Origin of the sequence: Streptomyces sp. V4I2, assembly GCF_030817655.1 — a bacterium.
In the GTDB taxonomy this organism is placed as follows: Bacteria; Actinomycetota; Actinomycetes; order Streptomycetales; family Streptomycetaceae; genus Streptomyces; species Streptomyces plumbiresistens.
The window spans coordinates 1,024,546-1,080,594 of the sequence record NZ_JAUSZM010000003.1 but is presented as its reverse complement, the minus strand read 5'-3'; the positions used below and the strand labels follow the sequence as shown (position 1 = coordinate 1,080,594).

The window sequence follows — 56,049 nt, the reverse complement described above, 5'->3', positions numbered from 1 at the left end:
CCGCCGGATCTTTCCCACGGACCGCTCCAGCGACTCCGGAGCCACGATCTCGACGGCGACCGACACACCGATGCCGTCCTTCACGGCCGCCGTGATGGCCCGCGCGGCCGTGTCCCGGTCCTCGGGCGTGGCGTCGGCCCGGGCCTCCGCCCGCACGGTGAGGGCGTCGAGGCGGCCCTCACGGGTGAGCCGGAGCTGGAAGTGGGGGGCGACACCCGGTGTGCGCAGCACGATCTCCTCGATCTGGGTGGGGAAGAGGTTCACCCCGCGCAGGATCACCATGTCGTCGCTGCGGCCGGTGACCTTCTCCATCCGCCGGAACACCCGGGCCGTACCCGGCAGCAGCCGCGTCAGGTCCCGCGTCCGGTACCGCACGACCGGCATCGCCTCCTTGGTGAGCGAGGTGAAGACCAGCTCGCCCCGCTCGCCGTCCGGCAGCACCTCACCGGTGATCGGGTCGACGACCTCGGGGAAGAAGTGGTCCTCCCACACGTGCAGTCCGTCCTTGGTCTCCACGCACTCCTGCGCGACCCCCGGGCCCATCACCTCCGACAGCCCGTATATGTCCACCGCGTCGATCGCGAACCGCTCCTCGATCTCCTGCCGCATCCGCTCGGTCCAGGGCTCGGCCCCGAAGACACCCACCCGCAGGGAGGTGCCGCGCGGGTCGACGCCCTGCCGCTCGAACTCGTCGAGGATCGTCAGCATGTACGACGGCGTGACCATGATGATCTCGGGCCCGAGGTCCTGGATCAACTGGACCTGGCGGGCCGTCATACCGCCGGACGCGGGGATGACCGTACAGCCGAGCCGTTCGGCCCCGTAGTGCGCGCCCAGCCCTCCGGTGAACAGCCCGTACCCGTACGCCACATGCACCGTGTCCCCGGGCCGCGCGCCCGCCGCGCGCAGCGAACGGGCCACCACGTCGGCCCACAGGGAGAGGTCGCCCTCGGTGTAACCGACGACGGTCGGGCGTCCGGTGGTGCCGCTGGAGGCGTGGATGCGCCGGATCCGGTCCTGGGGCACGGCGAACATCCCGTACGGATAGTTCTCGCGCAGGTCCGCCTTGGTCGTGAACGGAAAGCGGGCCAGGTCGGCGAGGGAGCGGCAGTCCTCCGGACGGACACCGGCCTTGTCGAAGGACTCGCGACAGAACGGCACGTTGTCGTAGGCGTGCCGCAGCGATCTCCGCAACCGCTCCAACTGCAGTGCCCGCAACGCCGCTTCGTCGAGCCGCTCTCCCGAGTCGAACAGGTCCGTCGAGCCGGACACATCCGTCGCGTCCACCATCGGCACCTCACCCTCACCAAGCATGACAATCCAGGCGACCGATCATTCGGTCGAGGTGTTCGGGATCAGTAATCCAGGACAGCTCGGGCCGAGGCAAGGGGGCGGTTCGGGTTTTCTCGGCGTGGCGCGGCGGAGAACGGAGCCGTGGATCTGAGACCGGAGTTGCTGCCCGGCACGGTGCCGGAGGCGCGAGTGCGAGCGCTCGGCCGTGAGATCGAGCGGATCGAGGAACTCCTGCGTTCGGGCGAACGGGTGAGGGCACAGGCGGCGATCGCCGCGTTCAACGCGGACACCGGGCACGAGTGCGGGCCGTACGACTTCCTCGCCCACTCCGGATCACGAAGCACGCACGACTTCGCGGTGGAGGCGGGGCGTCCGGTGTGTCCGCGGGTGCTGGACATCACGCGGGACGCACTCGTGGAGATCGTCCGCAGAGTTCTGGAGTCGGAGTCGGAGCCGGAGTCGGACTATTTCCTGCGGCTGTTCGCGACGAACGTGGCGCACCCGGCGGCGGCCGACCTGATCCTCCGTCCGCCCGCCGACCTCGAGGGCGCCTCGGCACAACGGATAGTCGACGCGGCTCTGGCCTACCGGCCCCTCGCCCTCTGAGGAACTCCGTTGCGGGTGCGGCGGGCGGTCGCCATGATCGGTGCCATGGCGACCTTCACCGCGCCCGACGGGACCGTGCTCGCCTACCACGTCCGGGGCGAGGGCGCCCCGCTCGTCGTGCTGCCCGGAGGGCCGATGCGCGCCTCCGGCTATCTCGGGGATCTGGGGGGACTCGCCGTGCATCGGCGGCTGGTGCTGCTCGACCTGCGCGGAACCGGTGACTCCGCGGTGCCGGCGGATCCGGCGACCTACCGGTGCGACCGGCTCGTGGACGATGTCGAGGCGTTGCGGGCCCATCTGGGGCTCGCGCACATGGACGTGCTCGGGCACTCGGCGGGCGGGAGTCTGGCCATGCTGTACGCGGCCCGGTACCCGGCGCGGCTGGGGCGACTGGTGCTGGTCACGGCGACGCCCTGGGCGTTGGGCATGCCGGCGACGGGCGAGGACCGGCTGGCCGCGGCGCGGCTGCGGGCGGGTGAGCCGTGGTTCGAGGAGGCCTTCCCCGCGTTCGAGGCCTGGGTGGCAGGAAAGGGTGACTTCGACCCGGCGTTCGCGTCCTTCTTCTACGGGCGCTGGGACGAGACGGCGAAGGACCACGACGCCCGCGCGGACGAGCAGTGCAACGACGAGGCCGCCGACAGGTACGGCTCCGAGGGCGCCTACGACCCGCCGGCGACCCGGACCGCCCTCGCGCGCCTGGACTCGCCCGTCCTCGTCCTCGCCGGCGAGTTCGACGGCGGTCCGCGGCCCGAACTCGCCCGCCGATCCGCCGAGGTGTTCCCGGACGCCGAGTTCGCGGTCCAGCCCGGCGCGGGGCACTACCCCTGGCTGGACGACCCGGAGTGGTTCGTACGGCGTGCCGTCGCGTTCCTGGACGGAGCCGAGGTCTCTCTGCCCTCGGCAGAGTAGCCGTGTGATCCGGTGCCCCTCCGGTTACGTTGCCCGGCATGGACACCGTCAAGGTGAACGGCATCACCCTCGCGTACCGCACCTGGGGCCCCGAGGACGCGCCGCCCGTCCTCCTGCTCCACTCCCGCGGGGCCGACGGCGCCGACTGGACGCCGGTCGCCGAGCGACTCGCCACGGGATCGCGCCCGCGCCGGGTCTACGCCCCCGACCTGCGCGGCCACGGGCACAGCGACTGGCCCGGCACGCAACCGGGTGCCGGGCGGGAGGCGTACGCGTACGAGGCCATGCGCGACGACGTCCTCGCCTTCCTCACCGGCCTCGGCATCGGCCGCGTCGACGTCGTCGGGCACTCGCTGGGCGGTGCCGTCGCCTACCTGCTCGCGCAGCACGCGCCCGAGGTGGTGCGCCGCCTCGTCCTGGAGGACGTACCCGCGCCGCTGCCCCTCGATCCACCCCGAGCGCCCACCGAACGACCCGACGGAGCCCTGCCGTTCGACTGGGCCATGGTGCGGGCCACCGACGCACAGCGCAACGCCCCTGATCCTGTGTGGTGGAACCACATGGCGCGGATCACCATGCCGACGCTGCTCATCGCAGGCGGGCCGACCAGCCTGATACCGCAGGACCAGGTCACCGCGCTCGCCGAACCGCTTGCCGACGCCCGCCTGGTGACCATCGACGCCGGGCATCTGGTGCACGAGAGCCGGCCGGCGGAGTTCCTCACCGTCCTGAAGGCGTTCCTGGCGGCGTGAAGCTCACTTGGCGTACGCCGTCATGAAGCGGTCGCGGAACTTGTCCATGCCCCACTGCGGCGCGTTCTCGGCGGGCTTGAGGCCCTCCGACCAGCCCCAGTCGGAGATCCTGTCGAGCACCTTCTGGTCGCGGGCGACGATCGTGATCGGCACGTCCGTGCTGGTGTCGCCCGCGGTGACGGTCGGGACGGGCTGGTGGTCGCCGAGGAAGACGAGGACGGTGTCGTCGTCGCCGTAGCGCTCGACCCACTCGGTCAGGCTGTCGACGGAGTACTGGACGGCCTTGCGGTACTCGGTGCGCACGCGCTTCTGGTCCTTCCACACCTGCTTGGGGTTCGTGCCCTCCTTCTTGATCTGGTGGAAGACCGAACCGTCACCGAGGTCCTCCCAGTCGATCATGTGCGCGATGGGGGACCAGGGGTTGTGGCTGGAAGCGAGGATGATCTCGGCCATGATCGGGTCACGGTTCTTCTTGCCGTGCTCCAGACGTTCGAAGGCCTCCAGGCTGAACTGGTCGGGCACGGGCGTCCAGCTGAAGTACGGGCCCTGGTAGCCGAGGTGCTCGGAGTCGTAGATGTGGTCGAGGCCGAAGAACTTGCCCTCGGGCCAGGCCTTCCGCACACCGGGGACGATGCCGACCGTGCGCCAGGCACCGGTCTTTTGGAAGTAGCTGGTGAGGGTCGCCCGGTCGCCGGTGGTCAGACTCCCGTACCGCTGCTGGTTCTTGACCCACAGGCCGGACAGGAACGTCGAGTGGGCGAGCCAGCTGCCGGCCCCTGTCACCGGCGACTTGAGCCAGGCGCTGCGCGACGCGAACCCGGCCGCCTCCAACCTGCTCGTGCCCTCCTTGAGGGTCGCGTCCATCTCCGGTGCCATCTGCGGGTCGTCGATCGCGACACGGCCGTAGCTCTCGACGAAGGTGAACAGGACGTCCTTGCCGCGCAGTCCGGTCAGCAGCTGGTCGGGCGGTGTGTCGGCGAAGGCGTCGACGGCGGCCTGCTTCTTGAAGACCTGGGCGTCCCCGAGGCCGTCGCGCACCTGCTGCACACGGTTGGCGAGGTACCCGGTGTAGCCCTTGGTGGCGACCGGGAGACCGCCGAACTGCACGCCCAGAGTGAAGCAGGTGATCCATGCGGTGCCGAGGACGAGGACCGTAGGGACGGCCACGGGGTTTCGGGCCATCACGTTCGTCAGCCGCACCATGGCGAGCGTGCTCAGCACGAGCACGGCAATAAGCAGGACGATCACCCCGGTCACCGCGAGCACCTGACCCGAGCGGCCGAACGACTCCCTGAGGAAGTCCGTCGCATCGTCCAGCAGAATCCAGTCGAAGATCAGGTCGAACGGCCGGGCCAGGAACTGGCGGAAGCCGATGTCGAAAAGCTTCAGGACGGTGAACAGTCCGAGGACCACCCCAGAGACGACGCTCGCGATCCGCCGTGGCTTCGGAGGCAGCGCGAGCAACAGGCCCGCCAGCAGGATTCCTTCCGCGGGGATGCGGAGGAACGAGTGGATCGAGAGCCGGTCGAGCCGGGCGGGCATGAGCAGCGAGCCGAAGACCAGCACACCGGCCAGCACACCTGTCCCCGCGCTCACGCCGCGTGCCGTACGGGGGTAGCGACGGCGCCAGCCGAACCAACCGGGTGACGGTGAGTCCGCCGTTTCGACGGCGTCGGTTTGCTCGACGACGTCCTCTCCCGCCTGCTTTCCCGTCTCCTGTGCCGTCTCCTGAGGCGCTCTCGTCTCCTCTGCCGACGCGGCGGTGTCACCGTCCGCCTCGGCCCCGCCCTCGGTGTCCGGCAGTTGACGAGAGCGAGTGAAGAGCGACACCCGATGGTCCTTCCGTGCGGTCGTGCAATGGCATGGCAAACATGGCCCTGGGGCCGAGCCTGCCATCACCAGTACGTCCGCACGTCACCTTCGGTTCAATCGCACGGGTCGGAGTTTCACCCGGCCGCGGCCACCGCCACCTCCCGGGCCCACCGGTAGTCCGCCTTGCCGCTGGGCGAGCGCCGCACGGCCTCCGTGATCACCAGTTGACGCGGGACCTTGTACCCGGCGAGCCGGGACCGGCAGTGCGCCTGGACGTCCTCCAGGGACGGCCGTACCGCCCCCTCGCGCAACTGCACCACGGCCGCCACATGGTGGCCCCACTTCACGTCCGGTACCCCGGCGACCAGCGCGTCGTACACGTCCGGATGGGATTTGAGCGCCTGCTCGACCTCCTCCGGATACACCTTCTCGCCGCCCGTGTTGATGCACTGCGAGCCCCGGCCGAGGACGGTGACCACGCCCTCCTCGTCGACGGTGGCCATGTCGCCGAGCAGCACCCACCGCTCGCCGTCCTTCTCGAAGAAGGTCTCGGCGCTCTTGTGCGGGTCGTTGTAGTAGCCGAGCGGCACATGGCCGCACTGCGCGACCCGGCCCACCTCGCCGACCGCGACCGGCTGGTACGTGGCCGGATCGACCACCTGGGTACGGGAGTTGACGCGGACGCGGAAGCCGCGCTCGGGGCCGGAGTCCTCCGTCGCGGTGCCGTTGAAGCCGGACTCGGAGGAGCCGAAGTTGTTGAGCAGCATCACGTTCGGGACGAGCGCCTGGAACTGCCGGCGGACCGTGTCCGACATGATCGCCCCCGACGACGACACGCTGAACATCGACGACATGTCGGTGCCCTTCAGTGGACCTTCGAGCGCGTCGATCAAGGGCCGCAGCATCGCGTCGCCCACCAGCGACATGCTGGTGACCTTCTCCCTCTCGATCGTCCGCAGCACCTCCTCGGGCACGAACTTGCGGTGCAGCACGACCCGCTGACCGAAGTTGAACCCGATGAACGCGGTGAGCGTGGAGGTGCCGTGCATCAGCGGGGGAGCCGGGAAGAAGGTGATCCCCGCACCGCCGGCCGCGACCCGCTCGGCGAGTTCCTCCGGCTTCTTCACCGGTTCGCCGGTCGGCGCGCCGCCGCCGAGCCCCGAGAAGAACAGGTCCTCCTGGCGCCACATCACGCCCTTGGGCATCCCCGTGGTGCCACCGGTGTAGATGATGAACTGGTCGTCGCCCGACCGGGAGGGGAACCCGCGCTCCGGGGAGCCGGAGCCTTCCGCCGCCGCGAAATCCACGGCGGCCACCTCGGCCGCCCCCGATACCGGCGTCCCCACCCGCACCAGATGCCGCAGCGCGTCCGTGTGCGGCAGCGCCGCCGCCACCCGGTCGGTGAACTCCGCGTCGAAGACCAGGGCCACCAGATCGGCGTCCCGGTAGAGATAGACCAACTCGTCCTCTACGTAACGGTAGTTGACGTTGACCGGCACGATCCGCGTCTTCAGGCACCCCAGCACGGTCTGGAGGTACTCGACGCCGTTGTACAGGTGGAGCCCGACATGCTCGCCGGGACGTACCCCGCTGTCGAGGAGATGGTGGCCGACGCGATTGGCGGCGGCGTCCAGTTCCGCGTACGTCAGCCGGCGCTCCGCACCCGTACCGGGATGGTCGATGTACACGAGCGCCTCGCGGTCCGCGACCACGTCGACGACCGACTCGAACAGGTCGGCAAGGTTGTACTCCACCGCTCCTCCTGACCTCGGACGGGCCCTGGTGCTTCGACGGTTCGCCGCCATCTGAGCAAAGGGGGCCGCAACTGTGAAGGGTCCGCGTCGAAGAAATCTGACTGAGTGTCAGAAAACCCTTGAAGTGCCCAGGCGCCTCCTGCAACCTGTTCTCGTTCTTTCAGAGGGGAGATGGGCAATGGGTGGGACGGAACACCTCACCGTGCGGCGCGAAGGCGCCACACTGGTGCTCACGCTCAACAGGCCCGACGCCAGGAACGCGCTCTCGCTGTCCATGCTCGTCGGCCTGTACGACGGCTGGCTCGAGGCCGACGAGGACGACGAGGTCCGCTCGATCGTGCTGACCGGCGCGGGCGGCGCGTTCTGCGCCGGCATGGACCTCAAGGCCCTCGCCGGGCAGGGAATGGAGGGCGAGCAGCACCGGGACCGCCTCAAGGCAGACCCGGACCTGCACTGGAAGGCGATGCTGCGCCACCACCGCCCCCGCAAACCGGTGATCGCCGCCGTCGAGGGGTACTGCGTCGCCGGCGGCACGGAGATCCTCCAGGGCACCGACATCCGGGTCGCCGGCGAGTCGGCGACCTTCGGGCTGTTCGAGGTCAAACACGGGCTGTTCCCGATCGGGGGCTCCACCGTCCGGCTGCAACGGCAGATCCCGCGCACCCACGCCCTGGAGATGCTCCTCACCGGCCGCCCCTACACCGCCCGCGAGGCCGCGGGCATCGGCCTGATCGGCCACGTCGTCCCCGACGGCATGGCACTCGACAAGGCCCTGGAGATCGCCGAACGGATCAACGCCTGTGGCCCGCTCGCCGTCGAGGCCGTCAAGGCGTCCGTGTACGAGACCGCCGAGATGACCGAGACCGACGGACTCGCCGCCGAACTCAAGCGCGGCTGGCCGATCTTCGACACCGCCGACGCCAAGGAGGGCACGCGCGCCTTCGCGGAGAAACGACCGCCCGAGTACAAGCGCGCCTGACCACGCGTACCAGCGCGTCCGACCTCCCCCAGAAGGAGACATCCGGGATGCCCGAAGTCCTCAAAGCGCCGCTCGTCGTCGAGTTCCCCTTCACCCGCTCCCTCGGCCCCGTCCAGAGCGCCTTCCTCACCGGCCTGCGCGAACGCGTCGTCCTCGGCGTGAAGACCGGCGACGGCCGCGTGCTCGTCCCGCCCGTCGAGTACGACCCCGTCACCGCCGAGGAGATCCGCGACCTCGGCAGCTTTGTCGAGGTCGCCCCCACCGGCACGGTCACCACCTGGGCCTGGAACCACGCCCCCCGCCGCGGCCAGCCCCTGTCCACCCCCTTCGCCTGGGTCCTGGTCCGCCTCGACGGCGCCGACACCGCCCTCCTGCACGCCCTCGACGCCCCCGGCCCCGACGCCGTGCACACCGGCATGCGCGTCCGCATCCGCTGGGCCGACGAACGCACCGGCGCCATCACCGACATCGCCTGCTTCGAGCCGTACGACGGCGACCGGGCCGAACCGGCGGGCCACACCGGAGAGTTCGAGAACCCGGTCACCGGCATCGTCGCCCCGGCCCGCCTCGACTACACCTACACGCCCGGCCGCGCCCAGTCCGCCTACATCCACGCACTCGGCGACCGGCGCATCGTCGGCGAGCGGTGTCCGTCCTGCCGCAAGGTGTACGTCCCGCCGAGGGGTGCGTGCCCCACATGTGGTCTCGCCACATCGGAACAGGTGGAAGTGGGTCCCCGCGGCACGGTCACCACCTTCTGCATCGTCAACATCAAGGCGAAGAACCTCGACATCGAGGTGCCGTACGTCTACGCGCACATCGCCCTCGACGGTGCCGACCTCGCCCTGCACGGCCGCATCGGAGGCATCCCCTACGACCGGGTGCGCATGGGCCTGCGCGTCGAACCCGTGTGGACGGAAGGATCCCGCCACCCCGACCACTACCGGCCGACCGGCGAGCCCGACGCGGACTACGAGACGTACAAGGAGCTGTTGTAGATGCAGCCACTCAGGGATGTCGCCGTCGTCGCCTTCGCGCACACCGGCCACCTGCGCACCGCCGACGAGCTCTCCGAGGTGGAGATGCTCATGCCCGTCCTGCACGAGGTGCTCGACCGCACCGGCCTGAAGACCGCGGACATCGATTTCACCTGCTCCGGCTCCTGCGACTACCTCGCCGGCCGGGCCTTCTCCTTCACCCTCGCCCTCGACGGGGTCGGCGCCTGGCCGCCGATCTCCGAGTCCCATGTCGAGATGGACGGCGCGTGGGCGCTGTACGAGGCGTGGACCAAGATCCTGACCGGCGACGCCGACACCGCCCTCGTGTACTCCTACGGCAAGTCGTCACCCGGCTCCGTCCGCGACGTCCTGACCCGACAGCTCGACCCGTACTACGTGGCACCCCTGTGGCCCGACTCCGTCGCCCTGGCCGCCCTCCAGGCGCAGGCACTCATCGACACGGGCGCGACGGACGAGCCCGCCCTGGCCGCCGTGGCGGCCCGCAGCCGCAACTCAGAGACGAACACCGCGGCCCAGCAGGACTACGTCGTACGGCCCCTGCGCACCGGCGACTGCCCACCCGTCGGCGACGGCGCCGCCGCGGTCGTCCTGGCGGCCGGGGACCGGGCCCGGGACCTGTGCGCGCGGCCCGCCTGGATCCGCGGCATCGACCACCGCATCGAGGCACACGGCCTCGGCGTCCGCGATCTCACCGACTCACCGTCCGCCCGACTGGCCGCCGAGAAGGCCGGCGCCTTCGAACGCCCCGTCGACACCGCCGAGTTGCACGCACCCTTCAGCTCGCAGGAGGTCGTCCTGCGCAAGGCTCTCCGGCTGGACGACGACGTGCGGATCAACCCCTCCGGCGGTGCCCTCGCCGCCAACCCGGTCATGGCCGCCGGGCTCATCCGCATCGGCGAGGCCGCCGCCCGCATCCACCGCGGCGAGTCCGACCGGGCCCTCGCCCACGCCACCTCCGGACCCTGCCTCCAACAGAACCTGGTCGCCGTACTCGAAGGGGATCCGCGATGAGCAAGGAGCCCGTGGCCGTCGTAGGCATCGGCCAGACCAAGCACGTGGCGGCACGCCGGGACGTCTCCATCGCGGGGCTCGTGCGGGAGGCCGCCCGCAGGGCCCTGGACGACGCCGAGCTGGACTGGGCGGACATCGACGCCGTCGTCATCGGCAAGGCGCCCGACTTCTTCGAGGGCGTGATGATGCCGGAGCTGTACCTGGCCGACGCGCTGGGTGCCGTGGGCAAGCCCATGCTCCGGGTGCACACGGCGGGCTCGGTCGGCGGGTCGACGGCGCTGGTCGCCGCCAATCTGGTGGCGGCAAGGGTCCACGGCACCGTGCTCACCCTCGCCTTCGAAAAGCAGTCCGAGTCGAACGCCATGTGGGGACTGTCCCTGCCCATCCCCTTCCAGCAGCCGCTGCTGGCCGGGGCCGGCGGGTTCTTCGCCCCGCACGTACGCGCCTACATGCGACGCAGCGGCGCCCCCGACACCGTCGGCTCCCTGGTCGCGTACAAGAACCGGCGCAACGCGCTGAAGAACCCGTACGCGCACCTGCACGAGCACGACATCACCCTGGAGAAGGTCCAGGCCTCGCCCATGCTCTGGGACCCGATCCGCTACTCGGAGACCTGCCCCTCCTCCGACGGAGCCTGCGCGATGGTCCTCACCGACCGCGCGGGAGCCGCCCGCTCGCCCCGGCCGCCCGCCTGGATGCACGGCGGCGCGATGCGCAGCGAACCCACCCTGTTCGCGGGCAAGGACGCCGTGTCGCCGCAGGCCGGCAAGGACTGCGCGGCCGACGTGTACCGGCAGGCCGGGATCGCCGACCCGCGCCGGGAGATCGACGCCGTCGAGATGTACGTGCCGTTCTCCTGGTACGAGCCCATGTGGCTGGAGAACCTCGGCTTCGCCGACGAGGGCGAGGGCTGGAAGCTCACCGAGTCCGGGGTCACCGAACTGGACGGGGACCTGCCCGTCGACATGTCCGGCGGCGTTCTGTCGACGAATCCGATCGGCGCCTCCGGCATGATCCGTTTCGCGGAGGCCGCGCTCCAGGTGCGCGGTCAGGCCGGGGAACACCAGGTGGAGGGGGCACGTCGGGTGCTCGGGCACGCCTACGGCGGCGGATCGCAGTTCTTCGCCATGTGGCTGGTGGGGTCCGAGCCCCCCGCCTCCTGAAAGGTCCCCCTCACACGGCCTGTTGGCGCCCGGGGCCGATCGCTAGGCTGGCCGCGGACGACGCAATCGGGAGGAGCACGGACGTGGCCGAGACCACCATCCAGCAGCAGCCGCTCATGGGCTGGGACAAGCCCGAGCTGGACCTCAGCAACGCCGACTGGCACTCCAGCAGCCGTGGCCTGGGGGATGTCCAGATCGCCTTTGTCGAGGGATTCATCGCGATGCGCAACAGCGGCCGGCCCGAAAGCCCGTCCCTGATCTTCACACCCGCGGAGTGGGGAGCGTTCGTGTCGGGAGCGAGGGAAGGGGAGTTCGACCTCACGTGACCTGCGTGAGCTGACGGGCCGATCCGGCTGTGTTCCGACCGTTTTTCCGGACACGCGACCTTGAGCGCTCTCCCAAGGCCGATGCTGAGCAAGGCTGACCCCTGGAAGCGAAGGTCGTCTCCGGAGGTGAGGAACGCATGAGTACTCTGCCGGTGGTCGCGGCGGTCGACGGTTCGGACGACAGCCTGCGCGCTCTGGACTGGGCCCTCGACGCCGCCCGTCGGCGCGGGGCGCCGCTGCGGGTGGCCCATGTGCGGCAGTACGCCGCCTGGACCCAGCCCGGAGCCCCGGTCGTGGCGGCGCCGGCGGACGACCAGGTGCTCGCGGACGTGCGCGCTCATCTGGAGAACCGGGCCGACCTGCCCGACACGGAGTACGTCGGTCTGGACGGGGCCATCGGCGTCCTGCTGCCCGAACTCGGTTCCACCGCCCAGTTGATGGTGCTCGGCTCCCGGGGCCGCGGCGGCTTCGCCAGCCTGCTGCTCGGTTCCACCAGCATGGCCGCCGCCCGCGACGCCGAGTGCCCCGTCGTGGTGGTGCCCCGGCCCGGCCGCGAGGTCCACGGCGACGCGCCGGCCGGGCCCGGTCCCCGTGTGGTCGTCGGCCTCCAGGTGGACAGCCCCGACGAGGCCACGCTCGCCTTCGCCTTCACCGAGGCCGCCCTGCGCGGCGCGCGCCTCCAGGTCGTCGCCGCCTACCCGTGGCCCGTCCAGAGCTGGGCGGCCCCCGGCGAACTCGTCCCGGCGATGATCGACCAGGACGCCGTCGAGAGTGAGACCCGGGCCCTCGCCGAGGGCTTCCTCGCCCCGCACAGTTCCCGCCACCCCGACGTCCGGGCCGAGCCGTACATCGCACCGGGCGACGCGGCCGGTCACCTCGTCGCCGCCTCGAAGGACGCCGACCTGGTCGTCGTCGGCCGCCACCGACGCCGCCTGCTGGCACCCGCCCGCATGATGGGCTCCGTCACCCAGGCCGTCCTGCTGCACGCGGCGAGCCCGGTCGCGGTGGTGCCGCCGGCGCCGCCGGAGGACTGAGACACCCCCAGTTAATGGAATTCGCCGTGCCTATCATTAGCCCCATGCAGGCCACGATCAGCAGCGATGCCCGCCTCGTCCTCGACCTCGCCCTGACCATCCGGCACGACGGCCACGGCAAAGTCGCCGACGACCTGTCCGACCCCGCCGGTCTCTCCGCCTGGGTCCGGGCCCGCCCCGACGCCCTGCCGGAGGCAGCCGGGTTCGTCGCCGACGAGGCCGCTCTCGCCGCCGTCCGTGATCTGCGCGCCGCCGTCCGCGCCCTCTTCGCCCGGGCGGTACGGCCCGCCGAACCGAGCCCCGCCGACGCGGCCCGCCTCCTGCCCCTCGCCGAGGCCGTGCGGCGGCTCAACGAGGCGGCCGCTCGTACGCCCACCGTTCCCGTGCTGCACTGGGCCGAGGACGCCGAACCCGTCGTACGGCATGAGGCCGTGCGAGGCGGAGGCGAGCTCACCGCGCTGCTCGCGCACGCCGCGATCGCCTTTCTCGACGGTCCCGAGCGGCAGCGGCTGCGGGCCTGCCACGCGCCGCGCTGTGTGCGGTACTTCCTCAAGGAGCACCCGCGCCAGGAGTGGTGCAAGCCGTCCTGCGGCAACCGTGCCCGCGTCGCCCGTCACCACGAACGGCATCGCAGGAGTGCCTAGCCCGCAAGAGCCGCCCGCACGTCACGCGAGGGCCTCGGGCACGTACCATTGCGGCATGTCGTTCCTCCGCCGCCGTAGCGCCACGCCCGCCGGGCCCGACTTCGACGTACTGGCCATGGACCCGGGCGACTGGCCCGGCAATCTGGGCGCCGGTCTGCTGCCCGCGCCCGACGGCAGCTGCCAGGGCGTCTACCTTCGCTACGACCTCTTCGGCGGCCGCGGCCCCGCGATGATCATCGGCAACCTCCCGGAGGGCTCCCCGGCCCGCGAGGTCACCGAGGGCGAGATCCCCTTCGAGGTCGGCCAGCTGCTGCTGGCGCTGGAGAACGACGAGGAGGTCACCGTCGTCGGCGTCGAGGACATGCCGGTGATGCAGGGCGACAACCTCCTGATCGTGCGCCGCCTCAAGCTGTCGGAGAGCCGGATCTCCTGCGTGCAGTTCGACCGCAGCGACAACGTCCTGGTGACCATCGCCGCCTGGGACCGCCCCATCACCGACGACCTGTACGCCCTGCTGAAGCCGCTCCCCGCGGAGCTTTTCCAGCAGGGCTGAGGCACCTACCCGGCCGACCCCTCCACGCGTACGTCCGCCGCCCGCACGAACGCCACCCGGTGGCCGAACTGGATCTCGTAGTACAGGTCCTTGCCGACCACCACCTGGTGGTAGGTCTCGTCGAAGGTCACCGCGTAGTAGTACTGGCCGGGCACCTTGTCGCCGACCACGTACCTCTGGCCCGCCGGCAGCTTGTACGGCAGCGGCGACACCGTCTGGGCGGGCACTCCCGCCGGGTACGCGGACGCCTCCGGGTAGGCGCGCCCGTAGACCGGGATGCTCGCCGGACCGTCCTTGGGCGTCACCACCGGGCCGGTCGCGTTCACCGCCGTCGGGTTCTTCTTCGGGTTCTTGAACCAGGCCTTCTGGCCGAGGTACCAGATCGCCGTCCAGTCGCCGTCGCGCTCCGCGACCGCGTACTGCTGGCCGGTGGAGACCCGGGAGGACAGGTCGTTCACCCCGGTGGTCGGCGTCGTGCCCAGACCGATGTCCTTGATCAGGGGGTAGGACTCGCCGGGCCCCGAGTAGAGGCGCACCGCGCTCGAGCCGTGGGCCGCGCACGGCTCACCCTGGGCGACGCAGCCCGTGAACCCCGGCCGGTTGGCGGCGTAGTCGGGGCGGATCGTCACCAGGCCGCCGTTCTTGCCGGCCGCGGCTTCGAAGGGGCGGCCCAGCAGCGCGAAGTAGTGCGCCCAGTCCCAGTACGGGCCCGGGTCGGTGTGCATGCCGCCGATGGTTCCCGCGGTCGGGCCGGGCACGTTGTCGTGGCCGAGGATGTGCTGCCGGTCCAGCGGGATGTCGTACTTCTTGGACAGGTACGTCACCAGCCGCGCCGACGACCGGTACATCGCCTCCGTGTACCAGGCGTCCGGATTCGCCAGGAAGCCCTCGTGCTCCAGGCCGATCGACTTGGCGTTGACGTACCAGTTGCCCGCGTGCCAGGCCACGTCCTTCGCCTTCACGTGCTGGGCGATGTGGCCGTCCGTGGAGCGCAGCGAGTAGTTCCACGACACATAGGTCGGGTCCTGCACCAGGTTGAGGACGCCTTCCCAGGCGCCCTCCGTGTCATGGATGACGATGTAGTCGATGCTCTGGGACGCCGGACGGTTCCCCAGGTCGTGGTTGCCGTAGTCGCCCTCGCCGAACTCCTCGTAGGGAGCGGGGATCCACTCGCAGGACACCGTGGCCGGGCACTGGATGCCGGTCGTGTCGAGCGTGCGCAGCCCTGTCCGCGCGAGCTGCCCGGTGTCGGGCGCGAGGTCCGGCTGGGGAGCCAGGGCGACCCGCTGGCCGGCGTCGGTGACGCGCTCCTCGCCGGTGCGCAGCACGTCGAAGAGGTCGCCCGCGTACGCCGCCCCCGTCGCGCTGTCGTCGGCGCCGGAGAAGCGGGCCACCGCCCCGTACCAGTCCGCCGGATCCTTGCTCAGCGGTTCACCGAGATCCTTCTGCGCGGCGGCGAGCAGCGCTGCGCCGCCGGCCACGTTCGCGGCGGGATCGGTCCGCAGGTGTTCGGCGGGCAGGCCGGTGAGCTCGGCCGCCTTCGGCAGGGTCGTGAGGCGGGCCGGGAGCTCGGAGCTCTCCGGCAGCTTCGCCTCGGGGTGCAGCGGGGTGCGGGCGCTGTCGCCGCGCGCGTCCTCCGTGCCCTCGCTGTGGTGCGGCGGCGCCTCGGCGAGCGCGGTGCGCGCGTCGGTGAGGTGCATCGGGCCGTACCCGCCGGTCACGCTGGGCGCCCCGGCGTGCGCGTCCCAGCGGGACTGCAGGTAGGAGACGCCGAGCAGCACGCTCTGCGGCACGTGGTACTCGGCGGCCGCGGAGGCGAACGCCAGCTGAAGGCGGTTCGCGGAGGACTGTGCGGCGCTGTCGGACGGAGCGGCGCCGAGCAGCGGCAGCAGCAGGGCCGCGGTGGCCACCGCCCCCGCGACCGCTCGCCTGCCGCTGTACCCGGCGGCTCTGTTGGGGTCGGTGGCGGATCCTCGCAATGCAGCCTCCTGGGACGGTCGAGCGCGATGCGCCGTGCGGGGCCGGGTGTCCGTCAGTGGTACCGGCCTGCCGACGATCCGTCAATGATGCCCAGGAGCAGGCGACTTCCCTCGTCAATCCAGGTGGGCGGCGAGTTTCGCGGACCGGCCCCGCGGGCCTGCGATGCGTCAGTGGCGTACACCAATGAGCCGTACGAGGCGCCCCGTGCACCCGGACATACGACGGTCCGCGGTGCGCCGCTGACCGGCGCACCGCGGACCGTCGTCCCCGTCAGCGAGTGCCGACCGCCGCGCGCACGGCCCGGCGGGCCAGCTGGCAGTCGTCGTGCAGCCGCCTGAGCAGCAGCCGTTGTTCCTCGCCGGACGGCGCAGCACCCGGGTGGGCCGTTCCCGGTGCCGCCGGGGTCGTGTCGTGCATCGAACGCTGCACGGCCATCTCGTAGGTACGGATCTCCCGGGTCAGCACGAGCATCAGGTTCACCAGGAACGCGTCCCGCGAGGCGGGGCCCGCCGACTGGGCGATCTGGCTGATCTGCCGCCGGGCCACCGGCGCGTCGCCGAGGACCGACCACAGCGTCGCCAGGTCGTAGCCCGGCAGGTACCAGCCCGCGTGCTCCCAGTCCACCAGCACTGGACCGGCCGGTGACAGGAGAACGTTCGACAACAGTGCGTCGCCGTGGCAGAACTGGCCCATGCCGTGCCGGCCCGCGGTCGCCGCGATGCCGTGCAGCAGTTTCTGCAGGTCGCCCAGATCCCGGTCGGTGAGCAGGCCCAGCTCGTGGTACCGGTTGATCCGTGTGGCGTAGTCCAGCGGGGCGTCGAAGGTGCCCGCCGGCGGCCGCCAGGCGTTCAGCCGGCAGATCGCGCCGAGTGCCGCCCTGATGTCCGCGCGGGGCGGGGCCTGAGCCGGGTGCCGGTGCAGTGCCGCCACCCGCCCCGGCATCCGCTCGATGACGAGCGTGCAGTTGTCCGGGTCCGCCGCGATCAGTCTCGGCACGCGCACCGGAGGGCGGTGCCGGACGAACGAGCGGTATGCGGCTATCTCGTGGCGGATCCGCTCGGCCCATGCGGGGGAGTGGTCCAGTAAACACTTGGCGACGGCGGTGCTGCGTCCTGTCGTGCCGACCAGGAGTACGGAGCGTCCGCTGCGGCGCAGCACCTGCACCGGGGCGAACTCCGGGCAGATCCGGTGCACCGACGCGATCGCCGTGCGCAGCTGGGCGCCCTGAGGGCCGGACAAGTCGAGTCTCCCGCTGAGGGGTTGGGTACCGACCCCCGGTGCGCGCCGCGGCCTGCCCGCGCCGAGCACGGGAGCCGCCGCCGGACGGGCGGGGTCGAGGTAGGGGCCGCCACCCACCGGACGGGGGTGCGGCGACCGGGGCGGGGCGGACACGGAGGACGATGCTGCGTACATGGGCGAAACAGATCCCTTCGTGTGCCTGCGACGACAGTGCGCTGCCCGGCCCGGTCACCCGGGTGCACCCTGGGGAATGCATCCCTTGTTCCAGGAAGAGTTCCAGGAAGAGTTCCAAGAAGGCGACCGGGTCGGGGTGGCGCTTTCCTACCTGACACCAGATGCCCAGTGGCACACCATCTGGCGAGGCCTGGCGAACCCTGGCGAATAGTCGCCCGGCAACTCTCACCGGGCTACATTCAACTCAGCCGAGAACCTGGGGGCTTGATGTGAGCGGACAACCCAACACCCGTCTCTCGGACCTGTTCGGCCTGGCCGGCTGGTCCAAGGGTGAACTCGCGAGGCTGGTCAACCGGCAGGCGGCGGCCATGGGCCACCCCCAGCTTTCGACCGACACCTCTCGGGTGCGGCGTTGGATCGACACGGGAGAGATCCCGCGCGATCCGGTGCCGCGGGTGCTGGCGGCTCTGTTCACCGAGCGTCTCGGCCGTGTCGTGACCATCGAGGACCTCGGTCTGGTCCGGCACGGGCGTGCGGGGAAACGGCAGGGCGACGGGAATGCGGAACATCCCGACGGAGTGCCGTGGGCGCCCGAGCGGACTGCTGCGGTCCTCACCGAATTCACGGGAATGGACCTCATGCTCAACCGACGCGGCTTGGTGGGCGCGGGTGCCGCGCTCGCCGCGGGATCAGCCCTCAGCAATGCCATGCACGACTGGCTGCACACCGATCCGGCCCTGACCGCCGACGCTCCCCAGTTCGACGACCCCCTGCACGCCGAACCCGCTGGGCTCGACCGCTACGAGGCCGCCCCCATCGGGTCGCAGGAGATCGAGGAACTGGAGCGCTCCGTCGAAGTCTTCCGGGCCTGGGACGCGGCCCGCGGCGGCGGACTGCAACGCAAGGCAGTCGTGGGCCAGCTCAACGAGGTGGGCGGCATGCTCGCCTACCGACACCCCGACCATCTCCAGCGACGCCTGTGGGGCGTCGCCGCCAACCTCGCCGTCCTCGCGGGCTGGATGTCGCACGACGTCGGCCTGGAGCCCACGGCCCAGAAGTACTTCGTCATCGCCGCCCATGCCGCCAGAGAGGGCGGTGACCGGCCCCGCGCCGGGGAGGCGCTCTCCCGGGCGGCTCGCCAGATGGTGCACCTGGGCCGGCCCGACGACGCACTCGACCTGATGAAGCTGGCCAAATCCGGCTCCGGCGACCAGGTGCTGCCCCGTACCAGGGCGATGCTCTACACCATCGAGGCCTGGGCACAGGCCTCCATGGGCAAGGGCCAGGCCATGCGCCGCACCCTCGGACAGGCGGAGGACCTCTTCGTCTCCGACCGGGGCGACGTGCCGCCGCCGAGCTGGATGCAGACCTTCAAGGAGGAGGATCTGTACGGCATGCAGGCCCTGGCCTACCGCACGCTGGCCGAGCACGAGCCGGGCGCGGCCGTGCACGCCCAGCACTACGCGGAGAAGGCCCTGGCCCTGCGCACCGACGGACGGGAGCGGTCGAAGATCTTCGACCACCTGTCCATGGCCTCCGCCTGCTTCATCGCGGACGACCCCGAACAGGCGGACCGGTACGCACGGCTGGCACTGATGGCGATGGGGTCGAACTCCTCGCGCCGTACCTGGGACCGGCTGGGCCAGATGTACCGGCTCACCGCCGAGTACTCCACCTATCCGAAGATCAATGAGCTGCGCGAGGAGATCAGGCTGGCGCTGCCGAAGACGAGGGGGAAGGGCGGCAGCAGCGCCAGGGCATAGAACGCCGGGGCTGTGCCCCTGACCTGCCGTTGGAGTTATGCGGTCACCCTGGCGACGAGTACACAGGCGTCGTCCTCGCGCTCGGCCTCGTCGAACTCCTCCACCAGCATCCGTACGCAGTCCTGTGCGGTGCGCGCCTCGCCGAACCGGGGGGCCAGGTCGAGGAGACGGTTCACGGCGCCCTCTTCCTCTCCGCTGTGCCCGGGCACCAGCCCGTCGGTGTGCAGCAGGAGCAGGTCGCCCGGTCGGAGGGTTTCCTCGGCCTGTTCGTACACGGCCCCCGAGGTCGCGCCGAGCAGGACGCCGGCCGGCGCGTGCAGCCGGCGCCCCGTCCCGTCGCGGAACAGCAGCGGGGCGGGGTGTCCTGCCTGCGCCCACACCAGGGTGCGGGTCGTTGGCCGGTAGCGGCAGCAGACCGCGCTGCCGAGGGCCGGCTGCACGGTGGCGTCGAGCAACTGGTTGAGCCAGGCCATCAGTTGAGCCGGCGGGGTGCCGGTCATGGCCATGCCGCGTACGGCGCCCAGCAGGGTCGCCATGCCCGAGGTCACGGCGACTCCGTGCCCGGTGAGGTCGCCGACGCTGAGCAGGGTCTCGCCGTCGGCGAGCTCCAGCGCGTCGTACCAGTCGCCGCCGATCAGCGCGCTCGCCGACGACGGCAGATAGTGGGCCGCGAGATCCAGGGTCTCGGGGCCCTGGTGCGGGAGCCGCAGGGAGCCGCGCCACGGCGGTAGCACAGCTTCCTGCAGCTCGACCGCGAGCCGGTGCTCGGCCTGCGCGCGGTGCCGGTGACGCTGTAACGAGTCACGGGTCTCGCTCACCGCCCGTTGGCTGCGGCGCAGTTCACTGACGTCCCGCAGCACCGCCCACATGGACGCGGTGCTTCCGTCGGTGTCGAGCACGGGCTCGCCCATCATGTGCACGGTCCTTACGTCGCCGTCCGGGCGCAGCACGCGGAACTCGCCGTCGATGGGCTTGGCGTCGACGAGGCAGTCGGTGACCATCGCCGTCAGCCTCGGGCGGTCCTCGTCGAGGACCAGGGACGGCAGCTCGTCGAGGGTCAGCGGAGCGGCGGCGGGGTCGCGGCCCAGGATCTGGTAGAGCTCACCGGACCAACTGGCCTCGTCCGTCAGCAGGTTCCACTCCGCGCTGCCGACCCGGCTGAGGAGCGAGCCGCGCCGGGGAGCGGACGGCACGGCCCGGGCGGCGGGCGCCGCCTCCGGTGAGGCCGGCACGGGCGGCGGGCCGTCCCGCAGCTGTGCCAAGTGCTCGTCCAGATCGTCGAGTTGGTGCAGCGCGAGGTCGTACAGCGCGCGCTGCCACCGCTCCTGCGGGTCGGAACCGTCACTCTGCGTGCCCCGGCGTACGGCGTCCATGTCGCCCTTGAGCCGGCGCGCCTGCGATATCAGCGCGTCGACCGAGCCGCGTCCGGGCGGCTGGGCGGCTGGGCGGTCCGCAGAGAGATGGGACGGCATGACGCACTCCGATGCGGGGACGGTACGACCAAGGCGGACGGAAGGACCGTTACGACTGTTGCACAGCCCGCGACGCCCTGTAAGGGATTTGGCAACACCCGATACGGGGGTGCTTCTGGCATATGCCACAGTCTTCAGGGGCGGGCTCGGTGTACGTCTGACGTGGCGCACCGGGCGGTTCAAGTCGTAGGCGAGGTACGTGACTTGACGGACCGATGAGGTGGTCGACGCGGTGTTCGGTTGTGTGTGCGACGGCACTGTGTTCTAGGGAGTGTGGCACAGGTGGATCGGCCGGGCCAGGGGGCCGTGGCGCGGCGCCGAGGCGTGACGCAGGTCACATGAATTCATGAGGGTTCGGGTGTACTGCGAACGGCACCTGCGAGCTCGTAAAGACATGGACATCACGCTCGAGCAGCCCGCCCGCGCCCGTCTCATCGCCGCGGACCAGGAACTGCCTGTTCCCGCCACGCTCCGCTACACCGGCGCGGACCCGCTGGCCGTGCACATCGACTTCCCGCCCGAGGTCGCCCTGGACGGCGAACGAGTCACCTGGACCTTCGCCCGCGCCCTGCTGGAGGAGGGGCTGACCGGCCCGGCGGGAAGCGGTGACGTGCACGTATGGCCCTGCGGCCGGGCCCGTACGGTCCTGGAACTGCACTCGCCGTGCGGACTGGCCCTGCTCCAGTTCGACACGGCCGCGCTGCGTCGGTTCCTGGTGCGGACCTTCGCGGTGGTGGGCGCCGGGCGGGAAGACGTCGGCGCCGCCGTCGAGCAGGGGCTGGCCTCGCTCTTCGGCGGCGTCTGACGTGCCTCGCCGGGCCTCAGTACCGCAGGACTCCCGCGATCCCGTCCGCGTCGCCCAGCGCGCCGTCCGGGACGAAGCGCACCTCGGCGCCGGTCTCCAGGCACTGTTCGACGATCTCGTCCACGATGTCCTCGCGGGCGTCGAGGTCGCCGCCCTCGGCCGGGACCAGATGGTCGCCGCCGTCGTCGCGGACCGTCACCCGGTAGTTCTCCTCGACGGCCAGCAGCCGTACGCGGCCCTCGCGCGCGTTCTGCCACAGCTCGTCGACGCCGGCCGCGAACGCCCGGTGGCCGCGGGCCGATTCGAGCTCCCGCGCCACGGAGTCGGTGCTCTTGCGCGCCTCGGCGGCGACCAGCGGCCGGATCGCCTGCCACACGGCGTCGGGGGTGCCGTGCGCGAGCCCGCCGTGCGGTACGTGGACGGCGTTCTTGGTGACGCTGCCGACCTCGTCCAGCAGGGACAGCGCGGCCGTCTCGCCGGTCACGTACAGCGGCCTCGGCTGCTCGCGCAGCAGCGTGCTCATCGCGGTGTCCACCTCGCGCAGGAACTGGCGGGTGCCCTCGTCCCGGAAGGTGCTCCGCAGATCGCCGATCCGTTGCTGGCGCTCGGCGTCGAAGTTCTCGCGGCTCCGCGACAGCGGGAAGCCGCCGGTGCGCTCCTCGGTGACACGTTCCGTACCGCCGCTCCACAGGGTGACCTGGTCGGCGGAGACCGACAGCACCCAGAACGGCCGCTCGGCGGCCTGCGCGGAGACCAGGTTGCGGGTCAGGAAGGTGTCCGACAGCACCACGCGTTCGGGCACGGGGCGGGCGAGCGACCACACCTGGTGCTCACCCGGAGCGGCGAAGATGACCAGGCCGTCCCCGGCGTGCGACAGATCGACCTCGGCGAGGGCCTGGTCGAGCTGCCGGGCGACGTCCAGGCGCCGATCCCGGGGGACCGCGGGATCGGCCTCCAGCTGTTTCTTGGCCTCGGCCACGACATTGCGCAGCCGGACCGGATCCTGGGCGTTCTCGGGCTCCCGGCGATGTGTCGGCGTCAGCACGGAGACCGCCGGATAGGGGCGCGGGCGCCGCAGCTCGGTGAGAGTGGTGGGACTGAGTGCGTGCTCCATAACAGCACGATAGGGCTGAATCGCCGATCGGGCATTAGGTGCAGCCAAGTCGGGCAACCCGGGCACGGCGGGCGTACCTCAGCGGCCGTCGTCCTCCGGCCCGCAGGAGCTGCCGTCGGGAGGCAGGGAACCGTACAGCAGGAACGCGTCGACCTTGCGGTGCACGCACTTGGAGGAGGCGTAACCGGTGTGGCCCGCGCCCTTGTTGTCGAGCACCACGGCCGAGTCGCCCAGGCGCTCGGCCGTCTCCACGGTCCAGCGGTACGGTGTCGCCGGGTCGCCCCGGGTGCCCACCAGGAGCATCTTCGGGGTGCGGACGTCACGCACCTCGTCGCGGATGAAGTCGGTGCCCTTGGGGCGGCCGTAGCACGTCAGCACCTCGGTGAGCCGGTAGCGGCCGAACACCGGCGACGCCTGTTCGTACTCGGCGCGCAGCCGGCCGAGTTCCCTGGTGATCCGGCGGGCGCTGGGGCGGTCGGGATCGTCCGCGCAGTTGATCGCCATCAGCGCCGCCGGAAGATTGTCGAGCGGGACGTCCTCCTGGTCGACCAGGCCGCCGTCCGTGCCGTTGTCGGCGCGCAGGGCGATGCCTCCACCGGCACGGAACGTCGTTCCACCGCCGGAGAACCAGAGGAGCGGCCCGGTGTCGCCGTCCTCGACCAGCGAGGCGAGCGCCCGTTCCAGGGACGGCCACAACTCCTTGCTGTAGAGGGCCTGGCCGATGGCGCCCACGAGGTCCTGGCCGGTGAAGTCCTCGCCGAAGTCCGTCGGCACCGGATCCTGGTCGAGGGAGTCCACGAGGCGTACGACCTCCTCCCGGGCCGTGCGCGCGTCCGTGCCGAACGGGCAGGCGATGTCCTTCACGCACCAGTCGACGAAGTCCTCCAGCGCGGTCTGCTGACCCGCGGCGCCCGCCACGCCCTGCTCGGTCAGCGGTTCGGTGAGCGTGTCCACGCCGTCGAGCGCCATCCGGCCGACCTTCTCGGGGAACTGGGCCGCGTACACCGCGCCGAGCCGGCTCCCGTAGGAGAAACCGAGGTAGTTGAGCTTCTTGTCGCCGAGGGCCTGGCGCATGATGTCCAGGTCGCGCGAGGCGTTCACCGTGCCTATGTGGGGCAGGACGGGGCCGGAGTGCTTGGTGCACGTGTCGGCCACCTTGCGCAGCTGTTTGAGGACGGCCTGCGGATCGTCGTCGAGGTCGGCCTCCTCGTCCGGCGCCGTCGCGGGCCCGGTCCCGCACGTCACCGGCGAGGACCGGCCGACACCGCGAGGGTCGAAGGACACCACGTCGTAGCCGTTGGTCAGACTCATGAAGTCCTTGCCGCCGGCGGCGAGTTCACTGACGCCCGGGCCACCCGGACCGCCGAAGTTCAGCAGCACGGAGCCGCGTGACTTCCCCGTCGCCCGGTAGCGGGCGAGCGCCAGCTCGAGGGTGCCCGCCCGCGGCCTGGCGTAGTCGAGGGGGACGGTGACCTTCCCGCACTGGAGGTCCTCGGGCATCTCCACGCCGTCGCACTTCGACCAGACGACCTTCTGGCGGTAGAACCGCGACAGGTCGGCCTCGGAGTCCTCCGCGGCCACCGCCGGCAGGCCCGCGCCGAGCAGAACCAGGCCGAGGCCTCCGGTGATCGTGCAGCGCCCGAGTAGGGGCCGAGTCGACAGCTTGGCCGGCATGGATGCCTCCAGGGAGCCTGCCGCGGACCGGGACCGGCGCCCGTTTCCGGGCGCCCTCGATCACGATAGGTGCAGCTCGCAGGGCTCGCCTCCGGACGAGCGGGGCCGCGGAAGGTGCCCTACCCTGTGCCCCCGACGATGCGCGGTACGAGGCTTTCGAGGCGGCTCCGACTGTTTTGCCGTTAGTTCGACAACCATGACGCTCGATGGGGTGAAAGGCCGATAAGCCATAACTCGGATGGTTCGCCCGCGTTCTATCCGGTGCGGGCGAGTGCCCGTGACCATGTCTGGAAGGCAGGGAACCTATGAGACGGGTTACCCGAAACGGTGTGATCGCCGTCGCCGCCGCGTCCGGCGCCATGGCAGTGACCATGCCGGTGTACGCGGACTCCGGCGCGGACGGCGCCGCGGCAGGCTCGCCCGGAGTGATCTCCGGCAACACCGTCCAGCTCCCGGTGCACGTCCCGGTGAACGTGTGCGGGAACACCGTGAACGTGGTGGGGCTGCTCAACCCGGCGGCGGGCAACAGCTGCGCCGACGAGGACGCCGGTGGCGATGTCGGTGGCGACGCCGCCGGGACGTCCGGCGGGGCGACCGCGAACAGCGGCGGAAAGGATTCGCCGGGTGTGCTCTCCGGCAACGGTGTGCAGCTCCCGGTGCACCTTCCGGTGAACGTGAGCGGCAACAGCGTCAGCGTCGTCGGCGTCGGCAACGCGGCCGTCGGCAACGAGTCCGTCAACACCTCCGGCGACGGCCCCGAGCGCCCCGAGCGCCCCGACCGACCGGAGCAGCCGGCGCCGAGGCCGACTGAGCCGCCCAGGGCGAACCCGGGTCCGGAGGCGGCCCCGCCCGCCCCGCGGCCGCACTTCACCGCCGGACAACTGGCGGACACGGGAACGGACCGGACGCTGCCCGCCGTACTGGGAAGCGCGGCGCTGGTCCTGGGCGGAGCGGCCGTGCACCGGCGCTTTCGCCCGCGCGCGATGCGCTGACCGCACCCTCGATGAGCGCGAAGGCCCCACCGGTCCTGCCCGGTGGGGCCTGGCCTGAGCCGCACAGGCGTTCACGCCGCCGAGACGGCGGTGAGCAGCACCATCCCCGAGTCGCCGTAATCGGGCAGTGTCGGGTCGGCGTCGATGCGGGTGACAGCCAGCTCCCGGGTCAGGGGTGCGAACACCTCCGTGACGATCTCGGGGTTGACCGGGCAGCCCGGCCAGCGTGACGCGGGCCCGACGCGATAGGTCGGCATGTTCTCCATGAACGCGGCCACCAGATAGCCCCCCGGTGCCACACAGCGCACGAAGACCCGGCAGAACTCGGCGAACTCCGCGCGGTCCTCGGTCGCCCCTTCCGCGACGAAGTGCATGGACGCGAGGTCGTACGCGCCCGGCGGGAGGCCCCGTACGTCGCCGTGGACGACGTCGACGTGGGCCAGCGACGCGGCCAGGGTGGCGGGCAGGGCAGGGTTCAGCTCCCGGCACAGCGCGTGGAACGGCAGCCAGCTGGCGTCGGGCCCGGACAGGATCTGCCGCTGCAGATAGGCGACGTTGCCGGCCCCCGCCTCGACGGCGTCGATACGGCGGCTCGCCGCGGCCGCGAGGATCAGCGGGTAGAGGTTCGGGCCGGCCCCGAACTCCACCGAGCGGCCGAGGCCGCCCGGCGTGAGCCGCCGGTAGAACGCGGAGTGGTGGGCGATGACCGCCGCGTCCGAGGGATGCACCTCGCGGTAGTTCTCGGCGAGGTAGTCCGCCACCGGCCAGCTGTCCCAGTCCACGTCGTCGTTGTGGGTCGGCACGGCCTTGCCGGCCGTCGGCCTGGCTCTCGCCGCCATAGGCGTGGTCCTCTCAGCCCTTGACATGGCCTTCTCGCTCCTTCGGCCGCAGGGGGAACCGTGCCGCCAGCCGGGTCAGGGTGCCGGTCAGGCGGTCGATGTCCTCGTCGGAGTTGAGGGCCGTGATCTGGACGCGGAAGCCCACCCGGTCCCTCGGTACGAGCGGATACGCGGCCAGCGTCACGTAGATCCCCTCCTCCCACAGGAACCCGGCGACCGCGTCGAGGTCGGCCGGGTTCCCCAGCGGGATCTCCACGATGGGCAGCCGGTCCGTGTTGAGGGTGTCCACGTCGAGGCCGTCGAGATGGTCGAGCACCCGGACCGTCTTGCGGTACAGGTCGGCGCGCAGGGCGTCGCCGCGGCGGTCGTTGACCTCCAGCCCGGCCAGCGCGGTGGCCAGGGACGCCGTGGGGGAGGGCCCCGAGTACAGGTAGGGTGCGGCGGCCGTCTTGAGACGGTTCTTCAGGTCGGTGGGCAGCGCGAGGAACGCGAGCAGCGACGAGTACGCCTTGGAGAAGCCTCCGGCCAGCACGATCCCCTCGTACGACTCGCCGGTGTGCCGCACCACGCCGTTGCCGCGCGAGCCGTACGGACAGGGCTCGCCCGGCCCGCGTTCCCCGATCACGCCGAAGCCGTGCGCGTCGTCGACGTACAGGGTCGCGCCCCGGTCGCGGCAGACCGTGGCCAGTGCGGGCAGGTCGCAGACGTTCCCGCTCATGCTGTTGACGCCGTCCAGGCAGACAAGGCGGGGCGCGCCCGCGGGTGCCGAGGACAGCAACGCGTCCAGTTCCTCGAGCCGTTCGGCGTGGAAGCGGCGCAGGGTGGCGCCGCGTCCGCGGGCGACGACGCAGCCGTCGTACACCGTGCTGTGCGCCGTCGCCTCGACGAAGACATGGCCACTGTCGGCGAGGACGGGGATCACCGCGGAGTGGATGAGGGTCAGTGTCGGCAACAGCAGCGTGTCCGGCGCGCCCAGCAGCGCGGCGAGCCGTTCCTCAATCTCGGGGTACAGCCGGGGACTGCCCAGCAGCCGCGACCAGCTCGGGTGCGTGCCCCAGCGCCGTACGGCGGGTTCGATGCGCGCGGCGATCTCCGGGTCCCAGTCGAAGCCGAGGTAGTTGCAGGAGGCGAAGTCTATGAGGGGGTGACCGCCGCTGCGGATGTGCCGGCCCCGCACCTCGTCGATGACCGCGTCGGTCATCGGGCTGGTCCGCCGCAGGTGTTCCAGGTCGGCCCAGCGCGCCTCCCGCCCCGGCGGCCGGTGGCGCGCGGCCTTGCGTGCGACACCGGCCCCGGCCCCGGCCGCGCGCCTGTTTCCGTTTCCGTCCCGCTGCCGCAGGATCCGCTCGCTCTGCTCCACCGTCATCGGCCGCGCGAAGAGGAAGCCCTGCCCGAACCGGCATCCCATGCCCGCCAGCAGATCCCGCTGCCTCGTCTCCTCGATGCCCTCGGCGATCACCTGGAGGCCCAGGGTGTCGGCGAGGCGGACGATGCCCTCGACGAGCGCGACCTGCTGCGGGTCGTGCGCGATGTCGTCGATGAACGTCTTGTCGATCTTCAGTACGTCGATGGGGAAGTCCCGCAGATAGCGCAGCGAGGAGAAGCCGGTGCCGAAGTCGTCGACCGCGATGGTCACGCCGAGATCCTTGAGGGCCCGCAGCATCGCCTGGATCTGGCCGTCGCGGCGCAGCAGCACCGTCTCGGTCAGTTCCAGCTGCAGCGACCCCGGAGCCAGCCCCGGCGTGCTCAGCGCCTGGCCGACCTGGTCCACGAATTCGGTGTCGCGGAACTGCTGGGCGGACACGTTCACGCTGACGTACGGCGGTCCGCCCGGCCCGGGCAGCCGTTGCAGCTCCGCGATGTCGTGGACCGCGTTCTCAAGGACCCACGACCCCAGGGGCGCGATGTGCCCGGTCTCCTCGGCCAGGGTGATGAACTGCTCCGGCGGCACGGGCGGGCTCGGGGCACGCGGCCAGCGCACCAGCGCCTCGAAGCCGACCACCTCGCCCGCGGCGATGTCCACCACGGGCTGGTAGCGCAGGGCGAACTCCTGCTCGGTGACCGCCCGGGCGAGCCGGCTCTGCAGATCGTGCCGCTCGACCATCCGGGCCCGCAGCAGCGGCTGGAACCGCCGCCACTGCCGCTTGCCGGCCGTCTTCGCCGCATACAGCGCCAGGTCGGCGTGGCTGAGGAGTTCCTCCGCGTCCGCGCTGTCGTGCGCGGTGGCCACGCCCACACTCGCGGACACGGTCACCGACTCCCCGTCGAGCGTGAACGGCCGGGACAGCGTCTGGATCACCTGCGCCGCCAGCAGCTCGGCGTCCAGCGGTTCCCGCGCGTCCTCCATCAGTACCGCGAACTCGTCGCCGCCCAGCCGGGCCGCGGTGTCGGTGCGGCGCAGCGCTCCGGTCAGGCGCCGCCCGACGGCGGTGAGGAGGTGGTCGCCCGCCGAGTGCCCGAGCGTGTCGTTGACCATCTTGAAGTCGTCCAGGTCGACGAAGAGCAGACAGGTGAGCGACGACTCGCGGCGGCCGCGCAGCAGGGCGCGCTCGATCCGCTCCAGCAGCAGGGTCCGGTTGGGCAGCCCGGTCAGCGAGTCGTGGAAGGCCCGCTGGGTGAGCTCGTGCTCCAGCCGGCGCTGCTCGGTGACGTCACGCAGGGTGATGACCAGCCCGGCCACGGTGCGTTCGTCCCGGAAGTCGCTGCACCGCACCTCAACCTCGGCCCGGTCGCCCCGGTGCTGCACCCACCAGTGGTCGTGCCGCGTGCGCGGCCCGTGCTCCCGTACCGAGGCCAGCTCCCGGGTCGCCCGTTGCCGGTCCCTGGGATCCAGCAGGTCGGGCAGCGACGTGCCGGCCAGGTCCACGGTGCCGAACACGGATGCCGCGGACGGGCTCGCGTACCGGATGGTGTCGTCGTCCTCCAGGATGAGGATGACGTCCGAGGTGTTGCGCACGAGGGTGCGGAAGTACGCCTCGCTCTCCCGGCGTACGACCTCCCGGCGCAGCACGACGCGTTCCATCGCCAGTCCCGCGTGCGAGGCGAGGATCTCCAGGGAGCCCCAGGTCTCGGTGAGCGCCCCGGGCGGACCGGCGACCAGCAGCACGCCCGGGACCTCGGTGGCCGGCGGACGGTCGGGCGGGGTCATCGGGCACACCAGGACGCTCGGCAGGTCGGCCAGCTCGGCGGCGAGGTCGGGGCCGAGGTCGTCGGCGGCGAGGAATCGCGTGCTGCCCGGGGCCAGCTCCGCCGCCCGCTCCGCGGGCAGCAGCAGTGTCCGGTGGCGGACCGTGGATCCCAGGAGCGTGTCGACGGCCGCCTCGCACGACCGTGCCACCTCCTGCTGCCGGACGGCCGACACCAGCGACGCCGCCGCCGAGCGCAGCGCGCGTTCCCGCGCCACCGCCCGGCGGTGTGCCACGACCATTCCCGCGAGGCGCAGGATGACCAACAGGAAGAGCAGGCCGGAGAAGGCGGCGATCACGGCGGCGTCGTGCGCCCTCTGTGTGAGGCCCTCGTACAGCAGGATCCCCGGTGCGATGAGCGTCGCCACGGCGAGCATGACCAGTCGGCGCGGCGGCGGGAGCAGGGACGCCTGCTGCGGCATGGCAGCCGTCAGCTCCACCATCGAGGGATGCAGCGCGGCCAGGCCCCAGGCGGTGTAGAAGGCGATCCACCCGGCGTCCAGCAGCGTCCCCGTCTGCCACATCGCGTTGAGCTGCAGGGTGCCGTAGACGATGTCGAAGCCGAGCAGCGTCGACGTGCCGACGACCAGGAGCTGGACCGACCGGTTCCGCCCGTCCAGTGGGCGTGGGCTCAGCAGCCGGGCCAGCAGCGCCAGGACCAGCACGTCGCCGAGGGGATAGGCGATGCTGATGGCCCGCTGCTGCCAGGTGAGCCCCTCGACCTCAGTGAGCGGCTGGACCAGGTAGACCCACACGGGCAGCGCGAGGCCCGCGGTGACGATCAGCGCGTCGAGGAGGCTGGGCAGGTCGCGGCCTGCCCACCGGTAGCGGAAGAGGCCGTACAGTCCGACGGCGAACAGCGGATAGGTGGCGAGATAGCAGGCGTCCGCGGCAGAGGGGAACGGGTTGGAGGCGAGGAAGTACTCCTCCATCACGTTGTAGTACGTGTCGCCGGTGACGAAGGTGAGCAGTCCGGCTGCGAGGATCCACCAGGGCCAGCGGTGCGCGGGCCGGTTCAGGTGGGTGCCGGTCAGTATGGCGGCGACACCGGTGAGGCCGATGACGGCCCACGAGGTGGTTCGCGCCACGGGAACCGTCATGTAGACGAACGTGGCGGCCGTCACCAGCGTGAGATGAGCGGCCATCAGCCGATGTGCCGGCAGCAAGGCAAGCGCCTCCCCCCGACGGAGGAGACCGGGCGGTCACCTGGCCTGGGTCTTCATCGATCGTAGGCACCGCAGGGCGCCGCCTGCATCTCGGGCGGATCAGTGCGGTGTCGCACCGGTGACCGGCGGTGCCGCCGTCAGCGCTCGCCGCGATGGAAGCGGTGGTGCAACGCGCGCACCTCCTCGGCCAGTTCGGGAACCGGGCCCTCCACCTGCACGCCGGGCGCCACCCCGTTGATGGGCAGGGTCCGCACCGGTGGCGCGGGCACGCCCAACTCGGCCAGCCAGGAGGACAGTTGCTCGGACGAGGCGACGTACACGATCCGGCCGAGGCCCACCCAGGCGTGCGCGGCCGCGCACATCGGGCAGTGCTCGCCGGAGGTGTACACGGTCGCGGCCGCCCGCTCCTCGGGCGTCAGACGGGCCGCCGACCAGCGCGCCAGTTCGAACTCGGGGTGGCGGGTGCGGTCCCCGGAAGCCACCCGGTTGTGGTCCTCGGCGAGCACCGTGCCGCCCGCGCCCACCAGCACCGAACCGAACGGCTCGTCCCCCACCTCCAGCGCCCGGGCCGCCAGTTCCACACAGCGGCGCAGGTACGGCAGCTCCGCGTCCTTCACGACCATGGTGTGGCGCCCTCCTCGCGATGTGATCTCCGTGGCGCAGACTACGGTCGCCGGCGTGCGACCGGAAAGGCGTACCGGCGGCCGAGCGTCACGGTCGCCAGCGCGAGGGCGACCAGCGGGAGTGCGGTCCAGGGCAGCGCCCCGGCGCCCAGGTTCTCCAGGACGACACCGCCGGTGAGCGAACCCGCGGCGATGCCCGCGTTGTACACGGTGGTCTGCAGGGAGGTGGCCACGTCCCCGTGGGCGGGCCCCGAGGCGTCGACCAGCGCGGTCTGGATCAGCGTCGGCGCACCGCCGAAGGCCACGCCCCACAGCGCCACACTGACCAGGAGCACGGCGGGCGTGCCGGCGTACAGGCCGAGCGTGAGCATCACGGCGGTGCAGAGCGAGAGCGCGGCGAGCAGGGTCGGCCGCAGCCGCCGGTCGACCAGCACCCCGGTGACCCAGATCCCGGCCACCGTGGCCGCCCCGAACACCAGCAGCACCAGGCCCGTACGGCCGAACCCGGCATGCGCCGCGAACGGGGCGACGTACGTGTACATCACCTGATGCCCCAGCAGCAGGAACAGCGTGACGGACAGGACGGCCGGGATCCCCGGCAGCACCGCCACCCGGGCGAGCGGCATGCGCGTACCGGCCGCCTCCCCGGGGAAACCGGGCACCCACCGCCGGACCCCGACCACCAGCAGCACCGCGAGCCCGGACAGCACACCGAACGCCGTGCGCCAGCCGAGCGCCCCGGCCAGCGCCGTCCCGGCGGGCACGCCCAGGGACAGCGCGAGGGTGATCCCGGCGAGCACCACCGCGATCGCCCGGCCGCGCCGCTCGGCCGGCACCATCCGGGCCGCGTAGCCGACGAGCATCGCCCACAGCGTGCCGCCCATGCAGCCGGCGACGAGCCTCGCCGCGAAGGTGAGCGGGTACGACGAGGACAGCGCGACCACCGCGTTGGCGGCCGCGAACCCCAGCAGCGTGCCGACGAGCACCGGCCGGCGCGGCAGTCCGCGCAGCAGCGCGGTGAGCGGGATCGCGGCCAGGAAGGAGGCGAGGGCGTAGCCGGTGACGAGGAACCCCACGCGTGCCTCGGAGACGCCCAGGTCGCCTGCCATGCGGGGGAGCAGCCCCGCCGGCAGCAGTTCGGTCAGGACGGCGGTGAAGGCGGCGGTGGAGAGAGCCAGCAGGCCCGGCCACGGCAGCGGGGCGGGCATGGCCGTGCCCTTGGCCATGGATCCGGCCATGGATGAGGTGGACATGCGACCATGCTGAAACCCTCACATCAGTGTGAAGGCAAGGCCGACTTCCGGAGGAAGCCATGATGATCGGCGAACTGTCCCGTCGGACCGGCGTTCCCACCCGGCTGCTGCGCTATTACGAGGAACAGGACCTGCTCCATCCCGACCGGGCCGTCAACGGCTACCGCGACTACGGGGAGACGGACGTCCGGGACGTCCAGCAGATCCGCGGGCTGCTCGACTCCGGGCTGACCACGGAGATGATCCGGGCGATCCTGCCCTATCTGTCCGGCCCCGACGAGATCCACCTGCCCCCGCAGTGCCTGACCCCGCAGACCGCCGCGCTGCTGCGCGGCGAGATCGACCGCATCCAGGCGCGCATCGACTGTCTGGCCCGCAACCGGGACCGGCTGCGCGCGTATCTCACCGTCGTACAGCCGGTCGTACAGCCGGTCGTACAGACGAAGGGGGAGGACTTGTAAAGCTGTTGCCCCGGCCGGGCCCGGGTGCTGGAGTGAACGCATGGATCATGCCGCGGTGCTCGCCCTCTACGACCGGGACATGCGCGAAGGCGCTCAGCCGGACGGCCCCGGCGCACGGATCGAGCGGGCGGGGCGGGTGGTCCGACAGGTCGCCGCCGCGCACGGCTGGAACGGCGTCGTCTGGTCGGACCTGGACGAGGCGAGCGCCGACGCGGCGATCGCCGAGCAGGTCGCCCACTACTCCGGTCTCGGCCTCGACTTCGAGTGGAAGCTCTACGGGCACGACCTGCCCATGGACCTCGGGCCGCGGCTCGGCGCCGCCGGGTTCACGCCCGAGCCCGAGGAGACGCTGATGATCGCCGAGGTCGCCGATCTGACCCTGGACGCCGAGCCGCCCGAGGGCATCCGCTTCCTTCCGGCCACCGATGGCGCGGGCGTCGACCTCGTGGCGGAGGTCCACGAGAAGGCGTTCGGCACCGACAGCTCCCGGCTGCGCCACCAGCTGCTCGCCCGGCTGACGGACGACCCGGACACCGTCGTCGCCGTCGTGGCGCTCGCCGGTGACACGCCGGTCAGCGCCGCCCGCATGGAGCTCGTGCCCGGCACGCGCTTCGCCGGCCTCTGGGGCGGCGGTACCGTCGAGGCCTGGCGCGGCCGTGGCATCTACCGCGCGCTGGTCGCCCAGCGGGCCCGCGCCGCCGTCGACCGCGGCTACCGCTACCTCCAGGTCGACGCCTCCAGCCAGAGCCGCCCCATCCTGGAGCGCCTCGGCTTCGCTCCGCTGAGCACGACGACGCCGTACGTGTACGTGCCGTAGGCCGGCCCTTTCCGTACGGTCCTCGGCGGATCCGTACGGTCTTCCGCGGCGCCGTCGCGGTTCAGTCGAGGCCGAACTCGTCCGCCAGTGCGAACTGACCTGACACTTCCAGGCTGACCGCCCCATACAGGTGAGCCCACGCGAGCACCGCTCCGGCCGGCGCGCGGTGCCTTCGGCCCCGGCCGCCACCTGCCCGTTCGCCCCCACCGCCGGGTCGTCGTCCCCCCAGGCCATCGAGCGTGTCGGGGGCGCCGTGTGTCCCGGTACGGCTGTCGAAGCAGCGGTACAGCGCCGACCCCGACAGACCAATCCTTGGCGATCCGGCTCAGGGCCACGGCCGTCGTGCCCCCCGTTCTTTTGTGACAGATCCTAACGGCAGTCCAAGTAACCCACTCTTGCTAGCGGCCATCGTAAGAGTTACAGTCTCTAACAGAAGTGACAGGCAATCGCTCCTTCAGGGAAAGGGATCACCATGACCGCCCACGCCAACCCCGCTCGCTCCCTGCACACCGTCCTCGGCTCCGGCCCCGCCGGCACCGCGCTGGCCCGCGAACTCGTGCGCCGCGGCCACGCCGTACGTCTCGTCGACCGGAAGGGCGAGGGGCCGGCGATCGAGGGGGCCGAGCGGTACGCCGCCGACGTCAGCACGGTCGAGGGGGCGCTGGAGGCCATGGCCGGAGCCGCCGTCGTGTACCACTGCGTCAACGTCGGCTATCACCTCCAGGTCGAGGTGATGCCGCGCATCCAGGACGCGGTCCTCGGCGCCGCAAAGGCGTCCGGCGCCCGACTCGTCGTGCTCGACACCCTCTACCCGTACGGCGAGACCGGGGGAGCGGTGATGACCGAGGACACCCCCTGGAAGGCGACGACCCGCAAGGGCCGGATGCGCGCCGAACTCGACGAGAAGTACCTCGCCGCGCACCGCGAGGGCAGGGTCCGGGTGTCCCTGGGCCGCTCCGCCGACTTCGTCGGCCCAGGGGTGCTCAACTCGACCCTGGGTGCGACCACGTTCCCGGGAGCGCTCACCGGCGGCACGGTCCTCGGGCTCGGCGACATCGACCTGCCGCACAGCTACACGAGCATCCAGGACGTGGCCGCCGGGCTCGCCACCCTGGGCGAGAACCCGGAGGGCGACGGCCGTGTCTGGCATCTGCCCACCGCGCCCGCCGTCAGCACCCGCGACATCTACGCCATGATCGAGAAGCGGGTCGGCCGGCCGCTCGACGTCGTGGTCCTGGCGGAGCTCCGCCCCTTCGGGCCGTTCGACGAGCAGTTCATCGCCGAGTACGCGGAGATGTTCTACCAGCACACCGAGCCCCAGATCGTGGACTCCTCCGCCTTCGAGCAGGCCTTCGTCGCCACGCCGGCACCGCTCACCGAGACGGTCGACGCCACCGTGGCCTGGTACGGCGAGTGGCTCGCGCAGCAGTGACGCGGGGCGGGGGGCGATGCCGCCGGGATGTCACATCCCCGGCGGCCCGATCCGTCGCAGGTACATGGCGACCAACGACACGAACCACCAGCACCGGAGCATTCTCCTCGCGGGCGCGACCGGCGTCCTCGGCCGGCACCTCGCCCGCGCCCTGACCGAGGCCGGTCACAAGGTCACCGGGCTCGGCCGCGGACCGGCAGCCGGTCTCCGCGCCGACCTCATGGACCGCGACGGGCTGCTGCGCGCCGTCGACGGACACCGCTTCGACACGGTGATCCACGCCGCGACCGCCCTGCGCAGGGCCCCCATGCGCCACCGCGGCATGCACGCCACCAACGCCCTGCGCACCGAGGGCACCGCCCACCTCGTCGAGGCCGCACAGACCGTCGGCGCCCGCCGCTTCGTCACCGAGTCGATGGTCTTCGGGTACGGCTACGGCGACCACGGCGACCACCCGGTCACCGAGGACGACCCCTTCGGCCCGCACGGCACCTCACCGGAACTGGAAGGGCACCTCGCGGCCATGCGCACCAAGGAGCGCCTCACCTTCGAAACCCCGGGGTTGGAAGGCATCGCACTCCGCTTCGGCCTCTTCTACGGCCCCGGCGGCACCGACGCCCTTGTGCCCATGCTCCGCAAGCGACAGCTGCCCGTTCCCGACGACCGCGGCCGGGTGCTGCCCTGGGTGGAACTCACCGACGCGGCACGGGCGGTGGTGGCGGCCGTCGAACGCGGCCGACCCGGCCAGGCGTACAACGTCGCGGACCGCACGCCGCTCGGCTTCCGGGCCCATGTGCTGTGCGTGGCCGAGCAGTTCGGGCTGCCGAAGCCCATGACCGTACCGCTGTGGCTGATGAGGCCCGCGTCGTACGCCCACACGGTGATGTCGACGACGCTGCGGGTCTCCACGGCGAAGGCGGAGCGGGAACTGGGGTGGACGCCGGTGTATCCGTCCACCCGGGACGGCCTCGCGGCGATGAACGTCACGGCTGGGTGAGCCTCTACAGGTCGAGTTGGTACTCCACCGCCCGATGCGTCGGTACGTAACCGAGCGCGTCGTTCACCGCGCGCATCGGGGCGTTGCTGTCCGCCGTGTCGGTGCACAGCCCGGCGAGTTCGGGGTGCCGGGCGCGGGCCCGGAGGATCGATGCCGCCTTCATCCAGCGGGCGAGGCCGTGGCCGCGGTGTTCGGGGAGGACCGCCGTACCGTAGTGCCGGCCGTCGCCCCGGCCGTCCCCGGGGACGACCAACTCGGAGAAGCCCACCACGGATCCGTCGGATGCGTCCACGGTGGCCACGGTGTGTAGCAGCTCCCCGCGCTGCGCGACCGCCTCGGCCGCCGCGACCACCCGCTCCACGTCCCAGACGACCGTGCCGTAGTCGGTGTCCTCCATCGGCATGTCGTCCATGGCCCGCCGCGAGTCGGCGTACGACCGCGCCAGCTCCTGCGGAACCGTGCCGTCCCACTCCGTCAACCGGTAGCCGGGACAGGGGAGTCGGACGAGCTTCTCGAGCCCCGCGAGGTCGGGGTCGGCCAGCGGCAGCCGGGCGTACGTCAGCCCCAGCACCCGGCGAAAGCCCCGCGCCGCCAGGAACGAATCGGCGGCGGAATCCTGCTCGGCCTCCGCGAGAACCGACCGCCGCTGTTCCTCGCGTGCGGCGGCCACCGCGGCGTCCAGCAGCCGCGTGCCGACGCCACGCCGCCGTTCCGCGCCGTGCACCGCGATCTCCAGCTCGGCGAGGTGCTCCTGGCCCTCCCTCGTGAAGAGGCGGAGGAACGCCGACCCGAGCGGAAACCCGTCGGCTCCGGAGGCCAGCCAGGCCAGCCGACGGCTGGAGGCACCGGCCTCGGGATCGGCGAGCGGCGTGATGCGCAGGGTCAACGGAGCTCCGTCACGGTCGATGCGGGCGCGAACGGCCGAAGCTAGCCGTCGGGAGGTGCCGTGCGCAACGCAATGCGAGGGCGGCGCCCGGCCTCGCGCGCGCCGCCCTCGTCTCAGCGGTGTCGGGTCTTCGACCGGTCCAGCGCGGTCACGCCGAGTGCGGCGAGGCCGATCTGGATGAGCCACTCGACCCAGTCCACGCCCTTGGTGTCGGCCACGCCGAAGGCGCCGGCGATCGCGGAACCGATCAGCGCGGCGACGATGCCGACGAGGATCGTCCACAGGACCCCGATGCGCTGGCGCCCGGGGACCACGAGCCGGCCCAGGACACCGATGACGATGCCGATCACGATGGCACTGATGATGCCGTCGATCTCCATCTCCGCCCCTTTTCGTCAGAACCCACGCATTTTTGTCAAGACCTCCGTAACAGTGCGTGTGCCCCCTGAAACCGCGGACAGTCTGCTGACGCTTCAATCAATGGCCAAAGACGGGCAGCGCCGTCCAGCCGGTCGCGGCCAGTACCTCGGCCGCGATGTCGGGCACCGTGCGCCCGTCGGTCACCACGCGGAGGGTACCGGCGGGCGCACGGGCGCACGGGCGTCCAGCAGTCGCGCCTTGCGGGCGCTGTTCCTGAGCTCGTGCTCCAGCTCGGAGCCCAACTCCCGCCCGGTCAGCCGCTGCTGGGCGGTCTCGTCGGTGGCGGTGAGCAGTACTCGTACGATCCGTACGTCGTCCCCCATCGCCCGCCGGAACATGCCCGCCGTCTCCTCGAGCACGCTCAGGGTGTTCGTGTAGAGGAGGCGTCGGCAGCCCAGCTCGGCGTAGTTGGCCCAGACCGCGGTGAGGTTCCGCTCGCCGATGGCGGCCCGGTGCGGATCGCCCGGCGGCGCCGGATGCACCTGTCCCATGAAATCGCCGTCGATCACGGCGTGCCCGACCTCGGCCGCCCGCAGCCGCGCCGAGACCTCCCAGCCCACCGTCGTCTTTCCGACCCCGGCGCGTCCGCCGATGAGCAGTACCTCCGCCTGATCCATGCGGGCAGCGTGCCAGTCGGCACCGGTGCCCGGATACTCCTTTTGGGAGTCGAGCGGTGAGGCGGAGGCGGTCGGGGTGGAGGAGACGTCCCTCGAAGGCGGGGCCGTCAACGAGGTCGTGCGGATCGGCGCGACCGTGCGGCGCGGGCCGACGGAACGGTCGGAGTACGTGCGGGACCTGCTCGCGCTGTTCGAGCGGCGAGGGTGGCCGGGAGCCCCGCGCCACCTCGGGACGGACGAGCGGGGCCGCGAGATGTTCGGCTACATCGAGGGGCGGGCGGCCGTGACCCCAGAGGAACGGGCCGCCGCCCGCACCGACGCGAACCTGGGCCGCGTCGCCCGACTCGTGCGCGCCTTCCACGACCTGACCCACGGCACGCCGTCGGCCGGTGACCGGGACGTCGTCTGTCACAACGACCTCGCCCCGAAGAACACCGTGTACGCCGTGCGCGGCGACGACTGGCGGCCCCTGGCCTTCGTCGACTGGGACCTGGCCGCCCCCGGTGAGCGCGTGCATGACGTCGCCCACCTCTGCTGGCAGTACCTGGACCTGGGCCCCGGGGTGACCGACGTGCCGGAGGCGGCCCGCCGGATCCGTCTGGTGTGCGAAGCCTATGGCCTCGACGAGCGGGGTGTTCTCGTCGACACCGTCCTGTGGTGGCAGGACCGCTGTTGGCGGGGCATCGACGCTGCCGCGGACCGCGGCGAACCGGCCATGGTCGCGCTGCGCGAGGCCGGAGCCGTCGAGGAGGTGCGGGGTGCGTGGGAGTGGGTCGCCGGGCATCGTCGTGAGCTGGGGGCCTTGCTGCGCTGAGGGTCCGGCATTGACATGCAGGTAATTACCTGCATGACTATAAGTGTGCGATCAGGAGACGACTCGGGGATGGACAAGGTCTTCAAGGCGCTGGCCGACGAGACCCGCAGGCGGCTGCTGGACCGGCTGCACGAGCACAACGGTCAGACGCTGGGAGAGCTGTGCGAACGCATCGAGATGGCGCGTCAGTCGGTGACCCAGCACCTCGCCGTCCTGGAGGCCGCCAACCTGGTCAGCACCGTGCGGCGGGGTCGGGAGAAGCTGCACTACCTCAACCCCGTCCCGCTCCATGAGATGCAGGAGCGGTGGATCGACAAGTTCGAGCGCCCGCGCCTCAGCGCGCTCGGCGCCGTGAAGCGACGAGCCGAGGAAGCCATGACCGACAAGCCCACCTACGTGTACGTCACGTACATCGAGAGCACACCCGAGAAGGTCTGGGATGCCCTCACCGACGCCGACCTGACCGCCGCCTACTGGGGGCACAGCAACGTCTCGGACTGGCGGACCGGCTCGCGCTGGCAGCACGTGCGGACGGACGACTCCGGCATCGCCGACGTCGTCGGCACCGTCGTGGAGAGCGAGCGCCCGACGCGCCTCGTCACCACCTGGGCGTCGCCCGACGAGGAGGACCGGCCGGAGCGGCATTCCCGGGTCACCTTCGACATCCGGCCGCACGCCGACATCGTGCGTCTCACCGTGACCCACGAGGACCTCAACGACGAGGGTGAGCGCGCCGACATCGCCGCAGGCTGGCCGGCGGTGCTGTCCAACCTCAAGTCACTGCTGGAGACCGGCAGTCCGCTGCCGCAGGAGCCGTGGCAGGTCCCCACCTCCTGACCGGGTGCGAGAGGGCCGGTCCGCGCGGGTGCGGACCGGCCTGTGTGTTCTGCCTGTTCCTCCTTGCGGGCTCCTACGCCTTCGGGGCGCTCCTCGCCGCCGTACCGATGCACATCAGCCCCAGGACCAGAGCGAGGGCACCGATGATGATGTTGTTCCAGATGACCCCGGCGTCCGGGCTCTCGCCGACGATCCACGGCGAGACGATCATCCACACGCCCATGGCGCACATGGCCCAGCTCAGGCCGTACATGCGCTCCGGAGCCCTGGTGAATCCGAGGGCCAGCAGGCCGATCGCTATCCCCACGATCAGATTGTGGGTCACGAGGTCGGGCTGGCTCGTCGTGTAGTGGAGTATCCACGGGGACACGGCACAGTACAGACCGAGCAGGAACACCGGTCCGTCCACGAGTGCCACGTCGCGACCGCCGAGCATGCGGGCGTAGCGATCCCGCATCTCCGGAGCATCAGGGTGGGTGGTGATGTCCCCTCTGGTGTGCGAGACGTTGGCCATGACTCGTCTCCTTTGACTTGCAGGCCTGACCGCGTCTGGTGCGGTATGCGGTAGAAGCGCCGCGTAGGTTCATTCTGCGCTTATTTCATCCTTATGTGTAGTGGTCAGGGGGCCCGGCGGGACGGCTGGGGCGCTCCGGCGGGCCTTCCGTACCTGACCAGCCCTGAAAGGTACATGTCCGGCTCGATCGGGGGCAGGCGCATGGTGACGGACGTCGGCGTTCCGTGCCGACGGTCGATGCTGGAGGTGGATGCCTTTATGGGCGCGAAGGTGTTGGAGCGGTTTCCTGCGGGATCTCCACGCGGATCATGGCCTGCGGAGGAGTACGCGGCGGCGCGGCGTGCCGCGGGCGAACCCGCGACGGTCGTCATGGACCTGAAGTCGGACGCGTTCCTGGTGATCGTCCCGAGGCGGGACGAGGACTGAGGGGACGCTCGGGCAGCGTGCCGCCCAGCTCCCGCGCTCTCTGCAGGAACACCTCGTACAGGTCCTGCGCCGCCCGGGGCACCGACTCGGCCTTGCGGCGCTGGAGCATCAGCAGGACGCGGGTGGTGTCGCCCTCGATCGCCGGTAGGTGATCGTGCCGAGCCGCGAGCGCAGCGAATGGGGGTCCCCCCGGCCGAAGGCTGGGGGAGGATCACCGGCCACACTGAAGTCCGGCAGCACCGTCGCGCCGAGCCCCTCGGCGACCATCAGCTTGCCCATCTCGGCGCCGTCGGTGGAGCAGTTCGTCCACCGTCACCGCGGGCCGGGACGCCAGCGGGCTGTCGGGGCGTACGTTCACCAGACCGAGGTCGAAACCGCCCTCCGACAGCGCCCGTTGGATCTCCGTCTGCTGCGCGCCGACCACCGCGACCTGGGTGACCGGATGCGCCGCGCGAAAGTCCCGTACCACCGGGACGAGTAACGGCACGGTCGCCGCGTTCACCGTGCCGACGCGCACCATACGGCTGATGCGGTGCTGCTCGCCGGCCGCCACCCGCAGCCGGTCCACCGCCTCCAGCACATGGACGATGTACGGCAACAGCTCCCGGCCTTCCGTGCTCATCGTCGCCCCGGACCGCTTGCGCTCCAGGAGGTCGACCGCCAGCTCCCGCTCCAGATTTCTGACGGTCTCGCTCAACGCGGGTTGTGACAGGCGCAGTTTTTCCGGCGCGCGGCGCAGGGAACCGAGCCGTGTCACCGCCGCTATGTATTCCAGCTGTTCGGTCCGCACCCCAGCAGAATGCGGTTGATTTCACGGGACGTTCAAGGGTTTCCCTGTCACACGTTCGTGAAATTCAATGGTCCGCGATACGAGACCGGTCGGGTTTTCCTTGACGGCCGTCGCGGCCGACTGCGACCATCGACGGCATGAAGATGCGACTGGACCTCACGCGGCGACGCCACGTCGACCTCGCGCGCGTCTCCAGCGCCTCCTGTTGCTGCGCGGCCTGATCCCTCCGATCCGCCGCCGTCCCCTGCCCACGCCGCACCCGTACCTGTCACCGGTCAGGCATGTGCCGCGTTTTCACCTCAGCGCCTGAATTCGGCGACCACGCCTCGGCGATCACGCATGCCTTTCGAATTCGGCGTGAGTCCCCATTCCGCAACAGGAGTTCCGCATGCCCGCAGCACCCCTCCAATTCGCCTACTGGGTCCCCAACGTCAGCGGCGGCCTCGTCACCAGCAAGATCGAGCAGCGCACCGACTGGGGATACGACTACAACCGCGAACTCGCCGTCCTCGCCGAGAACAACGGCTTCGACTACGCCCTCAGCCAGGTCCGCTACATGGCCAGCTACGGCGCCGAGTACCAGCACGAGTCGACCAGCTTCAGCCTCGCCCTGCTGCTCGCCACCGAGCGACTGAAGGTCATCGCCGCCGTCCACCCCGGCCTGTGGCACCCCGGCGTCCTGGCCAAGCTGGGCGCCACCGCCGACCACCTGTCGAAGGGCCGCTTCGCCGTCAACGTCGTCTCCGGCTGGTTCAAGGGCGAGTTCACCGCCCTCGGCGAGCCCTGGCTGGAGCACGACGAGCTCCCCCAGTTCTCGGCTTCGCTCGAACCGGGGGGACCCCCATCCGCCGCTCCGAGGAGTTCATCCAGGCCCTGCGCCAGATCTGGACCGAGGACCACACCGAACTCGCCGGTGACTTCTACCGGTTGCGGGACTTCTCCCTCAAGCCCAAACCGCTCAACACCGCCGAGCGCCCGCACCCGGAGATCTTCCAGGGCGGCAACTCCACCGCCGCCCGCGCCATGGCCGGCCGCGTCTCCGACTGGTACTTCTCCAACGGCAAGGACTTCGACGGAGTCGTCGAACAGATCGAGGACGTCCGTAAGTCCGCCGCCGAAGTCGGCCGCGTCGCACCGAAGTTCGGGCTCAACGGCTTCCTCATCGCCCGCGACACCGAGGCCGAGGCCCGCGAGACCCTCCGGGAGATCGTCGCGCAGGCCGACACCGAGGCGGTCGAGGGCTTCGGTGCCGCCGTGAAGCAGGCGGGGCAGTCCGCCGCCGACGGCAAGGGCATGTGGCAGGACTCCGCCTTCGAGGACCTGGTCCAGTACAACGACGGTTTCCGTACGGGCCTCATCGGCACTCCGGAGCAGATCGCCGAGCGCATCGTCGCCTACAAGCAGCTCGGCGTCGACCTCTTCCTCCTGGGATTCCTGCACTACCACGAGGAGGTCGAGTACTTCGGCCGCCGGGTGCTGCCCCTCGTCCGCGAGCTGGAGGCCCAACTCCCGGACAGCGAACCCGAGTCCGTCCACGCCCACGCCTGACCGCCCCCACAGCCTTCCGCACCGCACTGCGAAAGAGGTCGCCCCAGCATGAGCACCGTCACGCCCACCCACTGGCAGAAGAGCCTCCTCAAGGACTCCGGCCTGGTCACCCTGCTCGGCCCCACGGAGCGCGGCGGCGCGGGCCAGGACTGGCCGACCGCCTACCGGGTGGTCCGCGAGGTCGCCAAGGCCGACGGCTCGATCGGCCAGCTCCTCGGCTACCACTACCTGTGGAACTGGGCGGCCCGCCTGGTCGGCACCCGCGCACAGTGGGAGCACGTCGAGGCGGAGGCCGCGCGGAACCGCTGGTTCTTCGGCGGGGCCGTCAACCCGCGCGACAAGGACGTGATCGTCACCGAGGACGGCGACGACCTGGTCTTCACCGGCCGCAAGTCCTTCTCCACCGGCAGCAAGGTCTCCGACGTCACCGTCCTGGAAGGCATTCTGGAGGGCACCGACAGCCATGTCTTCGCGATCGTGCCGTCCGACTCCGAGGGCCTGACCTTCCACGACGACTGGGACAACATCGGCCAGCGCCTCACCGAGAGCGGCAGCGTCACGATCGACGGGGTCCGCACACCGTGGGCGTCGGCCGCCGGATACGTCGACAAGGTCTTCCAGCCGCGCACCTACAACACCCTCAACGTCCCCACCATCCAGCTGATCTTCGTCAACTTCTACCTCGGCATCGCGGGCGGCGCGCTGGAGACGGCCGCCACCTACACCCGCGAAAAGGCCCGGCCCTGGCTGCACGGCGGGCACGAGCGCGCGGTCGACGAGCCGTACGTCATCGACACCTACGGCGACCTCACCGCGAAGCTCTGGGCGGCCGAGGCGCTCGCCGACGCCGTGGCCGCCGAGGGCCAGAAGCTGCACGACGACCCCGACGCGGTCACCGAGCAGACCCGCGGCGACTTCGAGGTGCGGGTGGCCGCGGTGAAGGCCCGCGCCACCGACGTCTCCCTGGACATCGCGAACCGGGTCTTCGAGGTGACCGGCGCCCGCTCCACGGCCACCGCGGAAGGCCTCGACCGCTTCTGGCGCAACGTCCGCACCCACACGCTCCACGACCCCGTCGCCTACAAGCGGCGCGAGGTGGGCCGCTGGGTCCTCGAAGGCGAACTGCCCGAACCCACCTGGTACTCCTGACCACCGGGGCGCCTCCCGTGCGGAGGCGCCCCTCCTCCCCGAAAGAGGGCCCATGGCCACCGTCCTGTCCGTCTCCGGCAGCCCCTCCGCCTCCTCCCGCACCGCGAAGCTCCTGCGCCACCTCGACGGCCGCCTCGCCGCCCAGGGCCACGAGGTGATCCCGCTCGACGTGCGCACCATCCCGGCCGAGGCCCTGCTCGGTGCCGACTTCCGGCATCCCGCGATCGTCGAGGCGACCGAGCTCTTCGCGCGCGCCGACGGCCTCGTCATCGGCACCCCCGTCTACAAGGCGGCCTACTCCGGCGTCCTCAAGGCGCTCCTCGACCTGCTCCCGCAGTACGCCCTCGCCGGCAAGACCGTCCTCCCGCTGGCCACGGGCGGTTCGACCGCCCATGTGCTGGCCATCGACTACGCCCTGCGACCGGTGCTGAGCTCCATGGGCGCGGGGCACATCGTGCAGGGCTGGTTCACCCTCGACAAGGACATCACCGCCCACGACGACGGCTCGCTCACCGTCGCCCCCACCGCGAGCGAGGCCCTCACCCAGGTGCTCGACCAGTTCTCGACGGCTCTCGGCCGTACGCCCCTGCTGGCCGCGGCGGGCTGACGGACATGACCGCGAAAGTCATCGCCGACGACGTCGAGGCCCTGACCGTGGCCCGCTCCCTCGCCGACGAGTTCCGCGCCGGCGCCTCGGCGCGGGACGCCGAACGCCGTCTGCCGCGCGGGGAGTTGGACCGGCTCTCCGCCTCCGGACTGCTCGCGGTCACCGTGCCCGCCGAGCACGGGGGAGCGGACGTACGCCAGGAGACCCTCGCCGAGATCTTCCGGCTGCTCGCCTGGGCCGACGCGAGCCTCGCCCAGATCCCGCAGAGCCACTTCGTGTACATCAATGTGATCCGCCGTCAGGGAACGCCGGAGCAGCGGGAGTTCTTCTTCGGTGAGGTCCTCTCCGGGCGCCGGTTCGGCAACGCCCAGTCGGAGGCGGGCACCAAACACGTCCAGGACATCCGCACCCGCCTGGAGTCCCGCCCCGACGGCTCCTACACGCTGACCGGCGTCAAGCACTACTCCACCGGCGCCCTCTTCGCCGACTGGATCCCGGTGCTCGCCCGCGCCGAGGACGACAACCTGCGGGTGGCGTACGTGCCCCGGGGTGCCCCGGGACTCACGGTGATCGACGACTGGGACGGCATGGGCCAGCGCACGACCGCCAGCGGCACCGTACGCCTGGAGGAGGTGCCGGTACCGGCCGACCGGGTGCTGCCGCACCACCTCACCTTCCAGGGACCTCAACTCCATGGAGCGGTCGCCCAGTTGCTGCACGCGGCCATCGACGCCGGGATCGCCCGGGGAGCGCTGAACGAGGCCGCCGAGTTCGTCCGCACCAAGAGCCGGCCCTGGTTCGAGAGCGGATTCGAGACGGCCGCCGAGGACCCGCTGCTGATCCAGCGGTTCGGTGAACTCGCCATTCAGGTACGGGCGTCGGAGGCGCTGCTCCGGGAGGCCGCCCGCGCCGTCGACGCGGCCCGCGCGGACCTCACTGACGACACGGCGGCCGAGGCGTCCATCGCGGTCGCCACGGCCAAGGCGCACGCCGCGCAGACCGCGGTGGAGGCCGGGAGCGCCGTGTTCGAGGTGTCCGGCACCCGTGCCGCCCTCGACTCACTCAACCTGCACCGGCATTGGCGCGACGCCCGCACCCACACTCTGCACGACCCCGCCCGCTGGAAGGTCCAGCACATCGGCAGGTACGTGCTGAACGGCACGCGGCCGCCTCGCCACGGCCTCCTTTAGAAGATCTTCCGGAACGGAGACCCACGTGTCCCTCACCTTCCACTGGTTCCTCCCCACCAACGGCGACAGCCGCCATGTCGTCGGCGGCGGCCACGGCACCCCGGCCACCGCCTCCGGGCGGGACCGGCCCCCGACGGTCGCCTACCTGAGCCAGATCGCCCGCGCCGCCGAGAACCTGGGCTTCGAGGGTGCGCTCACCCCCACCGGCGCCTGGTGCGAGGACGCGTGGCTGACCACCGCGATGGTCGCCCAGCAGAGTGAACGCCTCAAATTCCTGGTCGCCTTCCGGCCCGGCTTCGTCTCCCCGACGCTCGCCGCGCAGATGGCTTCCACCTTCCAGCGGCAGACCGGCGGACGGCTCCTGCTCAACGTCGTGACCGGCGGCGAGAGCCACGAGCAGCGGGCCTACGGCGACTTCCTCGACAAGGACGCGCGGTATCGCCGTACCGCTGAATTCCTCGAAATCGTAAGGGGGTTGTGGGAGGGCAAGACCGTCGATCTGCACGGCGAGCACCTCCAGGTCGAGGACGCGAAGCTGGCGCGTGTGCCGGATCCGGTGCCCGAGGTGTACTTCGGCGGGTCCTCGCCGGTCGCCGGGGAGGTCGCCGCCCGGCATGCCGACGTGTACCTCACGTGGGGGGAGCCGCCCGCGCAGGTCGCCGAGAAGATCGCCTGGGTTCGAGGGCTGGCGGCGGAGCAGGGGCGTACGGTGCGCTTCGGCATCCGGCTGCACGTGATCACCCGCGACACCTCCGAGCAGGCCTGGGCGGAGGCGAACCGGCTGCTGGCGGGATTCGACCCGCAGACCGTGCAGTCCGTACAGGCGGGGCTGGCCCGCAGCGAGTCCGAGGGGCAGCAGCGGATGCTGGCGCTGCACGGGGGCGGGGGCCGGGACGGGCTGGAGATCCACCCCAACCTCTGGGCCGGCATCGGGCTGGTGCGTGGGGGCGCGGGGACGGCGCTGGTCGGTAGCCATGAGGAGGTCGCCGAGCGGATCAAGGAGTATCACGCGCTGGGGATCGAGGAGTTCATCTTCTCCGGGTATCCGCATCTGGAGGAGGCGTACTGGTTCGGGGAGGGCGTGCTGCCGCGGCTTGCTGCGGAGGGGGTGTGGCGGCATCCGTACGGTGATCAGGCAGTTCCCTCGGCGCAGGTGCCGTTCGCCAGCTGAGGGGTGGTTTCTGCTTGTCCGGCGTGTGCGGGTTTGTGCGTGGCCGGTCGCGCCCACGCGGCGGAGCCGCATATGTCACAGCCCCGCGCCCCTGGGGGGTTTCACCTGGCCAGCGTTTTGAGGTGAGCCGCGCGTGACTCGGGCGTCTGGCCCTGGACCAACAGGAACAACGCCTCTCGGGCCAGGCGTTGGGCCTTGTTGGCGAGGGTCAAGGATTTGCCGCCGCCTGCCACCACCGCTGCCGTGGTGGCTGCGCGCATCAGCTCGTACGCCTGCGTGCGCAGGGCCAGGCTTTCCTTCCGGTGCTCGTCGGGTGCGGGGTGGTCGGCCAGGGCGTAGGCGTGAGCGCGGATGTCGGTGAGGCGGGCGCGCAGGGGGTCGGCCGTGGTGTCGTCCAGCAGGGCGAGTGCGGTCTCCGTGATTCCGAAGACCGCCGGGGACGCGTTCGCCGTTTTCGTACGGTCCGCCGCGGCCCACCGCGCGTACGGTTGCCGGACGACCACCGCCTCCTCGGGCAGCCACAGGCCGTCCAGTTCCAGCGACACCGTGCGTGCGGCGGTGAGGGCCGCGAGACGCATGGGGGGCGACGCGCGCAGGCCCGGCTGCTCGCGTGCCTCGGTGAAGGCGAAGAGGGCCTCGTCGGTGTCCGTCACCCCGGCGAGGAGCATGACGTCGTTGAGGCCCCAGCCGGTGTACCAGGGCACGGTGCCGTCGAAGCGCAGGCCGCCCCGCTCCCGGGTGACCCGTACCGGGGTCCGGGGGGTACGCCCGTAGATGGGCGTAGGCCACGCCCGACAGCAGTTCGCCGCGTGCCAGCGGGCCCAGCAGACGGTCCCGCACCGGACCTTCGCTCTTGGACAGGGTGATCACGGGCGTGTGGTGCTGGGTCTGCACGAACCAGGTCGAGCAGCACGCCCCGGCCAGGATCTCCGCGACCTCCCTTGCCACCGGAGCGGGCGCCGCCGCACCGCCGTACTCCTTGGGCGCGTTCAGCCCCAGCAGGCCCGATCGCCGGAATGCCTCGATGTGGGTGGCGGGCACGCCCTCCTGGTCGACCCGTTCGGCGTGCGGTGCGAGCAGGTCGTCGGCGAGCCGGCGGGCGCTGACGACGAGGGGGTGCGGGGCGATGGTCATGGAGGAAATTCTCCCGGTGTCGTCGTGCGCGGTGTCGATCCGGGGGTCTGCCGTTCGTGTAGGAGGTGAGAAGGCAAGGCACGCAGCGCAGCGTCAAGGAGGCCGTCATGAAGTACTACCTGCTCAGCGTGATGCAGCCCGTGGGGGAGCCGCCCGGCCCGGAGGTTCTGGCCGGCATCGAGAAGAACCTCGACGCCCTCAACCGGGAGCTGCGGGAGGCGGGCGCCTGGGTGTTCGCCGGGGGACTGCACGGCCCCGAGTCCGCCACCGTGCTGCGGCCGCGCGACGGCGACGTCCTGGTCACTGACGGGCCGTACGCCGAAGGCAAGGAGATGCTCGGCGGGATCTCCCTGATCAAGGCGCCGGACCTGGACGCCGCCCTCGACTGGGGCCGCAGGCTGGCGCTGGCGACGACGCTGCCGATCGAGGTGCGCCCCTTCATGGGGGAAGCGGATCAGTGACCGCCGACATCGAGGCCGTCTTCCGCGCCGAATACGGGCGCGCGGTCTCCGTCCTCGTCCGCTTCCTCGGCGACATCGACCTCGCCGAGGAAGCGGTGCAGGACGCCTTCACCACCGCCGTGCAGCGCTGGCCGGAAACCGGTGTGCCGCCGAGCCCGGCCGGGTGGATCATCACCACCGCACGCAACCGCGCGATCGACCGGCTGCGCCGCGAGGCCGGGCGCGACGCGCGCCACGCCGAGGCCGCCCTGCTGCACGCCTGGGACGGGCAGCCCGAGGAGGGACCCGTGCGCGACGACCGGCTCCGGCTCATCTTCACCTGCTGCCACCCCGCCCTCGCACCGCAGGCACAGGTCGCCCTCACCCTGCGCCTCCTCGGCGGCCTCAGCACGGCACGCATCGCGCGTGCCTTCCTGGTGCCCGAGCCGACGATGGCTCAGCGGCTGGTGCGGGCCAAGGCGAAGATCCGCGATGCGCGCATCCCGTACCGCGTGCCGCGCGACGCGGATCTCCCGGACCGCCTCAAAGGGGTCCTCGCCGTCGTCTACCTGATCTTCAACGAGGGCTACGACGGCTCGGCCGAGCTGTGCGCGGAAGCCGTACGCCTCGGACGCGTCCTCGGTGACCTCATGCCGGACGAGCCCGAGGCCACCGGGCTGCTCGCGCTGATGCTCCTCGTCGAGTCCCGGCGGCCGGCGCGGCAGGACGGCGACGGGGTGCTCGTGCCGTTGCCCGAGCAGGACCGCGGGCGCTGGGACCGTGACCTGATCGCCGAGGGGCAGTCGCTCGTGCGCCGCTGTCTGCGCCGGAACCGGCCGGGTCCGTACCAGATCCAGGCCGCTATCCAGGCCGTCCACAGCGACGCGCCGACCGCCGACGACACCGACTGGTGGCAGATCCTCCAGCTGTACGACCAACTCATGGCGGTGGCGCCCAGCCCCGTGGTGGCGCTGAACCGGGCCGTCGCGGTCGCCGAGGTCCAGGCGCCGGGGCCGGCCCTGGACCTGGTGGACGCCCTCGACCTGGAGGGCTACCACGTCTTCCACGCCGTACGGGCCGACCTGCTGCGGCGCCTCGGCCGGGTCGCCGAGGCCGCCGCCGCGTACGCGACCGCCGTCGCACTGAGCGAGAACCCGGCCGAACGCGCCTACCTCGACCGCGTCCGGCGGACCCTCGACCTGGCCTGAGTCCGGCGGCCCACCGCCACACGACACCGCCGCCGCATCACACGCTCAGCGCCTCACGAACGGACCGCTCGGCATCCTGGCCGCCCTCGCCGGAGGAGGTGACCCGGCCGGCCTCCAGGACGTAGTACCGCTGCGCCGCCCGCATCGCGAAGCCCACATGCTGCTCGACCAGGAGCACCGAGAGCCCGCCGCGGGCGGCCAATGCCAGGATCGTCTCCTCGATCTCGGCGACCACCGTCGGCTGGATGCCCTCGGTCGGCTCGTCCAGGAGCAGGATCCGAGGCTCCGTCACCAGGGCGCGGGCGATGGCGAGTTGCTGCCGCTGCCCGCCGGAGAGCAGGCCCGCCCGGCGGTGGGACAGGGTCCGCAGCGCCGGGAACAGGTCCAGTGCCTCGCCGATCGCCGCCTTGCCGCGCTTGCGGCCGTCCGCGACGAGCTGGAGGTTCTCCGCGGTGGTCAGGTGCGGGAACGCCTGCTGGCCCTGCGGGACGTACGCCATTCCGCGCGCCACCCGCTCGTGCGGCTTGCGCCGCGTGATGTCCTCGCCGTCGAGGCGGACCGTGCCGCTGCTCGGCGTGAGCAGTCCGACGGCGGCCCGCAGCAGGGTGCTCTTGCCGGCGCCGTTGTGCCCGAGCACCGCGGACACGCCGTCCTTCGGCACCTCGACGGTGACCCCGTGCAGGACGCTGCTGCGGTGGTAGCCGACCCGGACGTCTTCGATCTGCAGCATCACGCCTCCTGTACGACCGCGGTGTCCGAGACGTCCTCGGCGGCCGACGCGTTCGCCGCGTGCCCGAGGTACACCTCCTGCACCTTCGGATCGGCCTGGACCTCGGCCACCGTGCCCTCGCTGAGCACCTTGCCCGCGTGCAGCACGCTGACGCTGCGCGCGAAGGACCGCATGAAGTCCATGTCGTGCTCGATGACCACCACGGTCCGCTCCTCGCTGATCCGCTGGAGCAGCTCGCCGGTCGCCTGGCGCTCGTCGTGGCTCATGCCGGCGACCGGCTCGTCGAGCAGCAGCAGCCGTACGTCCTGCACGAGCAGCATGCCGATCTCCAGCCACTGCTTCTGACCGTGCGCGAGGGTTCCGGCGAGGGAGTCGGCGAGTTCGGTGAGCCCGACCGTCTCCAGCGCCTCGGCGACCGGCTCCGGGACGTCCTTGCGACGCCGCAGCATCGTCCACATGCTCCGGCCCGCGCCCGCCGCGATGTCCAGGTTCTGAAGGACCGTCAACTCCTCGAAGACGGTGGCCGTCTGGAAGGTACGGCCGATCCCGGACCGGGCGATCCTGTGCACGCTCCGCCCGAGCAGCTCCTCCTCGCCGAAGCGCACCGAGCCCGTCGCCCGCACCAGCCCGGTGACCGCGTCGACCAGGGTGGTCTTGCCCGCGCCGTTCGGCCCGATGAGGAAGCGCAGATCGCCCGGGCGGACGTCGAGGTCCACCCCGTCGACGGCGGTGAACCCGTCGAAGGACACCCGCAGTTGCCGTATCTCGAGACCCGAGAGCTCACTCATGCCGCTTCTCCCACCGGTACGACGGGCGCCTTCTGCTCGGGCGCCTTCGGGGCCCCGCGCCGCCGGACGTACACCGCCAGCGAGGCCAGACCGCCGGGCAGGAACGCCAGGGCGACGATGAACAACAGTCCCTGGAAGTACGTCCAGGCCGCCGGGAACTCCTCCGACAGGGTCGTCTTGGCCCAGGCGACCGCGACCGCGCCGAGCACCGCGCCGGCCAGGCTCGCCCGGCCGCCCACGGCGGCGCCGATGACGAACTCGATGGACGGCACGATGCCGATCAGCGCGGGCGAGATGATGCCGACCGCCGGCACGAACAGCGCGCCCGCGAGGCCCGCCATGCCCGCGGCGACGACGTACGCGACCAGCTTGACGTTGGCCGGGTCGTAGCCGAGGAAGCGCACCCGCTCCTCCGAGTCCCGTACGGCGACGAGGAGTTCGCCGTAGCGGCTCTGGATCAGCTGGCGCGCCAGGGCGATCAGGAGCAGCAGGACGGCGGCGATGACGAAGTACACCATCCGCTGGTTGACCGGGTCGTCGAGGGAGTAGCCGAAGAAGCCCTGGATGTCGGTGAGTCCGTTGGTACCGCCGGTCGTGGCCTGCTGGCCGATCAGCCAGATCGCGAACGCGGCGGCGAGGGCCTGGCTGAGGATCGCGAAGTAGGCGCCCTTGACCCGGCGCCGGAAGATGAACAGGCCGAGCAGCGCGGCGACCGTCATCGGCAGCAGCACGGTCGCGGCGATCGCGAACAGCGGGTTCGCGAACGGCTGCCACCACCAGGGCAGTTCGGTGGCGGTGCCGTACAGCTGCATGAAGTCGGGGAGGTTGCCGGGACCCGCGTCGGCGATCTTCAGGTGCATCGCCATGGCGTAACCGCCGAGCCCGAAGAACACGCCCTGACCGAGTGTCAGCAGCCCGCCGCGGCCCCAGGCCAGGCAGATGCCGACGGCGACCATCGCGGTGCACAGGTACTTGGCGAGCAGCCCGAGCCGGAAGTCGGACAGCATGAGCGGGGCGACGGCGAACAGCACGACGGCGGCAGCCGCGAAGCCTGCCGCGGCCCGCGCCGAACGGCCTTTCAGCAGGTTCATACGAGACTCCTCGTACGCAGCGTGTACAGCCCCTGGGGCCGCCACTGGAGGAACGCGACGATGGCGACGAGCACCAGGACCTTGGCGACGCTCACGGTGGTGGAGTACTCGAGGACCGACTGCAGCGCACCCAGCACGAACGCGACGATGACCGTGCCCTTGAGCTGCCCGATGCCGCCGACCACGATCACCAGGAAGGCGTCGATGATGATGTTGGTGCCCATCGTGGGTCCGATCGGACCGACCAGCGTCAGGGCCACCCCGGCGACGCCCGCGAGCCCGGACCCGATGAAGAACGCGGTGCGGTCGACCCGGCTCGTGGAGATGCCCGACACCTCGGCGAGGTCCCGGTTCTGCACCACGGCCCGCACCCGGCGGCCCAGCGGCGTCAGCCGCAGGGTCAGCGACAGCGCGACCACCGCCGCGACGGCCAGACTCAGAATGAACAGCCGGCTGTTGGCGAAGGTGAGCGGATCGTCGCCGCCGATCACGGTGATGTTCCCGGTGAGCCAGTCGGGCGCCCGGGTCTGCACATTCGGCGCACCGAAAATGTCCCGGGCGAGTTGCTGAAGCATCAGCGAGACGCCCCAGGTGACGAGAAGCGTGTCAAGTGGCCGCAGATACAGGCGTCGTATCAAGACCCATTCGAGCAGCGCGCCCAGGGCGCCGGAGACGAGAAAGGCGATGGGCAGCGCGAGAAGAAGTGACATTCCCGCGCTGGAAATGGACTTCTGAAGGACGTACGTGGTGTAGGCGCCGGCCATGATGAACTCGCCGTGGGCCATGTTGATGACGTTCATCTGGCCGAAGGTGAGCGAGAGGCCGAGCGCGATGAGCAGCAGGACGGCACCGATGCTGATGCCGGTGAAGGTCTGACCGAGGATCACGGTCATTCGGCGGCTCCCGGGAGGGTGCGGGCGGGAGCGGGGGCCCCGGCGTCCGAGGCCCCCGCGTGACGAGCGGTCAGGACAGGCCGGCGGCCCAGGGGTAGCCCTTGAGGAACGGGTCCGGCTTGATGGGCTTTCCGGAGTCCCACACCTGCTCGATCAGACCGTCGCTGCCGACCTTGCCGATCCGGGCGGTCTTGTAGATGTGCTGCGAGGCACCGTCCACGGTGACCAGGCCCTCGGGCGCGTCGAAGGTGATGCCGTCGGAGGCGGCCTTCACCTTCTCCGGGTCGAAGGACTTCGCCTTCTCGACCATCGCCTTCCACAGGTAGACCGAGGTGTACGCGGCCTCCATCGGGTCACTGGTCGGCTTGTCCGCGCCGTACTTGGCCTTGTACGCCTTCACGAACGTGGTGTTCGCGGCGCCCGGGGTGGTCTGGTAGTAGTTCCAGGCCGTCAACTGCCCTTCCAGGTACTGCGTTCCGATCGACTTGACCTCTTCCTCGGCGATCGACACCGAGACGACCGGCATGGTCGCGGCGCTGAGCCCGGCGGACTTGTACTCCTTGAAGAAGGCCACGTTCGAGTCGCCGTTGAGGGTGTTGAAGACGGCGTCCGCCTTCGACGCCTTCACCTTGTTGGCGATCGTGCTGAACTCCGTGGAGCCCAGCGGCGCGTAGTCCTCGCCGAGGATCGTCATGCCGTTGGCCTTCGCGTACGCCTTGATCTCCTTGTTGGCGGTCCGCGGGAAGACGTAGTCGCTGCCGACCAGGTAGAGCTTCTTCTTGCCCTGGCTCTTGAGGTAGTCGAGGGCCGGGATGATCTGCTGGTTCGTCGTGGCGCCGGTGTAGAAGATGTACGGCGACTCCTCCAGGCCCTCGTACTGCACGGGGTAGAAGAGCAGCGACTTGTTCTTCTCGAACACCGGCTTGACGGCCTTGCGGCTGGCGGAGGTCCAGCAGCCGAAGGTGGCCGCGACGCCGTCCTCCTTGATCAGCTTGGTGGCCTTCTCGGCGAAGGTCGGCCAGTCGGAGGCGCCGTCCTCGCTGATCGGCTTGATCTTCTTGCCGAGGACACCGCCCTTGGCGTTGATCTCCGCGATGGCGAGCTGGAGCGAATTGCGTACGGTCACCTCGCTGATCGCCATGGTGCCGGAGAGCGAGTTGAGCAGGCCGACCTTGACCGTGTCACCGCTTGAGTCGATCTTCGCGGCCTTGTCGGACGAGCCTGCCGCGTCGGTCTTCGCGCCGCACGCGGAGAGCGCCACGACGGCGGCGAGCGCCGCGGTACCGGCCAGAAGCCGACGCCGGTGAATGCTGGGAACGCTGGACAAAAGAACCTCCTTGTCCCGGGGAGGACAACTGAAAGGGAAGGAATCAGCAGCCCTTCAGTCGCGGTGGTGACGCGAGCGTCCAGCTTTCCCCTGGTGGCGTACCGGCTGGTTCCCTGAAGTGCGGTCCACAGCCTCAAGTCAGCCTGTTGCCGTTGCGTTTCGCGTGACTTACCCGGCTGTATCTTCCGGCTCTCCGCAGGAAACGAAACGGGACACAAAAAAACCTCGGGCCGCATTCCTCACCGGAATTCACACGTCGCCCGAGGCATTCTAATTACTTCCTGCGTGAAGTATCTCGGTGGGGTAGGTACATGTCAAGGGCGGGCGGGGTCGAGGTCGAGCTGGGTGAGGACGTCGAAGTCCACGCCGTCCGCCCGGGCGAGGTAGATCCGCTGTCGCACATGGCTGCCCCGCAGCCGCAACAGTCCCCGCGGTCCCTCGTAGGACACGGAGTCGGCCGCCGCGCCGATCGCCGCCACGTCCAGCGTGCGGGCGCGGGCGATGAGCGCGGCGAGCAACAGCACGCCCTCGTAACAGGATTCGCCGAGGCTGCCCGCGGCCGGCGCCTCGACGCCGAACCGCCCGGCGTACTGGCCGTGGAAGTCGAGGGTGTCCTGGTTCGCCAGGGAGGCGAAGAACCCGGCGGTGCTGTAGAGGTCCGCCGTGGCCGTGGGGCCGCTGGCCATCAGCATGTTCTCGTCCATGAGCGTGCTCAGCCTCAGACAGCACTGGTCGAGCCCGGCGGCGGCGAACGCCCGGTTGAAGCGCACCGCGTCACTGCCCACCAGGAGCATCAGGACGGCATCCGCCTGAGACTCCTCGATGCGGCGCAGCACCGCGTCGAACTCGTGGGTGCCCAGCGGGAGATAGGCCTGGCCGCAGATATCGCCACCGGACTCGCGCGCGTAGGCGCGGGCGGCCCGCGCGGTGCGGCGCGGCCACACATAGTCGTTGCCGACCACGAACCAGCGCCGCACCCTGCGCTCACCCGCCAACAGGCGCATCGCCGGGCGGAGTTGGTCGTCGGGTGTCTCGCTGGTCAGGAAGACGCCCGTGGTGTGCTCGCCGCCCTCGTACAGCGCGGTGTAGACGTACGGCACACGGTGCGCGATCCGCGGGGCCAGCGCCTGGCGTACCGAGGAGATGTGCCAGCCGGTGACGCCCTGGACGACGCCCAGCTCCACCAGGGCCTCGACCCGGTCGGCGATCTCCTGCGGCTCGGCGCCGCCGTCGACCGGCAGGAGCCGCAGTTCCTTGCCGAGCACCCCGCCCGCGTGGTTGATCTCCTCCGCGGCCAGCCGCGCGCACAGTTCACAGGCCGGCCCGAAGATCCCCGCCGCTCCCTGCATCGGGAACACCAGTGCCACGCTGATCGCTGAGTCGTCGACTGTGAACCAGTCGAGCGGGTGGGGATCGAGCTCGAGCATGCGGTCATGATTCCGGGTCGGCCCGGTGAACTCCAGCCCGTCTCGTGGACCGGTCGTGAGGGTCTCTGGGGTCGGTGGGGGTGAGGGAGCGGGGGGAGGCGCGGGAAGCGGGCGGCTCTTTGGGGAGCGGCACTTGTACGATGACCGGACCCCGGGACCGAGGAGAAGGATGCCCACCCCACCTCCGCGCCAGCCCCAGGA

The 56,049-nt window shown here is 71.2% G+C and carries 48 protein-coding genes and 5 pseudogenes (2 of these 53 cut by a window edge); 29 read left to right on the top strand and 24 right to left on the bottom strand.

The window, feature by feature from the left end:
• Nucleotides 1-1,290, bottom strand: partial view of a phenylacetate--CoA ligase PaaK gene (gene paaK, locus QFZ76_RS05940; RefSeq protein WP_373464265.1) — the 5' portion only. It extends 45 nt beyond the left edge of the window; the window shows 1,290 of its 1,335 coding nt (coding positions 1-1,290); the start codon lies at nt 1,288-1,290; its stop codon lies beyond the left edge, outside the window.
• A 144-nt stretch (nt 1,291-1,434) separates the two neighbouring features.
• Here paaK and QFZ76_RS05935 point away from each other — a divergent pair, with 144 nt between their 5' ends.
• From QFZ76_RS05935 to QFZ76_RS05925, 3 genes are read left to right on the top strand one after another with little or no spacing between them, the layout of a single operon-like run.
• Nucleotides 1,435-1,899, top strand: a complete 465-nt coding sequence (locus QFZ76_RS05935; RefSeq protein WP_307672704.1) for a hypothetical protein — start codon at nt 1,435-1,437, stop codon at nt 1,897-1,899.
• Between the two features lie 45 nt (nt 1,900-1,944).
• Nucleotides 1,945-2,808: an alpha/beta fold hydrolase gene (locus QFZ76_RS05930; protein ID WP_307672703.1), complete on the top strand. Its 864-nt coding sequence runs from the start codon at nt 1,945-1,947 to the stop codon at nt 2,806-2,808.
• A 38-nt stretch (nt 2,809-2,846) separates the two neighbouring features.
• The gene (locus QFZ76_RS05925) at nt 2,847-3,560 is read left to right on the top strand and encodes an alpha/beta fold hydrolase (RefSeq protein ID WP_307672702.1); all 714 of its coding nucleotides are present in this window, start codon (nt 2,847-2,849) and stop codon (nt 3,558-3,560) included.
• Between the two features lie 3 nt (nt 3,561-3,563).
• On the opposite strand, the gene QFZ76_RS05920 is transcribed toward QFZ76_RS05925, so the two are convergent.
• Both QFZ76_RS05920 and QFZ76_RS05915 read right to left on the bottom strand, forming a co-directional pair.
• Nucleotides 3,564-5,390 carry a sulfatase gene (locus QFZ76_RS05920; RefSeq protein ID WP_307672701.1) on the bottom strand — a complete coding sequence of 609 codons (1,827 nt, stop codon included), beginning with the start codon at nt 5,388-5,390 and terminating at the stop codon, nt 3,564-3,566.
• Nucleotides 5,391-5,506: 116 nt separating this feature from the next.
• Nucleotides 5,507-7,126: an acyl-CoA synthetase gene (locus tag QFZ76_RS05915; RefSeq protein WP_307672700.1), complete on the bottom strand. Its 1,620-nt coding sequence runs from the start codon at nt 7,124-7,126 to the stop codon at nt 5,507-5,509.
• A 178-nt stretch (nt 7,127-7,304) separates the two neighbouring features.
• On the opposite strand from QFZ76_RS05915, the gene QFZ76_RS05910 reads away from it, so the two are divergent.
• From QFZ76_RS05910 to QFZ76_RS05875, 8 genes are all read left to right on the top strand, one after another.
• Nucleotides 7,305-8,105, top strand: a complete 801-nt coding sequence (locus QFZ76_RS05910; RefSeq protein ID WP_307672699.1) for a crotonase/enoyl-CoA hydratase family protein — start codon at nt 7,305-7,307, stop codon at nt 8,103-8,105.
• A 47-nt stretch (nt 8,106-8,152) separates the two neighbouring features.
• Nucleotides 8,153-9,103 carry a Zn-ribbon domain-containing OB-fold protein gene (locus QFZ76_RS05905; RefSeq protein WP_307672698.1) on the top strand — a complete coding sequence of 317 codons (951 nt, stop codon included), beginning with the start codon at nt 8,153-8,155 and terminating at the stop codon, nt 9,101-9,103.
• Nucleotides 9,104-10,135 carry a thiolase domain-containing protein gene (locus QFZ76_RS05900; protein ID WP_307672697.1) on the top strand — a complete coding sequence of 344 codons (1,032 nt, stop codon included), beginning with the start codon at nt 9,104-9,106 and terminating at the stop codon, nt 10,133-10,135.
• A complete protein-coding gene (locus tag QFZ76_RS05895) occupies nt 10,132-11,298 on the top strand; it encodes a thiolase domain-containing protein (protein ID WP_307672696.1) in 1,167 nt (388 codons plus the stop codon). Before QFZ76_RS05900 ends, QFZ76_RS05895 begins: the two co-directional genes overlap by 4 nt.
• Nucleotides 11,299-11,381: 83 nt before the next feature.
• Nucleotides 11,382-11,624: a DUF397 domain-containing protein gene (locus QFZ76_RS05890; protein WP_053749912.1), complete on the top strand. Its 243-nt coding sequence runs from the start codon at nt 11,382-11,384 to the stop codon at nt 11,622-11,624.
• A 137-nt stretch (nt 11,625-11,761) separates the two neighbouring features.
• Complete coding sequence (locus tag QFZ76_RS05885) at nt 11,762-12,658, top strand: universal stress protein (RefSeq protein ID WP_307672695.1); 897 nt, start codon at nt 11,762-11,764, stop codon at nt 12,656-12,658.
• Nucleotides 12,659-12,702: 44 nt separating this feature from the next.
• Nucleotides 12,703-13,302 (top strand): ABATE domain-containing protein, encoded by a 600-nt coding sequence (locus tag QFZ76_RS05880; RefSeq protein WP_307672694.1) that lies wholly within the window; start codon nt 12,703-12,705, stop codon nt 13,300-13,302.
• A gap of 55 nt (nt 13,303-13,357) precedes the next feature.
• Nucleotides 13,358-13,855, top strand: coding sequence for a hypothetical protein (locus QFZ76_RS05875; protein ID WP_307672693.1), 498 nt, complete (start codon nt 13,358-13,360; stop codon nt 13,853-13,855).
• Between the two features lie 5 nt (nt 13,856-13,860).
• Here QFZ76_RS05875 and QFZ76_RS05870 read toward each other — a convergent pair whose 3' ends face one another.
• Both QFZ76_RS05870 and QFZ76_RS05865 read right to left on the bottom strand, forming a co-directional pair.
• A complete protein-coding gene (locus QFZ76_RS05870; RefSeq protein ID WP_307672692.1) occupies nt 13,861-15,834 on the bottom strand; it encodes an N-acetylmuramoyl-L-alanine amidase in 1,974 nt (657 codons plus the stop codon).
• A gap of 271 nt (nt 15,835-16,105) precedes the next feature.
• Nucleotides 16,106-17,248 carry an aminoglycoside phosphotransferase family protein gene (locus QFZ76_RS05865; RefSeq protein ID WP_307672691.1) on the bottom strand — a complete coding sequence of 381 codons (1,143 nt, stop codon included), beginning with the start codon at nt 17,246-17,248 and terminating at the stop codon, nt 16,106-16,108.
• 269 nt (nt 17,249-17,517) lie between these two features.
• Here QFZ76_RS05865 and QFZ76_RS05860 point away from each other — a divergent pair, with 269 nt between their 5' ends.
• Nucleotides 17,518-19,011, top strand: coding sequence for a hypothetical protein (locus tag QFZ76_RS05860; RefSeq protein ID WP_307672690.1), 1,494 nt, complete (start codon nt 17,518-17,520; stop codon nt 19,009-19,011).
• Between the two features lie 35 nt (nt 19,012-19,046).
• On the opposite strand, the gene QFZ76_RS05855 is transcribed toward QFZ76_RS05860, so the two are convergent.
• On the bottom strand, nt 19,047-20,483 hold the full coding sequence (locus QFZ76_RS05855) for a PP2C family protein-serine/threonine phosphatase (RefSeq protein ID WP_307672689.1): 1,437 nt from the start codon (nt 20,481-20,483) through the stop codon (nt 19,047-19,049).
• A 394-nt stretch (nt 20,484-20,877) separates the two neighbouring features.
• Between QFZ76_RS05855 and QFZ76_RS05850 the strand changes: the two genes are divergently transcribed.
• Nucleotides 20,878-21,288, top strand: coding sequence for an SsgA family sporulation/cell division regulator (locus QFZ76_RS05850; protein WP_307672688.1), 411 nt, complete (start codon nt 20,878-20,880; stop codon nt 21,286-21,288).
• Between the two features lie 16 nt (nt 21,289-21,304).
• Here the strand turns inward: QFZ76_RS05850 and QFZ76_RS05845 are convergent, their stop codons facing one another.
• Nucleotides 21,305-22,402, bottom strand: coding sequence for a chemotaxis protein (locus tag QFZ76_RS05845; protein ID WP_307672687.1), 1,098 nt, complete (start codon nt 22,400-22,402; stop codon nt 21,305-21,307).
• A gap of 78 nt (nt 22,403-22,480) precedes the next feature.
• Nucleotides 22,481-24,076 carry an alpha/beta hydrolase gene (locus QFZ76_RS05840; protein ID WP_307672686.1) on the bottom strand — a complete coding sequence of 532 codons (1,596 nt, stop codon included), beginning with the start codon at nt 24,074-24,076 and terminating at the stop codon, nt 22,481-22,483.
• A gap of 305 nt (nt 24,077-24,381) precedes the next feature.
• Here QFZ76_RS05840 and QFZ76_RS05835 point away from each other — a divergent pair, with 305 nt between their 5' ends.
• On the top strand, nt 24,382-25,068 hold the full coding sequence (locus QFZ76_RS05835; RefSeq protein ID WP_307672685.1) for a chaplin: 687 nt from the start codon (nt 24,382-24,384) through the stop codon (nt 25,066-25,068).
• A gap of 71 nt (nt 25,069-25,139) precedes the next feature.
• Here the strand turns inward: QFZ76_RS05835 and QFZ76_RS05830 are convergent, their stop codons facing one another.
• The 4 genes from QFZ76_RS05830 to QFZ76_RS05815 form a co-directional block, all read right to left on the bottom strand.
• Nucleotides 25,140-25,907 carry a class I SAM-dependent methyltransferase gene (locus QFZ76_RS05830; RefSeq protein ID WP_307672684.1) on the bottom strand — a complete coding sequence of 256 codons (768 nt, stop codon included), beginning with the start codon at nt 25,905-25,907 and terminating at the stop codon, nt 25,140-25,142.
• A 13-nt stretch (nt 25,908-25,920) separates the two neighbouring features.
• Nucleotides 25,921-30,237 (bottom strand): aminotransferase class I/II-fold pyridoxal phosphate-dependent enzyme, encoded by a 4,317-nt coding sequence (locus QFZ76_RS05825; RefSeq protein ID WP_307672683.1) that lies wholly within the window; start codon nt 30,235-30,237, stop codon nt 25,921-25,923.
• A 158-nt stretch (nt 30,238-30,395) separates the two neighbouring features.
• Nucleotides 30,396-30,881 (bottom strand): nucleoside deaminase, encoded by a 486-nt coding sequence (locus tag QFZ76_RS05820; protein ID WP_307672682.1) that lies wholly within the window; start codon nt 30,879-30,881, stop codon nt 30,396-30,398.
• 41 nt (nt 30,882-30,922) lie between these two features.
• The gene (locus tag QFZ76_RS05815; protein WP_307672681.1) at nt 30,923-32,134 is read right to left on the bottom strand and encodes an MFS transporter; all 1,212 of its coding nucleotides are present in this window, start codon (nt 32,132-32,134) and stop codon (nt 30,923-30,925) included.
• A gap of 59 nt (nt 32,135-32,193) precedes the next feature.
• Between QFZ76_RS05815 and QFZ76_RS05810 the strand changes: the two genes are divergently transcribed.
• The 4 genes from QFZ76_RS05810 (at nt 32,194) to QFZ76_RS05795 (ending at nt 35,841) form a co-directional block, all read left to right on the top strand.
• Nucleotides 32,194-32,595, top strand: coding sequence for a MerR family transcriptional regulator (locus tag QFZ76_RS05810; protein ID WP_307672680.1), 402 nt, complete (start codon nt 32,194-32,196; stop codon nt 32,593-32,595).
• 40 nt (nt 32,596-32,635) lie between these two features.
• Nucleotides 32,636-33,412, top strand: a complete 777-nt coding sequence (locus QFZ76_RS05805) for a GNAT family N-acetyltransferase (protein ID WP_307672679.1) — start codon at nt 32,636-32,638, stop codon at nt 33,410-33,412.
• 472 nt (nt 33,413-33,884) lie between these two features.
• Entirely contained in the window at nt 33,885-34,844 is a 960-nt protein-coding gene (locus QFZ76_RS05800; protein WP_307672678.1) for an NAD-dependent epimerase/dehydratase family protein, read from the top strand.
• A 64-nt stretch (nt 34,845-34,908) separates the two neighbouring features.
• Nucleotides 34,909-35,841: an NAD(P)-dependent oxidoreductase gene (locus QFZ76_RS05795; RefSeq protein WP_307672677.1), complete on the top strand. Its 933-nt coding sequence runs from the start codon at nt 34,909-34,911 to the stop codon at nt 35,839-35,841.
• Between the two features lie 4 nt (nt 35,842-35,845).
• On the opposite strand, the gene QFZ76_RS05790 is transcribed toward QFZ76_RS05795, so the two are convergent.
• The 3 genes and pseudogenes from QFZ76_RS05790 to QFZ76_RS05780 form a co-directional block, all read right to left on the bottom strand.
• On the bottom strand, nt 35,846-36,727 hold the full coding sequence (locus QFZ76_RS05790) for a GNAT family N-acetyltransferase (RefSeq protein WP_307672676.1): 882 nt from the start codon (nt 36,725-36,727) through the stop codon (nt 35,846-35,848).
• 113 nt (nt 36,728-36,840) lie between these two features.
• Nucleotides 36,841-37,107 (bottom strand): GlsB/YeaQ/YmgE family stress response membrane protein, encoded by a 267-nt coding sequence (locus QFZ76_RS05785; RefSeq protein WP_307672675.1) that lies wholly within the window; start codon nt 37,105-37,107, stop codon nt 36,841-36,843.
• A gap of 97 nt (nt 37,108-37,204) precedes the next feature.
• Nucleotides 37,205-37,764, bottom strand: a pseudogene (locus tag QFZ76_RS05780) (hypothetical protein).
• A gap of 76 nt (nt 37,765-37,840) precedes the next feature.
• Here QFZ76_RS05780 and QFZ76_RS05775 point away from each other — a divergent pair.
• Nucleotides 37,841-38,578, top strand: a complete 738-nt coding sequence (locus QFZ76_RS05775) for a phosphotransferase (RefSeq protein WP_307672674.1) — start codon at nt 37,841-37,843, stop codon at nt 38,576-38,578.
• 69 nt (nt 38,579-38,647) lie between these two features.
• Complete coding sequence (locus tag QFZ76_RS05770; RefSeq protein WP_307672673.1) at nt 38,648-39,415, top strand: metalloregulator ArsR/SmtB family transcription factor; 768 nt, start codon at nt 38,648-38,650, stop codon at nt 39,413-39,415.
• Between the two features lie 73 nt (nt 39,416-39,488).
• Here QFZ76_RS05770 and QFZ76_RS05765 read toward each other — a convergent pair whose 3' ends face one another.
• Nucleotides 39,489-39,929, bottom strand: coding sequence for an SPW repeat protein (locus QFZ76_RS05765; protein WP_307672672.1), 441 nt, complete (start codon nt 39,927-39,929; stop codon nt 39,489-39,491).
• Nucleotides 39,930-40,166: 237 nt separating this feature from the next.
• Here QFZ76_RS05765 and QFZ76_RS05760 point away from each other — a divergent pair, with 237 nt between their 5' ends.
• Nucleotides 40,167-40,355 (top strand): hypothetical protein, encoded by a 189-nt coding sequence (locus tag QFZ76_RS05760; RefSeq protein ID WP_307679937.1) that lies wholly within the window; start codon nt 40,167-40,169, stop codon nt 40,353-40,355.
• Here the strand turns inward: QFZ76_RS05760 and QFZ76_RS05755 are convergent.
• A pseudogene (locus tag QFZ76_RS05755) lies at nt 40,297-41,145 on the bottom strand (LysR family transcriptional regulator). The gene QFZ76_RS05760 and the pseudogene QFZ76_RS05755 overlap by 59 nt on opposite strands.
• Nucleotides 41,146-41,533: 388 nt before the next feature.
• On the opposite strand from QFZ76_RS05755, the pseudogene sfnG reads away from it, so the two are divergent.
• From sfnG to QFZ76_RS05730, 5 genes and pseudogenes are all read left to right on the top strand, one after another.
• Nucleotides 41,534-42,693, top strand: a pseudogene (gene sfnG / locus QFZ76_RS05750) (dimethylsulfone monooxygenase SfnG).
• An 84-nt stretch (nt 42,694-42,777) separates the two neighbouring features.
• Nucleotides 42,778-43,842 (top strand): annotated as a pseudogene (locus QFZ76_RS05745) (acyl-CoA dehydrogenase family protein); the annotation flags it as partial.
• Nucleotides 43,843-43,894: 52 nt separating this feature from the next.
• Entirely contained in the window at nt 43,895-44,449 is a 555-nt protein-coding gene (ssuE, locus tag QFZ76_RS05740) for an NADPH-dependent FMN reductase (RefSeq protein ID WP_266445725.1), read from the top strand.
• 5 nt (nt 44,450-44,454) lie between these two features.
• Nucleotides 44,455-45,639, top strand: a complete 1,185-nt coding sequence (locus tag QFZ76_RS05735; RefSeq protein WP_307672671.1) for an SfnB family sulfur acquisition oxidoreductase — start codon at nt 44,455-44,457, stop codon at nt 45,637-45,639.
• Between the two features lie 25 nt (nt 45,640-45,664).
• A complete protein-coding gene (locus QFZ76_RS05730) occupies nt 45,665-46,810 on the top strand; it encodes an LLM class flavin-dependent oxidoreductase (protein WP_307672670.1) in 1,146 nt (381 codons plus the stop codon).
• Between the two features lie 101 nt (nt 46,811-46,911).
• Here QFZ76_RS05730 and QFZ76_RS05725 read toward each other — a convergent pair.
• Nucleotides 46,912-47,944: pseudogene (locus QFZ76_RS05725) on the bottom strand (acyl-CoA dehydrogenase family protein).
• A 107-nt stretch (nt 47,945-48,051) separates the two neighbouring features.
• On the opposite strand from QFZ76_RS05725, the gene QFZ76_RS05720 reads away from it, so the two are divergent.
• On the top strand, nt 48,052-48,405 hold the full coding sequence (locus QFZ76_RS05720) for a YciI family protein (protein ID WP_307672669.1): 354 nt from the start codon (nt 48,052-48,054) through the stop codon (nt 48,403-48,405).
• Entirely contained in the window at nt 48,402-49,592 is a 1,191-nt protein-coding gene (locus QFZ76_RS05715; protein ID WP_307672668.1) for an RNA polymerase sigma factor, read from the top strand. Before QFZ76_RS05720 ends, QFZ76_RS05715 begins: the two co-directional genes overlap by 4 nt.
• A gap of 37 nt (nt 49,593-49,629) precedes the next feature.
• On the opposite strand, the gene urtE is transcribed toward QFZ76_RS05715, so the two are convergent.
• The 6 genes from urtE to QFZ76_RS05685 all read right to left on the bottom strand — a co-directional run bounded on the left by urtE (nt 49,630) and on the right by QFZ76_RS05685 (nt 55,848).
• On the bottom strand, nt 49,630-50,322 hold the full coding sequence (urtE, locus tag QFZ76_RS05710) for an urea ABC transporter ATP-binding subunit UrtE (protein WP_266445738.1): 693 nt from the start codon (nt 50,320-50,322) through the stop codon (nt 49,630-49,632).
• Nucleotides 50,322-51,110, bottom strand: coding sequence for an urea ABC transporter ATP-binding protein UrtD (urtD, locus tag QFZ76_RS05705; protein WP_307672667.1), 789 nt, complete (start codon nt 51,108-51,110; stop codon nt 50,322-50,324). The genes urtE and urtD overlap by 1 nt, the downstream gene beginning before the upstream one ends.
• Nucleotides 51,107-52,201 (bottom strand): urea ABC transporter permease subunit UrtC, encoded by a 1,095-nt coding sequence (gene urtC, locus QFZ76_RS05700; protein ID WP_307672666.1) that lies wholly within the window; start codon nt 52,199-52,201, stop codon nt 51,107-51,109. Before urtC ends, urtD begins: the two co-directional genes overlap by 4 nt.
• Nucleotides 52,198-53,094: an urea ABC transporter permease subunit UrtB gene (gene urtB / locus QFZ76_RS05695; RefSeq protein ID WP_307672665.1), complete on the bottom strand. Its 897-nt coding sequence runs from the start codon at nt 53,092-53,094 to the stop codon at nt 52,198-52,200. Before urtB ends, urtC begins: the two co-directional genes overlap by 4 nt.
• 70 nt (nt 53,095-53,164) lie before the next feature.
• Nucleotides 53,165-54,421: an urea ABC transporter substrate-binding protein gene (gene urtA, locus QFZ76_RS05690; protein WP_307672664.1), complete on the bottom strand. Its 1,257-nt coding sequence runs from the start codon at nt 54,419-54,421 to the stop codon at nt 53,165-53,167.
• Nucleotides 54,422-54,735: 314 nt separating this feature from the next.
• On the bottom strand, nt 54,736-55,848 hold the full coding sequence (locus QFZ76_RS05685) for a substrate-binding domain-containing protein (protein WP_307672663.1): 1,113 nt from the start codon (nt 55,846-55,848) through the stop codon (nt 54,736-54,738).
• Nucleotides 55,849-56,017: 169 nt separating this feature from the next.
• On the opposite strand from QFZ76_RS05685, the gene QFZ76_RS05680 reads away from it, so the two are divergent.
• Nucleotides 56,018-56,049, top strand: the 5' end (the start) of a protein-coding gene (locus tag QFZ76_RS05680; RefSeq protein ID WP_307672662.1) for a MarR family winged helix-turn-helix transcriptional regulator. 415 nt of this gene lie beyond the right edge of the window; only the first 32 of its 447 coding nucleotides appear in the window; its start codon is at nt 56,018-56,020; its stop codon lies off the right edge, out of view.

Excerpts from the sequence above, each read along its gene's own strand:
- QFZ76_RS05930 (WP_307672703.1), top strand. The coding sequence starts at position 1,945 with ATGGCGACCTTCACCGCGCCCGACGGGACCGTGCTCGCCTACCACGTC.
- QFZ76_RS05925 (WP_307672702.1), top strand. The coding sequence starts at position 2,847 with ATGGACACCGTCAAGGTGAACGGCATCACCCTCGCGTACCGCACCTGG.
- QFZ76_RS05910 (WP_307672699.1), top strand. The coding sequence starts at position 7,305 with ATGGGTGGGACGGAACACCTCACCGTGCGGCGCGAAGGCGCCACACTG.
- QFZ76_RS05905 (WP_307672698.1), top strand. The coding sequence starts at position 8,153 with ATGCCCGAAGTCCTCAAAGCGCCGCTCGTCGTCGAGTTCCCCTTCACC.
- QFZ76_RS05900 (WP_307672697.1), top strand. The coding sequence starts at position 9,104 with ATGCAGCCACTCAGGGATGTCGCCGTCGTCGCCTTCGCGCACACCGGC.
- QFZ76_RS05895 (WP_307672696.1), top strand. The coding sequence starts at position 10,132 with ATGAGCAAGGAGCCCGTGGCCGTCGTAGGCATCGGCCAGACCAAGCAC.
- QFZ76_RS05885 (WP_307672695.1), top strand. The coding sequence starts at position 11,762 with ATGAGTACTCTGCCGGTGGTCGCGGCGGTCGACGGTTCGGACGACAGC.
- QFZ76_RS05880 (WP_307672694.1), top strand. The coding sequence starts at position 12,703 with ATGCAGGCCACGATCAGCAGCGATGCCCGCCTCGTCCTCGACCTCGCC.
- QFZ76_RS05875 (WP_307672693.1), top strand. The coding sequence starts at position 13,358 with ATGTCGTTCCTCCGCCGCCGTAGCGCCACGCCCGCCGGGCCCGACTTC.
- QFZ76_RS05865 (WP_307672691.1), bottom strand. The coding sequence starts at position 17,248 with ATGTACGCAGCATCGTCCTCCGTGTCCGCCCCGCCCCGGTCGCCGCAC.
- QFZ76_RS05855 (WP_307672689.1), bottom strand. The coding sequence starts at position 20,483 with ATGCCGTCCCATCTCTCTGCGGACCGCCCAGCCGCCCAGCCGCCCGGA.
- QFZ76_RS05850 (WP_307672688.1), top strand. The coding sequence starts at position 20,878 with ATGGACATCACGCTCGAGCAGCCCGCCCGCGCCCGTCTCATCGCCGCG.
- QFZ76_RS05845 (WP_307672687.1), bottom strand. The coding sequence starts at position 22,402 with ATGGAGCACGCACTCAGTCCCACCACTCTCACCGAGCTGCGGCGCCCG.
- QFZ76_RS05840 (WP_307672686.1), bottom strand. The coding sequence starts at position 24,076 with ATGCCGGCCAAGCTGTCGACTCGGCCCCTACTCGGGCGCTGCACGATC.
- QFZ76_RS05835 (WP_307672685.1), top strand. The coding sequence starts at position 24,382 with ATGAGACGGGTTACCCGAAACGGTGTGATCGCCGTCGCCGCCGCGTCC.
- QFZ76_RS05830 (WP_307672684.1), bottom strand. The coding sequence starts at position 25,907 with ATGGCGGCGAGAGCCAGGCCGACGGCCGGCAAGGCCGTGCCGACCCAC.
- QFZ76_RS05825 (WP_307672683.1), bottom strand. The coding sequence starts at position 30,237 with ATGGCCGCTCATCTCACGCTGGTGACGGCCGCCACGTTCGTCTACATG.
- QFZ76_RS05820 (WP_307672682.1), bottom strand. The coding sequence starts at position 30,881 with ATGGTCGTGAAGGACGCGGAGCTGCCGTACCTGCGCCGCTGTGTGGAA.
- QFZ76_RS05815 (WP_307672681.1), bottom strand. The coding sequence starts at position 32,134 with ATGTCCACCTCATCCATGGCCGGATCCATGGCCAAGGGCACGGCCATG.
- QFZ76_RS05810 (WP_307672680.1), top strand. The coding sequence starts at position 32,194 with ATGATGATCGGCGAACTGTCCCGTCGGACCGGCGTTCCCACCCGGCTG.
- QFZ76_RS05805 (WP_307672679.1), top strand. The coding sequence starts at position 32,636 with ATGGATCATGCCGCGGTGCTCGCCCTCTACGACCGGGACATGCGCGAA.
- QFZ76_RS05800 (WP_307672678.1), top strand. The coding sequence starts at position 33,885 with ATGACCGCCCACGCCAACCCCGCTCGCTCCCTGCACACCGTCCTCGGC.
- QFZ76_RS05795 (WP_307672677.1), top strand. The coding sequence starts at position 34,909 with ATGGCGACCAACGACACGAACCACCAGCACCGGAGCATTCTCCTCGCG.
- QFZ76_RS05785 (WP_307672675.1), bottom strand. The coding sequence starts at position 37,107 with ATGGAGATCGACGGCATCATCAGTGCCATCGTGATCGGCATCGTCATC.
- QFZ76_RS05770 (WP_307672673.1), top strand. The coding sequence starts at position 38,648 with ATGGACAAGGTCTTCAAGGCGCTGGCCGACGAGACCCGCAGGCGGCTG.
- QFZ76_RS05765 (WP_307672672.1), bottom strand. The coding sequence starts at position 39,929 with ATGGCCAACGTCTCGCACACCAGAGGGGACATCACCACCCACCCTGAT.
- QFZ76_RS05760 (WP_307679937.1), top strand. The coding sequence starts at position 40,167 with ATGCTGGAGGTGGATGCCTTTATGGGCGCGAAGGTGTTGGAGCGGTTT.
- ssuE (WP_266445725.1), top strand. The coding sequence starts at position 43,895 with ATGGCCACCGTCCTGTCCGTCTCCGGCAGCCCCTCCGCCTCCTCCCGC.
- QFZ76_RS05735 (WP_307672671.1), top strand. The coding sequence starts at position 44,455 with ATGACCGCGAAAGTCATCGCCGACGACGTCGAGGCCCTGACCGTGGCC.
- QFZ76_RS05720 (WP_307672669.1), top strand. The coding sequence starts at position 48,052 with ATGAAGTACTACCTGCTCAGCGTGATGCAGCCCGTGGGGGAGCCGCCC.
- urtE (WP_266445738.1), bottom strand. The coding sequence starts at position 50,322 with ATGCTGCAGATCGAAGACGTCCGGGTCGGCTACCACCGCAGCAGCGTC.
- urtD (WP_307672667.1), bottom strand. The coding sequence starts at position 51,110 with ATGAGTGAGCTCTCGGGTCTCGAGATACGGCAACTGCGGGTGTCCTTC.
- urtC (WP_307672666.1), bottom strand. The coding sequence starts at position 52,201 with ATGAACCTGCTGAAAGGCCGTTCGGCGCGGGCCGCGGCAGGCTTCGCG.
- urtB (WP_307672665.1), bottom strand. The coding sequence starts at position 53,094 with ATGACCGTGATCCTCGGTCAGACCTTCACCGGCATCAGCATCGGTGCC.
- QFZ76_RS05685 (WP_307672663.1), bottom strand. The coding sequence starts at position 55,848 with ATGCTCGAGCTCGATCCCCACCCGCTCGACTGGTTCACAGTCGACGAC.